The sequence below is a fragment of the Clostridium amylolyticum genome (genome assembly GCF_900142075.1).
Taxonomy (GTDB): Bacteria; Bacillota; Clostridia; order Clostridiales; family Clostridiaceae; genus Clostridium_AA; species Clostridium_AA amylolyticum.
Genome location: NZ_FQZO01000005.1, coordinates 1 through 57,671, shown reverse-complemented (window position 1 = coordinate 57,671; position 57,671 = coordinate 1). Strand labels below are relative to the sequence as shown.

General features: G+C 31.3%; 46 protein-coding genes and 1 riboswitch (1 of these 47 running past the window's edge). Of the genes, 42 read left to right on the top strand and 4 right to left on the bottom strand.

Annotated features, from left to right (window positions below):
* The 17 genes from BUA82_RS11930 to BUA82_RS11850 all read left to right on the top strand — a co-directional run.
* On the top strand, nt 1–1,720 hold the 3' portion of the coding sequence (locus tag BUA82_RS11930) for an FAD-dependent oxidoreductase (protein WP_073008353.1). The gene continues 959 nt to the left of window position 1, outside the view; 1,720 of the gene's 2,679 nt are visible here — the last part of the coding sequence; its start codon lies beyond the left edge, outside the window; it ends in the stop codon at nt 1,718–1,720.
* Between the two features lie 60 nt (nt 1,721–1,780).
* Complete coding sequence (locus BUA82_RS11925) at nt 1,781–2,122, top strand: hydrogenase maturation nickel metallochaperone HypA/HybF (protein ID WP_073008350.1); 342 nt, start codon at nt 1,781–1,783, stop codon at nt 2,120–2,122.
* A 54-nt stretch (nt 2,123–2,176) separates the two neighbouring features.
* A complete protein-coding gene (locus tag BUA82_RS11920) occupies nt 2,177–3,163 on the top strand; it encodes a DUF5692 family protein (protein WP_073008348.1) in 987 nt (328 codons plus the stop codon).
* A 654-nt stretch (nt 3,164–3,817) separates the two neighbouring features.
* Nucleotides 3,818–5,788 carry an endonuclease MutS2 gene (locus BUA82_RS11915; RefSeq protein WP_073008345.1) on the top strand — a complete coding sequence of 657 codons (1,971 nt, stop codon included), beginning with the start codon at nt 3,818–3,820 and terminating at the stop codon, nt 5,786–5,788.
* A 216-nt stretch (nt 5,789–6,004) separates the two neighbouring features.
* Complete coding sequence (locus tag BUA82_RS11910; protein ID WP_073008342.1) at nt 6,005–6,703, top strand: response regulator transcription factor; 699 nt, start codon at nt 6,005–6,007, stop codon at nt 6,701–6,703.
* A gap of 126 nt (nt 6,704–6,829) precedes the next feature.
* Nucleotides 6,830–7,750: an ATP-binding cassette domain-containing protein gene (locus tag BUA82_RS11905; RefSeq protein WP_073008339.1), complete on the top strand. Its 921-nt coding sequence runs from the start codon at nt 6,830–6,832 to the stop codon at nt 7,748–7,750.
* Nucleotides 7,743–8,483, top strand: coding sequence for an ABC transporter permease (locus BUA82_RS11900; RefSeq protein ID WP_073008336.1), 741 nt, complete (start codon nt 7,743–7,745; stop codon nt 8,481–8,483). The genes BUA82_RS11905 and BUA82_RS11900 overlap by 8 nt, the downstream gene beginning before the upstream one ends.
* Before the next feature lie 60 nt (nt 8,484–8,543).
* The gene (locus BUA82_RS11895) at nt 8,544–9,446 is read left to right on the top strand and encodes a sensor histidine kinase (RefSeq protein WP_073008333.1); all 903 of its coding nucleotides are present in this window, start codon (nt 8,544–8,546) and stop codon (nt 9,444–9,446) included.
* A 164-nt stretch (nt 9,447–9,610) separates the two neighbouring features.
* The gene (locus tag BUA82_RS11890; RefSeq protein ID WP_073008330.1) at nt 9,611–10,303 is read left to right on the top strand and encodes a response regulator transcription factor; all 693 of its coding nucleotides are present in this window, start codon (nt 9,611–9,613) and stop codon (nt 10,301–10,303) included.
* Nucleotides 10,304–10,314: 11 nt separating this feature from the next.
* Complete coding sequence (locus tag BUA82_RS11885) at nt 10,315–11,298, top strand: sensor histidine kinase (protein ID WP_073008327.1); 984 nt, start codon at nt 10,315–10,317, stop codon at nt 11,296–11,298.
* 162 nt (nt 11,299–11,460) lie between these two features.
* Nucleotides 11,461–12,312 (top strand): undecaprenyl-diphosphate phosphatase, encoded by an 852-nt coding sequence (locus tag BUA82_RS11880; protein ID WP_073008324.1) that lies wholly within the window; start codon nt 11,461–11,463, stop codon nt 12,310–12,312.
* A gap of 15 nt (nt 12,313–12,327) precedes the next feature.
* Nucleotides 12,328–13,074, top strand: coding sequence for an ABC transporter ATP-binding protein (locus BUA82_RS11875; RefSeq protein WP_073008321.1), 747 nt, complete (start codon nt 12,328–12,330; stop codon nt 13,072–13,074).
* Nucleotides 13,074–14,939, top strand: a complete 1,866-nt coding sequence (locus BUA82_RS11870) for an FtsX-like permease family protein (protein WP_073008318.1) — start codon at nt 13,074–13,076, stop codon at nt 14,937–14,939. The genes BUA82_RS11875 and BUA82_RS11870 overlap by 1 nt, the downstream gene beginning before the upstream one ends.
* Before the next feature lie 45 nt (nt 14,940–14,984).
* Nucleotides 14,985–16,358, top strand: a complete 1,374-nt coding sequence (locus tag BUA82_RS11865; protein ID WP_073008315.1) for a GTP pyrophosphokinase — start codon at nt 14,985–14,987, stop codon at nt 16,356–16,358.
* 98 nt (nt 16,359–16,456) lie between these two features.
* Entirely contained in the window at nt 16,457–17,542 is a 1,086-nt protein-coding gene (locus tag BUA82_RS11860) for a VanZ family protein (protein ID WP_073008313.1), read from the top strand.
* Between the two features lie 163 nt (nt 17,543–17,705).
* Complete coding sequence (locus tag BUA82_RS11855; RefSeq protein WP_073008311.1) at nt 17,706–18,032, top strand: PadR family transcriptional regulator; 327 nt, start codon at nt 17,706–17,708, stop codon at nt 18,030–18,032.
* A 1-nt stretch (nt 18,033) separates the two neighbouring features.
* Complete coding sequence (locus tag BUA82_RS11850; protein ID WP_073008309.1) at nt 18,034–19,266, top strand: DUF2812 domain-containing protein; 1,233 nt, start codon at nt 18,034–18,036, stop codon at nt 19,264–19,266.
* 86 nt (nt 19,267–19,352) lie between these two features.
* Here the strand turns inward: BUA82_RS11850 and BUA82_RS11845 are convergent, their stop codons facing one another.
* The 3 genes from BUA82_RS11845 to BUA82_RS11835 form a co-directional block, all read right to left on the bottom strand.
* A complete protein-coding gene (locus tag BUA82_RS11845) occupies nt 19,353–20,735 on the bottom strand; it encodes a DUF5808 domain-containing protein (protein WP_073008307.1) in 1,383 nt (460 codons plus the stop codon).
* A complete protein-coding gene (locus BUA82_RS11840) occupies nt 20,735–21,133 on the bottom strand; it encodes a GntR family transcriptional regulator (protein WP_073008305.1) in 399 nt (132 codons plus the stop codon). Before BUA82_RS11840 ends, BUA82_RS11845 begins: the two co-directional genes overlap by 1 nt.
* Before the next feature lie 195 nt (nt 21,134–21,328).
* The gene (locus BUA82_RS11835; protein ID WP_073008302.1) at nt 21,329–22,006 is read right to left on the bottom strand and encodes a uracil-DNA glycosylase; all 678 of its coding nucleotides are present in this window, start codon (nt 22,004–22,006) and stop codon (nt 21,329–21,331) included.
* A gap of 199 nt (nt 22,007–22,205) precedes the next feature.
* Between BUA82_RS11835 and BUA82_RS11830 the strand changes: the two genes are divergently transcribed.
* From BUA82_RS11830 to thiW, 10 genes are all read left to right on the top strand, one after another.
* Nucleotides 22,206–26,975 carry a phosphodiester glycosidase family protein gene (locus BUA82_RS11830; RefSeq protein WP_073008298.1) on the top strand — a complete coding sequence of 1,590 codons (4,770 nt, stop codon included), beginning with the start codon at nt 22,206–22,208 and terminating at the stop codon, nt 26,973–26,975.
* A 105-nt stretch (nt 26,976–27,080) separates the two neighbouring features.
* Nucleotides 27,081–27,257: an HTH domain-containing protein gene (locus BUA82_RS11825; protein ID WP_073008295.1), complete on the top strand. Its 177-nt coding sequence runs from the start codon at nt 27,081–27,083 to the stop codon at nt 27,255–27,257.
* Between the two features lie 155 nt (nt 27,258–27,412).
* The gene (locus tag BUA82_RS11820) at nt 27,413–28,777 is read left to right on the top strand and encodes an MATE family efflux transporter (protein ID WP_143148621.1); all 1,365 of its coding nucleotides are present in this window, start codon (nt 27,413–27,415) and stop codon (nt 28,775–28,777) included.
* A gap of 84 nt (nt 28,778–28,861) precedes the next feature.
* Nucleotides 28,862–29,755: an SPL family radical SAM protein gene (locus BUA82_RS11815; RefSeq protein ID WP_073008291.1), complete on the top strand. Its 894-nt coding sequence runs from the start codon at nt 28,862–28,864 to the stop codon at nt 29,753–29,755.
* A gap of 83 nt (nt 29,756–29,838) precedes the next feature.
* Complete coding sequence (locus BUA82_RS11810) at nt 29,839–30,747, top strand: DMT family transporter (RefSeq protein ID WP_073008288.1); 909 nt, start codon at nt 29,839–29,841, stop codon at nt 30,745–30,747.
* 450 nt (nt 30,748–31,197) lie between these two features.
* Nucleotides 31,198–33,003, top strand: a complete 1,806-nt coding sequence (locus BUA82_RS11800) for an ABC transporter ATP-binding protein (RefSeq protein WP_073008283.1) — start codon at nt 31,198–31,200, stop codon at nt 33,001–33,003.
* A gap of 15 nt (nt 33,004–33,018) precedes the next feature.
* Complete coding sequence (locus BUA82_RS11795; RefSeq protein ID WP_073008280.1) at nt 33,019–34,857, top strand: ABC transporter ATP-binding protein; 1,839 nt, start codon at nt 33,019–33,021, stop codon at nt 34,855–34,857.
* A 91-nt stretch (nt 34,858–34,948) separates the two neighbouring features.
* Nucleotides 34,949–35,239 carry an MYG1 family protein gene (locus tag BUA82_RS21140; RefSeq protein ID WP_073008277.1) on the top strand — a complete coding sequence of 97 codons (291 nt, stop codon included), beginning with the start codon at nt 34,949–34,951 and terminating at the stop codon, nt 35,237–35,239.
* Nucleotides 35,240–35,250: 11 nt separating this feature from the next.
* Complete coding sequence (locus BUA82_RS11785) at nt 35,251–35,895, top strand: MYG1 family protein (protein WP_073008275.1); 645 nt, start codon at nt 35,251–35,253, stop codon at nt 35,893–35,895.
* A 60-nt stretch (nt 35,896–35,955) separates the two neighbouring features.
* A riboswitch (TPP riboswitch) is annotated at nt 35,956–36,068 on the top strand.
* A gap of 133 nt (nt 36,069–36,201) precedes the next feature.
* Nucleotides 36,202–36,681: an energy coupling factor transporter S component ThiW gene (thiW, locus tag BUA82_RS11780; protein ID WP_073008273.1), complete on the top strand. Its 480-nt coding sequence runs from the start codon at nt 36,202–36,204 to the stop codon at nt 36,679–36,681.
* Nucleotides 36,682–36,894: 213 nt separating this feature from the next.
* On the opposite strand, the gene BUA82_RS11775 is transcribed toward thiW, so the two are convergent.
* Entirely contained in the window at nt 36,895–42,021 is a 5,127-nt protein-coding gene (locus tag BUA82_RS11775; protein ID WP_073008271.1) for an Ig-like domain-containing protein, read from the bottom strand.
* Nucleotides 42,022–42,262: 241 nt separating this feature from the next.
* Between BUA82_RS11775 and BUA82_RS11770 the strand changes: the two genes are divergently transcribed.
* The 15 genes from BUA82_RS11770 (at nt 42,263) to BUA82_RS11700 (ending at nt 57,419) form a co-directional block, all read left to right on the top strand.
* On the top strand, nt 42,263–44,212 hold the full coding sequence (locus BUA82_RS11770; RefSeq protein WP_073008269.1) for a serine/threonine-protein kinase: 1,950 nt from the start codon (nt 42,263–42,265) through the stop codon (nt 44,210–44,212).
* Nucleotides 44,213–44,224: 12 nt separating this feature from the next.
* Nucleotides 44,225–44,647 (top strand): hypothetical protein, encoded by a 423-nt coding sequence (locus BUA82_RS11765; RefSeq protein WP_073008267.1) that lies wholly within the window; start codon nt 44,225–44,227, stop codon nt 44,645–44,647.
* 33 nt (nt 44,648–44,680) lie between these two features.
* Nucleotides 44,681–46,165 carry an FHA domain-containing protein gene (locus BUA82_RS11760; protein ID WP_073008265.1) on the top strand — a complete coding sequence of 495 codons (1,485 nt, stop codon included), beginning with the start codon at nt 44,681–44,683 and terminating at the stop codon, nt 46,163–46,165.
* A 9-nt stretch (nt 46,166–46,174) separates the two neighbouring features.
* Nucleotides 46,175–46,945: a PP2C family protein-serine/threonine phosphatase gene (locus BUA82_RS11755; protein ID WP_073008263.1), complete on the top strand. Its 771-nt coding sequence runs from the start codon at nt 46,175–46,177 to the stop codon at nt 46,943–46,945.
* A gap of 39 nt (nt 46,946–46,984) precedes the next feature.
* Complete coding sequence (gene essC, locus BUA82_RS11750) at nt 46,985–51,595, top strand: type VII secretion protein EssC (RefSeq protein WP_073008261.1); 4,611 nt, start codon at nt 46,985–46,987, stop codon at nt 51,593–51,595.
* Entirely contained in the window at nt 51,588–51,839 is a 252-nt protein-coding gene (locus tag BUA82_RS11745) for a methyltransferase (protein WP_073008259.1), read from the top strand. Before essC ends, BUA82_RS11745 begins: the two co-directional genes overlap by 8 nt.
* 28 nt (nt 51,840–51,867) lie before the next feature.
* Nucleotides 51,868–52,170 carry a WXG100 family type VII secretion target gene (locus BUA82_RS11740; protein ID WP_073008257.1) on the top strand — a complete coding sequence of 101 codons (303 nt, stop codon included), beginning with the start codon at nt 51,868–51,870 and terminating at the stop codon, nt 52,168–52,170.
* A gap of 21 nt (nt 52,171–52,191) precedes the next feature.
* A complete protein-coding gene (locus BUA82_RS11735) occupies nt 52,192–52,494 on the top strand; it encodes a pore-forming ESAT-6 family protein (protein WP_083599919.1) in 303 nt (100 codons plus the stop codon).
* Nucleotides 52,495–52,750: 256 nt separating this feature from the next.
* Nucleotides 52,751–53,047 (top strand): DUF4176 domain-containing protein, encoded by a 297-nt coding sequence (locus BUA82_RS11730; RefSeq protein ID WP_073008254.1) that lies wholly within the window; start codon nt 52,751–52,753, stop codon nt 53,045–53,047.
* Between the two features lie 13 nt (nt 53,048–53,060).
* Entirely contained in the window at nt 53,061–53,369 is a 309-nt protein-coding gene (locus BUA82_RS11725; protein ID WP_073008251.1) for a hypothetical protein, read from the top strand.
* Between the two features lie 13 nt (nt 53,370–53,382).
* Entirely contained in the window at nt 53,383–54,825 is a 1,443-nt protein-coding gene (locus BUA82_RS11720) for a TNT domain-containing protein (protein ID WP_073008248.1), read from the top strand.
* Nucleotides 54,826–54,841: 16 nt separating this feature from the next.
* Entirely contained in the window at nt 54,842–55,477 is a 636-nt protein-coding gene (locus BUA82_RS11715) for a hypothetical protein (protein ID WP_073008245.1), read from the top strand.
* A 145-nt stretch (nt 55,478–55,622) separates the two neighbouring features.
* Complete coding sequence (locus BUA82_RS11710; RefSeq protein ID WP_073008242.1) at nt 55,623–55,982, top strand: hypothetical protein; 360 nt, start codon at nt 55,623–55,625, stop codon at nt 55,980–55,982.
* 373 nt (nt 55,983–56,355) lie between these two features.
* A complete protein-coding gene (locus BUA82_RS21000; protein WP_073008239.1) occupies nt 56,356–56,982 on the top strand; it encodes an EndoU domain-containing protein in 627 nt (208 codons plus the stop codon).
* 20 nt (nt 56,983–57,002) lie between these two features.
* The gene (locus tag BUA82_RS11700; RefSeq protein WP_073008236.1) at nt 57,003–57,419 is read left to right on the top strand and encodes a hypothetical protein; all 417 of its coding nucleotides are present in this window, start codon (nt 57,003–57,005) and stop codon (nt 57,417–57,419) included.
* Nucleotides 57,420–57,671: the final 252 nt, after the last annotated feature.

Here is a 57,671-nt window from a genome sequence, read left to right as displayed (position 1 = left end):
TACAGAGATAAAAAGAACTGAGACTCCTAGGGATACAGAATGGGGTCCCGATAAATGGAATCCTGATTATAGAACCAATAGAAAAGATGTAGTGGATACTGGTACAAGTCCTTGTAAAACTCAGTGCCCGGCTCATATTGCCATTCAAGGCTATATAAAACTTGCATCCCAGGGAAGATACAGAGAAGCTCTTGAGCTAATAAAACATGAAAATCCATTCCCAGCAGTGTGTGGGCGTATTTGTCCAAGAAAGTGTGAGTCTGAATGTACTAGAGGAGATATTGACGAGCCAGTAGCTATAGATGAAATCAAAAAATTTATTGCTGAACAAGATTTAAATGTTAATCATCGATACGTGCCTAAAATTAAGCATGATTATGGTAAAAAGATTGCTGTTATAGGAGGGGGACCGTCAGGACTAAGCTGCGCTTATTACCTAGCTATTCAGGGTTATAAAGTAACAGTGTTTGAAAAAGAAAATGTTCTTGGTGGTATGCTTACCCTAGGAATACCTTCCTTCAGGCTGGAAAAAGAAGTCGTAAATGCTGAAATCCAGATATTAAAAGAATTAGGCGTGGAATTTAAAACCGGAGTTGAAGTGGGTAAAGATGTAAGTCTTAATGATTTAAGAAATCAAGGATTTGAAGCTTTTTATATGGCCATAGGTGCTTGCACAGGAAGAAAGCTAGGTATAGAAGGTGAAGATGCTAAAAATGTTATTACTGGTATTGATTTCATGAGAGATGTAAATCTAGGCAAGGATTTAAAGCTTCAAGGCAATGTAATTGTAATTGGTGGAGGTAACGTTGCTATAGATGTGGCAAGGACAGCTTCTAGAGTTGGAGATACACAAGTTAAGATGTACTGCTTAGAAAGCCGTGAAGAAATGCCTGCTCTTCCAGAGGAAATTGAAGAAGCTTTATCAGAAGATATAGAAATTAATAATTCTTGGGGACCAAAGAGAATTATTATTGAAAATGGAATTGCTACAGGTGTGGAGTTTAAGAAATGTCTTTCTGTATTTGATGAAAGTGGAAGATTTAATCCTACCTATGATGAAAATAACACAGCAATAGTTAAAGGTGATACTATATTGCTTTCCATAGGTCAAGGAATGCATTGGGGTAATCTATTAAAAGATAGTAAAATCCAGCTTAATAGAAATAATACCGTTAAAGCAGATGCAATTACATTGCAGACAGATGAAGCAGATGTTTTTGCAGGTGGTGATGCCTTAACAGGTCCTAAGTTTGCCATAGATGCTATTGCTTTAGGTAAAGAAGGCGCAATTTCTATTCATCGTTATGTTCAGCCAGGACAAAGCTTGATTATCGGTCGTGACAGAAAAGAATATCATGCTTTAAATAAGGAAACTTTAGATCTTCAAGGATATGATGATGTTAAGAGACAAAGTGTAGGTCATGTGGATGGCAGCAAATCAAAACAAACCTTCAAAGACTTACGTGGAACTCTTACAGAAGAGCAGATGAAAAAGGAAACACAGCGTTGTCTTAGCTGTGGTGCAACGGTTGTAGATGAATTTCTATGTGTAGGATGCGGTCAATGTACTACTAAATGTAAGTTTGATGCTATTTCTCTCGTAAGAAAATATGATGGTGAAGGCGTAGCCTATGAGGATCTAAAACCAGTAGTTATTAAACAAGTTCTTAAACGCAAGGTGAAAATTACAGCTAAAAAGGTAACAAAACTCTTTAAATAATTTAGGGTATCAAAAGAGAATGGGGTGTATTTTAAGCTGTACTAATGGAGGTGTGTTGCTTTGCATGAACTTGGAGTGGTAATTGAAGTAGTGAAGACTGTGGAGAATTTTGCTATAAGAAATAAACTAACCAAAATTGATACCATTGTTTTGCAAATAGGAGAACTTTCTTCCATGATTCCTAAATATATAGAAGAGTGTTACCCGGCAGCAGTGGATGGTACCATGCTAGAAGATACAAAATTGAAAGTGGAAATACTGCCAGGGAATGTAATATGTAAAAACTGTAATAAGGTTTATAATCTTCTTCAAAATAGAAAAGAATGTCCTTACTGTAAAAATAGTGTCTGGGAATTATTAAGCGGAAAAGAGTTTTTAATTAAGGAAATAGTTGCTTATTAAAATAAGAAATTTGTATAGGATTTTAAAAATTCAAAAGGGGTTAGGGGGAAAAAAATGTTTGAATTTAATTATGCTGAAGGAGCAACGATATTTACTTCTTGGGGAATATGGTTTATTGTATTTGCCTCTCTGTTTATATTTAATGAATTTTCTAGAAGACAGAAATGGGCAGGATTCTTTAGCTTTGTAATCCTACCAATAGTTTTGACAACTATTTGGTTCACTGTTTTAAAGGATGTTACTTATACTGACTGGTTCCATTTAGCTAAGGTTTATTCTGCAACTGCAGGCTGCATTGGTTTTTGGTGCATTCGCCACCTGGAGAAAAAGGATAAAACTACTGGAAAAGTTATTTGGAGACTAGCTGATAAGAAAATTGCTTTGTGCTTTCCTCCATTGATTCTTGCTATAAATATTTTAGAGGCAGTAGCAAGGGATATTCAAGTAGGCTCTACTTACTGGATGACTAATTCTGGTGCAATTGAAGGAGAAGTTGTTGGGGTAATGGGCGGTGCATGGAATTATATGAATGCAGCGGCAGGTTTACTTAACATTATTACTATAACTGGATGGTTTGGAATAGTAATAAGAAGGGAAACACAAAAGGATAAAAGTAAGGACATGTTATGGCCAGACATGCTTTGGTTCTGGATTATTGCATATGATGCATGGAATTTTGTATACACATATAATTGTATACCTACACATTCATGGTATGCAGGCCTTGCATTACTTATTGCACCAACCCTATGTGCCTTTACCCTGGGGAAAGGAGCTTGGCTACAACATAGAGCTCAAACTTTAGCTGTATGGTGTATGTTTGCTCAGACCTTTCCAAGCTTTCAGGATACAGGAAAGTTCGTAGTTAAGTCTACTTACAATCCTACAATTTACACAATTCTAGCAGTTTTAGCCCTTGGAATCAATATAGCAGTATTTATTTATATGCTATATAAAATGAAGAAAACCAAGAGAAATCCATATAAGGGAGAACTCTACACAGACCTTGATAAGTTCAAGGAAGTCAAGATGATGTCATAAGGTAATATTTATTCATGTATAAATAACAAAATAAGCTATTAGAGATAAAAACAGGGTTTTATATCTCTAATAGCTTTTTTATTTATAGCTAATAAGGTATAGTGTATATAATTATTTAAGGCAAGGGAAAAATACTGTTGAATACAAAATATTACTATGGTAAAATTAAATCATAAAAAATAGGAGTGTGTTTTATGAACGAGGTTGTTCTTAACTAAGTAATTTAATAAAGAGTCTAAAAGCTTTTACAAAAATCCTGCTATAAGTAGGTTTATTTGTGTTGATGTTTTTAGCTCGAACTTAGATAAGAACACGGGTAAAGCTATATCCTTTTATATAGGAATATTCACCGTGCTTTAGCACGGTATTTTTATGTCCTAAAATAGTTGTTTCTATTCTCTATCAGTATTTAGAGGGTCAGCTATATACATTGCATTGTGTTATAACATTTGTAATGTACATATAAGGATTATATTTTTAAGTCACAGGCAAACCAGGTGTTTGCTTGTGGCTTTTTATTTTTATCCATTTCCTTAAAATACACTCAATTTAAAGATCTAAAGGAGGAATGGTTATGTTAAGTGTAAGCATTATGTTTGCGGAGGATAAAGTTGTAAAAAAGAAATACAAATTTATATTTTGGAGGGAACTAAATTGAATAAAAATACCATAGAATTATTAGAATACAATAAGATAAAGGAAATATTAAAAGGTTACGCCTTATCAGATATATCTAAGGACAAAATAGAAGCTTTGGAGCCATTTTTAGATATAGCAGCTATAAACGCCTACTTATTAGAAACTAATGAGGGAAGAGCCATTGCAGATATAACTTCAAGTATACCTATTCATAGCTTGATGGGTATGAATAATATAGTGCAAAAGGTTAGAAAAGGTATGGTTTTAAGTGGTGAGGAGCTAGAAACTATAGCAGATTTTTTAGTAGAAGGACGAAGGCTTAGGGATTTTATGAATAATAAAAAAGAGGTAGCTCCCAATATAAGCTGCTATGCTCTATCCATATGTGAAATGCAGGAAGTAGTAGAAGAGATTCAAAGGTGTATATTAAGAGGAAGAGTTGAGGATAAAGCTACTTCAGAATTATCTAAAATAAGAAAAAAGATAAGAATATTAGAAGATAGGATAAAGTCTAAACTGGATAGTGTACTGAAAAATGATAAGTATAGAAGCTATATTCAAGACTCTGTAGTGAGCATGAGAAATGGACGATATGTTATACCTGTAAAGAATGAGCATAGGAACTCTGTTTCTGGTGTTATCCAGGATAAATCTAGCAGCGGGTCTACAGTTTTTGTAGAGCCAGAGGAAGTAAAGAAGGCTCAAGATGAGTTAAATATTCTAAGAATTGAAGAAGAAAAAGAAGTGTTTAAAGTTCTGTCAAATCTTACTAATTTGGTAATCAGCTATGAAAGGGATTTGATTATTAATATAGAAACCATGGCTCATTATGATTTTATATTTGCCAAAGCCAAATATAGTAAAGCTATAGATGGAAGAGGAGTAAAACTAAACTGTAATCACTATATAAAAATCCTAGGTGGAAGACATCCTCTATTAGGAAGAGCTGCAGTACCTTTAGATTTTGAGATAGGAAATGATTATAGAGCTTTAGTGATAACTGGACCCAATACCGGAGGAAAGACCGTAGCTTTAAAAACCGTTGGACTTTTAACCATGATGGTTCAATCAGGGCTTCATGTACCCGTAGAAAAGGAAAGTGAGTTTTCTATATTTGTAGATATTCTTTCAGATATTGGAGATGGTCAAAGCATTGAACAAAGCCTGAGTACCTTTTCCTCCCATATAAAAAATGTAATATCTATATTAGACTGTGCAGATCCTAATACCTTAGTTATTATTGACGAAATAGGCTCAGGTACTGAACCTGGGGAAGGCATGGGGATAGCTGTAGCTACATTAGAGGAGATATATAATAAAGGTGCTACCTTGCTTGCCACCACACACTATAATGAGATAAAGGGTTTTGCTAGAGCTCATAAGGGTTTCACCAATGGTTGTATGGAATTTGACATAAATACCCTAAAGCCTTTATATAAGTTAAGCATTGGAAAAGCTGGAGAGAGCAATGCCTTCTTAATTTCTCTTAGCTTAGGCATGAATAAAAACATTATAGAAAGAGCCCATGAAATAACTTATAAGACTAAAAAAGATTACTCAAACTATGAAATGGAGATGAAGGTCTTAAGAGATAATATTATTGTGCAGCAAAAGCTTAAGGAAGAGGCAGAACTTAACCATGAGGCTCAGGTTGAGAAATTTGAAAAAGCTAATATTAAAAATGCTATAAAGGAAAAGAAGAAAGCAAAGCCTAGCTTTAATATAGGAGATTGTGTGTATATAAGCTACATGGATAGAACAGGGATAGTTTGTGAGCTAGAAAACTCTAAGGGTGAAGTAGGGGTTATGGTAATGAAGAAGAAGCTAAAGATAAATAAGAAAAGACTATCCATATATATTGAAAAAGAAGAGTTATATCCAGAAGAATATGACATGGATATAGTGCTAAAAAGCAAGGGCTATAGAAAAAAGAATAAGCTTATGGAAAAAAGACATGTAGAGGGGGTAATTTTACAAGAGGAATAAAGTGGTATAGAAAATAAATGGTGAAGATTTAGACTTTTCATAGTACAGATATGAACCTTATTTATCAGTAGTGATGAATAAGGTTCTATTTCTAGTCATAGGACTATGGGATAATTGAGTTTTAATAAGAAGTCAGAAAAACTGTGATAGAATATATATAAAAACATAAAAATTGCAGAATAAAACAATTATATATGGATTACAAGGAGAGAAATTATGGATAAAAGAGTTAAGATTTTAGTGGTTGAAGATGAAAATGATATTAATAAATTACTTTGCAGTATCCTTAAAAATAGGGGGTATGATTCCAGAGGGGCTTTTTCTGGAACAGAAGCCTTAATGTGTGTAGAAAATGAAAATTGGGACATGATTTTATTAGATTTAATGATTCCAGGGATTAGTGGAGAAGAAACTATACTAAAAATTAGAGAAATTACACAAGCTCCGATAATTGTAGTAAGTGCAAAAACATCCAAAAGCACCAAATTAGAATTATTAGAAAAAGGAGCTGATGATTTTATTTGTAAACCCTTTGACCCTGATGAAGTAGTTGCAAGGGTTAATTCAAATCTGAGAAGATATTTAGAATTTACTTCTCATACAGAAGATAAAAATGTTATTTTAAGATATAAAAACATTACTTTAAACAGAGAAAGCAAAGAAGTTAAAGTTGGACAAAAGTTGGTTTCATTAACTGTAAGGGAATTTGCAATATTAGAGTTGTTATTGTCTAATCCCAATAAGGTATATAGTAAATCTAATATTTTTGAAAGTGTATGGGGGGAAGAATTTCTAGGAGATGACAATACTGTAAATGTACATGTGAGCAGGTTAAGAAATAAGTTATCTAATGCAAATGGCCAGGAGAATTATATAGAAACGGTTTGGGCTATGGGATATAAACTGAAAAAATAGCAGGGTGGTAAATAGTATAAATTAGTTGGTGGAATAAAAAACTTAAGACTTTTGTAAGACTTCGGTAAAGTTTTCTTATAAAACGTTATGTATTATAAAAGTATAATATATAAGGAGGTAATTTAATTGAAAGAATATGTGATTAAAGCTAGAAATGTTACAAAAGCATATGGGAAGCGTAAAGTCTTAGATAATTTATCCATGAACATTAAAAAGGGAGATATTTATGGATTTGTAGGAAAGAATGGCGCTGGAAAATCAACTATGATAAGAGTGATTGCTGGTCTTGTCATACCTAATGGAGGAGAGACTGAATTATTCGGACATACTGAGGAGAGTAAAGTTAGAAAGGAAAGAAGCAGAATAGGTACATTAATAGAAACACCAGCTTTATATCTCAATATGACTGCAAAGGAAAATCTTGAACTAATAAAAATTCAAAGAGGTATACCGGGGACTAAATGTATTGAGGAAGCTTTGGATTTAGTGGGACTTAAGGATATTGAAAATAAGAAAACTAAGAACTTTTCATTAGGAATGAAACAAAGGTTAGGAATTGCTATGGCATTGTTAAATGATCCAGAGGTTTTACTTTTAGACGAACCTATAAATGGACTAGATCCAATTGGCATAAAAGAATTAAGAGAGCTTTTAATTAAGTTAAATAAAGAAAGAGGAATAACAGTACTAATATCAAGCCATATACTATCTGAACTTACTCTAATTTCAAATAGATTTGGATTTATAAATAATGGGAAGTTAATTGAAGAAATGACAGCCAGTGAGTTAGCCGATAAATCTAGAAATTATCTTCATTTAAAAGTAAAGGATGCTTCAGAAACTTCTCTTATTTTGGAAAATGAACTTGGAATAAAGGATTATGAAGTTTTTCCGGATAATGTTATAAAGATATATGATGAATTTGATGAGGAAAACATTTCTCTTACTCTGTACAAGCATAATATAAGGGTTAAAGAAATAATGCCCATAGAAGAATCTCTTGAAGAATACTTTACCAAGCTAGTTGGAGGTATGGATAATGAGTAATTTAATAAGAGGAGAATTGTATAAATTAAAAAAAAGTAAGTACACTATTGGGGCAATTTTATTAACCTTAGCTAGTGCATTTTTACTAAAAGATAGCTGGGAGTTTGAGGAAATAAAGCTAATGATTCATAAACCTAATGAAGTTATATATGGAATAACATCATTAGCAAAGGTATTTAGCTATATTAGATATACCAGTTTTATATTTGCCCTGCTAGCGGGAGAATTTATTGCTAAGGAGTTTAAAAACAGAAACATAAGTAAAAGTTTTTCTTATGGCTACAAGAGAAGTAGTGTTGTCTTAAGCAAATTAATAGTACTTATACCAACTTTCTTATTCTTAGAACTGCTGTATATAGTAATTTTAGTTACATATGCTTCAAGAAACAATGGCTTTTGTGAAGTGTTGGATTATAATACCTTGCTATATTTATTTAGATTACTTGCTGTGGGAGTTTTATATAATATTGCAGTAATATCTATAGTTATTATGTCTGCAATAATAACAAAAAATAATTTTTATACTATTGCTACACCAGTTATATTTTCTGTTATATATAAAATTAATTCTGAATATTTATCATATTTTATGCCAAGCATTGCTGTAAGAGATGCTATGGAAAAGTTTGCAACTCAAGCTGATGTTGTGAAGAGTATAGTTGTATCATCCTTAGTTATTATACTAACTATTGGCGGAAGTTTGTTATATATAGAACGTAGCGATATTAAATAAAATAACTAGGTTAAAATACTGGTTCTAATTTTATAATTCTATATTTAGGTGGGTGAAAACATGTATTTATTAGCTATTATTTTTATAAGTATTTTTATCACCATATTGTTTATATGGATGATTATTAAGTTAGTTTCATATAAAAGGCAAATACAGGATATCACCAATCAAATTAAAGAATTTAAAGAGAGGAAATCCAATAAAATTATTAATACTGGAATAAAAGATAAAGACATAGAAGCATTAGCTTTTGAGATTAACGAGTATTTAACACTCTATAAAAGACATGAACAGGAAAAAGTGGTATTTGAAAATACATTGAAGCAGGGAATAGCTAATATGTCCCATGACTTGAGAACACCGTTAACATCAATAATAGGATATTTAAAGTTACTAAAAAAAGATGAGATAAGTAAAGAAGAAGCCTTAAAGATACTTGAAAGCAAAGCTAATAAATTGAATATACTTATAGACTATTTCTTTCAGTTAGCTTCCATAGAAAGCGAAGACTATAAATTAGATTTGACAAAAATAAATTTAACTAATATAGTACGTAACGAAATATTATTCTTTTATGAAGCCTTTGAAAGAAAAGGACTAGAACCAAAGATAAATATTTTAGATGACCCTATTTTCATAATGGGAGACAAGGATAGTGTGGAGAGAGTAATAGATAATTTAATTTCCAATGCACTAAAATATGCAGAAAAGGATATTGAAATAACTTTAAAAGAACATGAAGGTAAAGTTATTTTTACAATTTCCAATGTGTGTAAAGGCATTAGTGAAGAAGATGTTCTATATATGTTTGATAGATTTTATATGGCAGATAAGATAAGAAAGGGACAAGGAGTAGGTCTTGGCTTAGCTATTGTAAAGAGCTTAATGGAAAAAATGAAAGGAATAGTAACATCAAAGCTTGAACAAAACATAATTACTATAACCTGTGAATGGAAATATTAATATTCTTGGCTTAATTGTAAAATTAGTTCAATATATAAGTGAGTAGGATACTGCCACATTTTTTCATAAGTAAACTTTAATATTAATTGCTCGTGGATAGTAATTTAAATTAATGATAGAATAGTAATAACTTATAGTACTGCCATTTGTAAGGAGAAACTGATATGGAATACAAAATATATATTGTAGAAGATGATTTGTCTATAAGTAATATATTAAAAGAGTATATAGTTAAATATGGTTTTGAAGCTAAGACAGCGGAGAATTTTGAAAATATAATAAGAGACTTTGAGGAGTACAAACCAGACTTGGTACTGTTAGATATTAATTTACCAAAATTTGATGGATTTTATTGGTGTAGAAAAATAAGGCAGCAATCTAAGGTTCCTATAATATTTATATCTGCAAGAGATAGTGGTATGGATCAGATAATGGCTTTAGAGAGCGGAGCAGATGACTATATAACAAAGCCTTTTTATTATGAGGTGGTTATTGCCAAGATAAAAAGTCATATACGAAGAGCCTTTGGTGATTATGCATCTAGTATACAAGAAAAGATTGTAGAGGTTGATAAGCTTAAGTTCTATCCAGAGAGATGGGAATTAGAGTTTAATGATAAAAGTATAATTCTTACCAAAAGAGAAGGTATACTTTTAGAATATCTTATGAAAAAATATCCTAAAGTAGTAAGCAGAGATTTTCTTTTAGAGAAGATATGGGATGACATTGAGTTTGTTGAAGAAAACACTTTAAGCGTAAATATTAGCAGAATAAGAAAAAGGCTGCAATTATTAGGGATAGATAACGGTATAGAAACTATAAGGGGAGCAGGTTATAAACTAAATAAAACCTGGTAGTATGAAGTTATATGAAATTGTTATTAAAGTACGACAGAGGTTATATTTTTATATATTTATTAAGTGTGGTTCTTACAATTGTATATTCCAGTATTAAAGGCTTTATATCAGCAAGTGAAAGTTTTTATATACTTTTCTTCAACACTTTTATTTTGGTGTGTTTTCTTGCTTTTAGATATTATAAAAACAGACGGTTATATAAATTTTTAAAAGATGGGGTAGCTTCTTTAAATGATGTTTTCCTGGAGTTTGGCACTTCAGAGTTAAGTTTAAATATATCAGAAATATTAAAGGAGCAGTATAACTTATATAAACATGAAATACAAAGATGTAATAAAACTCATAAGGATCATCTAACCTTTATAAATCAATGGGTACATCAAATGAAAACACCTCTTTCTGTAATACAGCTGCAGCTTCAAGAATATGAAGGGGAAGAAAAATATGATAGTATGCAGGATGAGGTGAATAAATTAACGGAAGGATTAAATATGGCAATGCATTTTGCTAGATTAGATTCTTTTCAAGAGGATTTTTTAGTAGAAAGAGTTTCTTTGAAAAATTTGGTTGTGAATACAGTGAACAAGGAAAAAAAGAACTTTATAAAAAATAGGATAATTCCTAGAGTAGAAATAGAAGAAGGTATTGAAGTATATAGTGATGCAAAGTGGATGAAGTTTGTGTTAGAGCAGATTATTATTAATGGTATAAAGTATTCCAGAGGTAAAGGAAAAGAGCTAGTTATAAAAGCTGTAAAAAATGAAAAAGAAATAAAATTAAGCATTATTGATGAAGGTATAGGGATTCCCAGTAAAGATATAAAAAGAGTGTTTAATCCTTTCTTTACAGGAGAGAATGGGCGTACTTATAGTGAGTCTACAGGTATGGGCTTATATATAACCAAAGAAGCATGCAAAAACTTGGGTCATGAAGTAGAAATAGAATCTACTGTTAATGAAGGAACTGAGGTTACAATAATCTTTAAAAAGCAATGATAGTGTTTATAGCAAATGTATAGTTTAACTATTTATTTGCTATTTTTGTTTTTAAAGTCTTACATACATGTCACATTACTGTAAGCTTTGAAGATAGCACCTTATAATATAACCTTATAAACTATATATAACGATAAATAGTTTATAAGAGGTGGTAATATCATGGAGATAACATTTTTATTAAAAGCGATTTTAATTGCTATAGTTGAAGGAATAACAGAATTTATTCCAGTATCTTCTACAGGACATATGATTTTAGTAGGTTGGGCCATTGATTTTCAAGGAAAATTTGCAAATATGTTTGAAGTTGTAATTCAGCTTGGAGCAATAATGGCAGTGGTGGTATTGTATTGGAAGAAGATTGAAGAAAGTGTAATAGAATTTTTTAGATTTATATTTACCAAAGGAAAATCAGGAAAGACAGGATTTAAATTTGGAGTAAATGTAATTGCAGCATCTATTCCCATGGGAATTGTAGGAGTATTATTTTATGATAAGATAAAATCAAAGTTTATCCCTGAAGCTGTTATAGCAGGATTTATCTTTGGAGGAATATTATTATTAATAATAGAAAGAGCATATAGTAATAAGCCTCTCAAAGTAAGTAGTATAGACAATATAAATCCTATGCAAGCAATAACTGTTGGTATACTACAGCTGCTTAGTGTTTGGCCAGGAATGTCAAGAAGCGCTTCTACAATAATGGGAGGATGGATTGCGGGATTAACCACTCCTATAGCAGCAGAGTTTTCATTTTTCTTAGCTATTCCAGCAATGATGGGATCATCTTTAAAGGAGTTATTTGAGTTTGATTATTCTATAATGACACCTATATTATGGGTTTCCTTAGTGGCAGGATTTGTTGTAGCCTTCTTAGTAGCTTTATTAGTTATTAAAAAGTTTATTAATTATCTTAAAAAGAAGCCAATGAAAGTATTTGCAGTATATAGAATCCTTGCAGGTATTTTACTTGGAATATTAGTATTAACTAAAGTTATTACCTTAACAAAATAGATAGGAGATAATAAGATGAAGGTTTTAGAGGTTAGAAATTTAAGCAAGGTATATGGCAGCAAAGTGATATTTAGTGCTTTGGATAATATAAGCTTTACTATAGAAGAAGGAGAATTTGTAGGAATAATGGGACCATCAGGAAGTGGTAAGACAACCTTGCTGAATATGGTTTCCACAGTAGATAAACCAACTTCAGGAGAAATCTTAATAAGAAGTAAGAACCCTTTAAGCCTTAAAGGTGAGGAGTTGGCTTTGTTTAGAAGGAGAGAATTAGGCTTTGTATTCCAAGACTTCAACCTTTTAGATACTTTAACTGTTGGTGAAAACATAGTACTTCCACTTACTTTAGATGGAGTATCAGTTAATAAGCAGGATTATGAACTTAGTAGAATATCAAGGATACTAGAAATAGAGGATTTAATTAATAAGAGAACTTTTGAAATTTCCGGAGGGCAATCACAAAGAACAGCTATTGCCAGAGCTGTAATCCATAATCCTACCTTGCTGCTGGCAGATGAACCAACAGGAAATTTAGATTCAAAATCTGCCAAAACTGTAATGGAGTTATTTGAAAAAATAAATAAAGAGGAAAAAGTAACAACCATGATGGTAACCCATGATGCCTTATCAGCGAGCTATTGCAGCAGGATTTTATTTATAAAAGATGGTGCTATTTATAATGAGGTTTATAAAGGAGAAAGCAGACAACAGTTTTATCAGGAAATCATAGATGTGCTTGCACTGCTAGGAGGAGGAAACTAATGAATTTTAGAGAGTTTGCTGCTAAAAATGTGCATAGAAATGTAAAAGCATATTTTGCTTATTTTTTAAGCAGCAGTATATCAGCAGCTTTATTGTTTTCCTTTACCATGATTATACTTCATCCAAACCTTGGAGCAATAGATTTACCTGAATATTTAATAAAAGCACTTAATATAACCACAGTAATCGCATACTTATTTTTATTCTTTTTTGTGTTCTATTCAGTAAGCGTATTTTTAAAAAGCAGGTATAAAGAATTTGGAATACTTTATATTATAGGAGCGTCAAAAAAGCAAATACAAAGGATGATAAGTATTGAAAACATGATAATTAGTTCAGTATCTGCACTACTTGGAATAATAGCAGGATTAGTTTTTTCAAAAATACTATTAGCTGTTAGTGGAAAGCTGCTAGGATTTAATGCCCTGGAGTTTTATCTTCCCGTTAAAGCAATGCTTATTACTTTTATAGCTTTTGTAATCATTGGAATAGTAATTTCAATATTTTGCTCATTTATTATAAAAGAAGATATGGTTTTAAAACTCCTTAAAGGAACTAAAAAGCCAAAAACTGAACCAAAGACATCTACCATCCTGGCGATAACATGTGTAGTACTATTAACCACTGGATATTATCTATCGGTTACATCAAGTACCAAGACCTTAGCAGGAAGAATAATACCTGTTACATTAATGGTAATTGTAGCTACATACTTGCTTTTTTCTCAATTAACTATATTTATAATAAAGTTACTTAAAAGAAATAGAACTCTATATATGAAGAAAACATCCGTATTATGGATATCAAATTTACTATATAGAATAAAAGACAATACAAGAATGTTTTTCTTAATTACTATAACTTCCACTGTGGCTCTTGCATCCATAGGATCGGTATATGCTTATTGGAGAGATAAAGAGGCGCAAATAGATAGGAGTTTTCCTCAAGCATTTTTCTTTTCCGATATTTATGATAACAGTAGCATGGTGGATGAAAAAGTTAATTTTATAGAAGGTTCATTGAAAAATGAAGGCATAAAGTATACTAAGGTTAATGATGAAATGAAATTTATTATCCCCAAGGGAGAGAAAGACCAAGTGGTGATAATTAAAGAGGATACTTATAAAAAATTATCATCAATATTATACTTAAATGCTGCTAACCTTAGTGAAAATGAGACTATACTAGCTATGCCTTTAACTAAGCACGGAAGAAAAAATGTCGTTTTAGAGAATATAGAATTAGAAGTTGCTTCAAAACTTGATAAAGGGATAATTCCAGCATTTTATGAAGAAGTTTATGTAGTTAAAGACGAGGCATATGAAAAGATAAAGGGAGTTAAGGTATATTTTAATACAATTAACGTAAAGGATTATAAAAATACGCTAAATATAAGCAATAATTATTATAATAATTTTCCACAGGATAATGTAAATAAATACTACAATAACTTACTGAAATCCGGGATACTAAGAGCTACTAAAGTAGCCTACGGAGTGATTTTGTTCAGCGCCATATTTATAGGACTTATCTTTTTTGTAACCACTGGGAGCTTCTTGTATAATAAATGCTATATGGATATTATAGAAGATAAGAAAAAGTATAATCAGTTAAATAAAATAGGATTAACCTTTAAAGAAATAAAGAAAATATTAAACATTGAGATAGGTGTATTATTTTTATTTCCTTATATAATTGCCGTAATACATTATATATTTGCTATTAGTGCTCTAAAATATGCTTTTGAGTTAAATATAGCTGTACCATCCCTTCAGGTTATATTTATCGTGCTTATTGCACAAATAATATATTTTATTATTATAAGAAAAAATTATTTATTAGAGATTAAAAAGAGTTTATTATAATTTATTTAATTAGTTTCACCTATATAATAATGTTTGGAGGAGTTTATGGAATTAGAATTATTTAATTTTGTAGAAAGTGTTACTGAATATTTGGAGACTTCAAGAAATAAGTTGGAGGAAGCTTGTAGAGATATAAATTTATATTTTGAAAAGGTATTAGAAACTTATAATGAAGGATATTTAAATATTAACTCTAGAGTTAAAGGTACTGACAGCCTAAAGGAAAAAGTGCTTAGGAACGGCTACTATAAGAAATATAAAACTTCTAAGGAACTTATGGATAATCTTTCAGATTTAATAGGTATAAGAATTGAATGCAGATTTATTGAAGATGAAAAGAAGATATATAAGCTTTTAAAGAATCATTTTAATAAGCAAGATGAGGATGGATATTATTATAATTCAGCAAATAAAAATATAAAGCTAGAACTTGTGGGAGAGCAGCCGCAAATACAAAAAAATGGCTTTGAAATATTTAGGATAGATGGTGTTTATAATTTCAATGAAGAAGCCATTAATTTTGAATTGCAAATTAAATCTCTTGTTAATATATTTTGGGGAGAGATTGAGCATAAGGTAATATATAAAAATAATAATTATACCTTGGGAGACGAGTTTATAAAAAATATAATGATATCTATTAAGAAAAATCTATTTATGATAGATAGCCAACTGCTGGCCATAGATAATCAATTTAACAAGTTAAATGCTACAGATCCTACCGTTAGAAAAGATCAGATTCAAAAGGTTTTATCTAAAATAATTTATGATATATACTCAATGAAAATGAAAAACAGCATAGGTTTTATAGTGGATTTTAGAGAATCCTGTGATACTATAATTAAATATATTTTTAGAAGCAATAATGCTGAAAAACTAGATGATTATAGTGAAACTTTATTAAAAACCTTAAATAGGTTGAATGATATTAGTAAAAATAAAGTCAGCTTTAAAAGAGAGATACTTTTTGAAAGGGACATACATTTTAAAGATGAATTTTGCAATATTATAGGCGGAACCATATTGAAATCCATTAATGGGGATTTTAATTGGAACCTTTTCTTTAGGATATTATTCGAAATAGAGCTAGGAAATAATGCTGAGGACTTTGAGAATTTTATAATATTCTTTAGAAATTCATTATACGAGAATATTAATTTTGTAAAATTGTACTCAAAATTTAATTGTGAAGAGGCAGGTAAAATAGTAAACTCACTAATGATAGAAGTGGCACAGTGTTTTAGTAAAATTGATTCAATAAAATTTATATATGATAGAAGCATTGAAGAATTAAAAAATATATTAGATAATGTCATTAACTTAATAGTTAAAAATATAAATTCATATGGACAGTGGGAAAAAGAACAGAAAAATTATTTAAATAGCATTAGCTCAGAAATTCTCACCAAATTAAAGTAAAAAAGATTCTAAAAAGGGTATATCCATAGCTTTCAAAGACCTATGTATGCTCGCAACATTTCCTTTTTTAATAAGATCTAATACACATAGGAGGTTTTATGCAATCATATTTATTTCCAATAAAAATTGCTTTAATAACTTTTCCAATAATTGCATTTGTTTTTACTTTTCCCTTTGCGATTTATCAATATAAAAAGCATGGGTATATAAATAAGTTTAGAATTTTTATTTTATACTCATTCTTATTATATTTAATAGTAGCTTATTATTTAGTAATACTTCCATTGCCTAAGACCAGAGATGTAAAAAGCTTGCAAAGTGCTGACACCGAGTATTATAACTTAATACCTTTTAGATTTATTTATAATATTTTAAAGGAGAGCAAAGTTGTTTGGAACAGTCCATCCACTTATAAGTACATATTTACTGAAAGAGCATTTTTACAGGCGGCTTTTAACGGAGTATTACTTACTCCATTAGGAATTTATTTAAGATATTACTTCAAAAAAGATTTAAAAAGAAATTTACTAATTACTTTTCTAGTTTCACTATTTTTTGAAGTAACCCAAATTACCGCTTTATATGGTATTTATAATGCTCCTTATAGGATTTTTGATATTGATGATTTGTTTTTAAATACTCTTGGAGGATATATTGGATATTTAATAACACCAATGTTTACTTTTTTCCTGCCAAATACAAATGATATTGACAATAATGTAGACTTTGAAAGTATGAGAGTCAGCTATTTTAGAAGGTTTTTAGCATATATTATAGATATGTTTATAATTACACTAATTTTAAGAGGCAAAGAGGATATTTTTATTGAAGCAATAGTGTATTTTATATACTTTATTTTAATGGTGTATTTCACCAATGGTAAAACTATTGGTAAATGGCTTACAGCTACTAAAGTAAAAGGTAAAGAAAATAGGTTAAAGTTTAAAGAAGTACTCTTAAGATATGGTGTTTTATATTTTGGAATATTTGGTTTTAACAAAATTTTATCTACAGTTTCTACTATGAATAAGGGCACTGACATTGGTTATGTAATAATTATTATAACTATTATGCAGTTTATTATAAACATAATCATTGCAGTGCATGTAGGCTTATGTGTACTTAAGAAAGATAGATTTTTTTATGAAAAGCTTAGTAATACTCGTATTATTATTTCAAAATAATAAAAGTTAAAATTGAAATCCATTGGATGCTATAAAGTCATCTATTGGATTTTTTTATAGAATTTTTCCTTTACAACTATGTCACACCGTGATATAGTATAGCCATGATATATCACGACGTGACATAGTGGGTTATGGTATTAAATATGAAAGGAGTATTACTATGAATATGGATGATATTTTAAAGGCATTTATGCCTATGAGTGAAACTGCTTTTTATATTCTTCTTTCATTGACAGAGCCTAGACATGGGTATGGAATAATTCAACATACTTATGATATAACTAATGGCAGGATTAAACTTGGGTCTGGCACTGTATATGGAACCTTAACTAAGATGGAAAAAAGAGGCGTGATCTCTGTATATTCCGATGGGGATAGAAAAACAGTTTATGAGATTACAGAGGTAGGGAAAGGTTTGTTAAAGGAAGAAATTAATAGGATAAAAGAGCTCTACCACAATGCAGTAAAATATGAGGGGGATTTATAGTATGATAGCATTTAGACCGCTTTGGAGTTTAAACGTTAAAAAAACGGAAAAATGGTTAAGTGAAAAGGCAATGCAGGGATATATATTGAAGGATGTAAATATTCTATCCAGGGCTTTTTATTTTGATGAATGTGTAAGAAAAAAGCTTACTTATAGAATATGCTATGAAAATAAAGGGATAAATGAGATACAAAGCTCTTTAAAAAGAGATGGATGGAATACTGCATGTCATAAAAATAAATGGTTCTTCATTAACAATGAAAAGGAAGAAAAAGAAATAAAAGCTTTTCCATCAAGAGAAAGGTTATTAAAGAGAATTAGGATAATAAATTCAGCCTTATCTTTATTGGCAGTTTATTATGGAATAAATACTATTATGTTTTTAGCTTTCTTATTGCCCATGGCAGCAGGGTGGATCTTTGGTGCTGATAATATTAAATATATAAATACATTATCAGATAAAGATGTACATGTGAGCGGAATTTCTTATTTTACTCTTAGATCTATAGTTGATGCTATTGTAATGATAAGTATAGTATCACTTATGTTGCTTTTTATGTTCATGCTTAAAAAGAGAGAAAATGAATTAAAAAGAGATTATAGTACAAGCGATGCTGATCCTAGTGAAACACCATTGGTTAAATCTAAGAACTTTGAAAAAGAAGCTTTAAATCTTCCAGAAGAATTTAAGGTAATAAAGAAAATAAATAAAAATTGGATATATGAACCAGACAAGCTGGAAAAATGGCTGGAGACCATGGAAGAAAAAGGTTTAAATTTATATAATATTAATAAATTAGGAAACACCTTTTATTTTGTAGAAGGCAGCCCTAGAAAAGTCAGATGCATAGTAGACTATGAGTATATTGCTAAAGAGTCCAGCAAAGAAATATATATGCAGGATGGCTGGAGGGACATTTATAGAACTAAAGGAAGTATAACTAAATATACTTTATGGAGTAAAGAATATTTAGATAACGCACCAGAGATATATACAGAAAAAGAGGACAAGGTTCATAATGCAAAGAAGATATTAATAACTTATTCCATATTAATGGCCTTTATTATAGTATTATTTACGCCTCTTTTAGTGAAGCAAATTAAATTTATTATGGAATATGGATGGAAGGTAATATGGATTATATTTTTTACCTTGATTCCTTTTAGCATATTTTTTAACTACTACTTCAAAGTTTTAAGTTTCTTTAACAGAGTAAGAAACTCAGTTGTTTAGATATAAGATTACATTAATTTTATCCACATACGCGTATATAAAATTGTAAAGATACAAGCTTTTGCTTGTATCTTTATGCCATTTTATTACTTAATCCTTTCTAAAAGCATATTATAGTATCTTTCCGTGGCATCCTTAGTTTTTCCATTTAGAAAAACATACATATTATCGAGCTTTATTACTATGAAAGGTGGATTTTCGTTATATACATACATTTTTGACTTGCCATAATTATTTAAATTGTAATTTCCTAAATTATATCTATCAGTACTAGCTCCGTTGGTTCTAGGCCCTCTGGGCAGCGTATCAATTTTTTTAACTTCTTTCACATCATTAATATTAAAGCTATAACCGTATACTGGAGCAGAAATCTTAGCTGTATCACCATCTATGGTCAGTTTAAATTCTGAGGTATCAAAGATAATGAACATGATACTTAAGAATAAAACTAAAGAAATGGTTAGTCCATAAATAATAAAAGTCATGAGTTTTGCTTTCTTATTAGCCATATTAAAAGTAAAGCCGTAACCAATACGTTTCTCAACACTTACCCTAGTATCATTTGGATTATAATAATATCCTTTTTCCCAGTAGTCATCATCATCTGTGTAAATAGGATTTTCAGAAGCTATGGATAGCGTATTTTGTTCCTCTCTAATTTTTTTGTGGGTGCTAATAATTAAGAATAAACTAACTATAGTGTATAAAGCAATGTTAATTATAAATAATATAGTATTTGAATAAATGTTTAGAGTATATAAAACAGTTAAAACGTTTGTAATAGCTGTTATAGAGGCTATAATAATCCAACATCTAGACCATAATCTTTTGTGTAAATAATTACAGTATAAATTAATTTCAGTGTTTTGGCTGTAAACTACAGACCTTTTAGAGGAGTATGATTTGTATAAATATAAAAAAGGTACAATAAGAAGTAGTGGGATTAAAGATACGAATATACTACTTGCATTAAAATATTTTTTTGAAGTAATAACCATAAGTATAGGTATAAAACTTATTATAAAGGATGGGATAAAATAAAACTTTGAAACAGGCATTTTGTTTTTTATTCTAGATACTTTTGTATCTACAGACACAATGCGTTTTGTTCCAAGAAACCAATTATTGTTTTTCTTAAGGGTAAATAGCTCTTTAAAATATTTAATATAAAGTTTGTGGTTAAAATATAATAAAGCAGCTATGCATATAAATGTATATGCCATATAGAAGGATGTATAATTTTTAATTAATAATGTAGGAATTGAAATTACTACAAATATTAAAATTAAAAGTCTAGATAGTTTTTTATACTTAGCCACAATATTTTTAACTAAAATATCATCTAAATGTCCGTAGGGTAAGGTAACCCCTAAGATAATATTATTATTTGCTTTTGAAGCGCTTTCATTTGTAGCCAATAAAGCTATGGCAAAAATTATAATAGTAGAAAGGAAGATTATAGATACCATTAAACCTCACATCCTTTTATATTTATTCCATCCATGTTGTTAAAGATTTTTTCACATAAGTCTATAAAGTCTTTTTTGTTAACTCCTTTTATTCCTGACTCTGCAATTAAAAGGGATAAGTCTATCTCTAGCTTTTCTTTAAATTCTCCATTGATATCCAAAGTAGGATTAATTTTTGCACCATGTCTACGGTCAATTTCAATATACCCTTCATTTTTAAGAATATTATATGCCTTTGATACCGTCATCATGTTAACCCCAATATCTTCAGCCATTTGGCGAACTGTAGGTAAACTTTCACCAAGAGTTAAATTGCCTTTACCTATGCCCATAACTATTTCATTACGCAACTGCACATAGATAGGAATTGAACTAGTCATATCAAGATTAATTATCATAATAAGACTCCTTATTTAATATTTTTGTATTGTTTGTATTATATATAGTAATACAAACAATATAATAAGTCAATGACGTTTGATAAAATAGGTTAACAAGTTAAAATATTGTCCAAAAATATAATCAATATAAAAACTTACAATGTATGAGTAAGTTTTTATATTGATTATTTTAAATGTATTTATTAATTAATTTTAAGGTAAGTTCTCTATTTGCCAATCAACGGGCTTAATCCCTTTGGAAACTAAAAAGTTATTAGCCTTAGAAAAAGGTTTGCTTCCAAAAAATCCTCTGTATGAGGAAAGGGGACTTGGATGAGGAGATTTTAAAATTAAGTGATTTGGGTTGGTAATTAAATTTATTTTTGACTGGGCATTGCTGCCCCATAAAATAAATACCATGGGTTCTTCTCTTAAATTTAGCAGGGAAATTACCCTGTCTGTAAAGTGTTCCCAGCCCATATTCTTGTGAGAATTTGCATTTCCAGCTACTACTGTTAAGACAGTATTAAGCAGTAAAACCCCTTCATCTGCCCATTTCTTTAAATATCCGTTATTAGGGATATAACAGCCTAAATCATCTTTAAGTTCTTGAAAAATATTAATAAGGGAAGGAGGTGGTGCTATTCCTGGTTTTACAGAAAAGCTAAGACCATGGGCCTGACCTTTACCATGATAGGGGTCTTGACCTAGAATTGCTACTTTCACATCCTTGTATGCAGTATAATGAAGTGCATTAAAAATGTCATACATATCTGGGTATATGGTTTTGCTACGGTATTCTTTTATAAGAAAAGTTCTTAACTCTTTGTAATAATCCTTATTAAATTCATCTTTGAGTATTTCATTCCAATCATTATCAAACTTTATCATAATCATCACCTAACACTAATTATAACACGGAGTTATTTTAAGCACTAGTTTCTTTGGTTATTTAACAAAGCCAATGTAAATATTATGTAAAATATATTAAGAAAAGTTAAGATTTGTTATAAAAATATACATAATATGTTACACTTTTTCTTGAAGTGGAAATGTACATATAACAATAAAGTCCATTAGGAGGGGTGTTATGCATAAAAAATCAAAGTTTAAAAGTTGTAGTGTAATTTTAGCGCTATCTATATTTTTAAACTTTACATCTACAATAATTGTACAAGCCTTAGGAGATTTTGGCTTTACGTCATCAGTAATTTCTAAAACTATAAATAGTTATAATGTAGCCTTGGCTCCAGGAGTTGTAGAAAAAAGTTATAGCTTTAAAGATAATGAGGGGAAAAGGGTAGAGGCTTTTGTAATAGAAGTAGATACCAAGAACCCAAAGGTTAGTATAGAAGCAGCAACGCCAAAAGATGCTGCAGAACCAGGGCTAGAAACTGTAAGACAGCAAGCAAATACAATAATCAGCAAAGGGGAGCAAGTAGTAGCAGGGGTTAATGCTGATTTTTATAATATGGCTACTGGTGAGCCCATAGGGACAGTTATCAAAGATGGAGTTATAGTGAAAGAGCTGTCACAAGGATGGAAGTTCTTTGGAATAAAAAAAGATGGTACTCCTGTAATAGGAGATTATGATATATATTCACAAGTAAAAGGCAATTTAGAAGAGGCCCTAGGTGGTAAGTCTATATTAGTTAAAGAGGGAAAGGTATTTGAAACTCCGCAAACTGGAGCAGACAGAGAGCCTAGGACCGCAGTGGGAATAAATAAGGATGGAAAGGTGTTTTTCGTAACGGTGGATGGCAGGCAGGAGCCTTATTCAGCAGGATTATCCATGACTAATTTAGCAAACTTGATGATTTCTATGGGAGCAGTGGAAGCACTAAATTTAGATGGAGGAGGCTCTTCCACACATCTTGCAAGAGTTCCAGGTACAGATAGCTTAGAAGTAAAAAATAGTCCTTCTGATATGGGGGAAAGAAGCGTTGCCAACTCTTGGCTTATAGTATCAAAAGAACCAATAACTCATACTTTTAGCAGTGCTTATATAGAACCCAGTGAAAAGTCCTTTACTCCAAACTCAATAATAAACTTCAAGGCAAAAGGCAGGGATTTAGCAGGAGCCTCTGCTAATTTGCCGGAAAACGGATTACAATGGGTATTATCAGATAACAGCTTTGGCGCTATTGATGGAAAAACAGGAGTATTTAAATCCAATGGAAAACAAGGACAATTTAAGGCTCAGCTATTGTACAATAATAAAAATGTAGGAGAAAGCAATGTGGAAATTGCTGTTCCTAATGAATTATATTTCTATTCTAAAGAATTGAGTATGGACATAAAAGAAAGCAAAGCTTTAGGATTACAGGTATTGTTTAATGGAAGAACAGTAAAAGTAAATAAAGAGGATATTATATGGGAAATACCTGAAGGCATGGGTAACATAGATGAAAACGCAGTTATAACCGCAGGAGATAAGAGTATTTCAGGAACCATTAAGGCTAGTATAAAAGGGACAAGCCTTAATGCTTCTATAAACGTAACTGTAGGTCAACTACCCATAGTACTAGAGGGTTTTGAACAAGGACTTGGAGCTTGGAAGGTATCCACTGCTGGCCGTGGAGAAGAGGGAAGCTTGTCACTGACAGATTATCCTAAAGAGCCTGCCAGATTTGACGCACATTCTTTAAAGATTAATTACGATTTTACTAAGGCGCAGCAAGGAACAACCTTAGGAGTATATGCTGGCCCAGGCAAAAACATAGCCATACCAGGAAATCCTAAAGCCATAGGGGCATGGGTATATGCCACTGAAGAAGCTAAAGGCTACTGGTTAAGAATGAATATAATAGACGGGGCAGGAAAATCAAAAACCGTAGACTTCACAGGGCAAAAGCCAGGTATAGACTGGATAGGATGGAAGTATGTTGAGGCTGAAATTCCTAGTACTTTCATTTCACCTTTTTCATTGCATTCAACACAAACCATAAGAATAATGTCTTTAAAGTCAGGATTAGAAGGACCTATGACAAAAGGAGCTCTTTATGTAGACAACATTAGAGCGATATATGGAAGCAAAGTTGATGATTTATACCCTCCAATAGTAGAAGATATAAATGTTACAGATAAAGTGTATAAAAATAATCAAGTTAACATTACTGCAAAAATATATGATTATGCTGATGATCCTTATAAATCAGGAATAAATTGGGATAGAACAAGAATTTTTGTAGATGGTATAGATTATACAGAAAAGAAAGGTTACTATTCCTATGACAAGGATGGAAGCATGGCTTTAACTGGTCTTAAATGGGCAGATGGAACCCATAAGGTTTTAATAGCAGCTCAAGATAACTTTGGAAACGAAAAGGAAAGCACTGCCTATTTTAAAGTAGATACAGCTTCTACCAATGTAGATTTATTACCAGTAGGTGAAAAAGCTATATTAGGTGGAAAGCTTCAATTAGAATTTAAAGCCAAAGAAACAGCAGACCTTAAGAGCTTTAATTTAAAAATTGTCATAGATAAAGTATATCCTGTGAGCAGTGTAGATTTTTCTTCCGGAGTATCCAATGGAAGCTGGAATTATGATAAAAACACAGGGATATTAGAAGTAAAGGGAGATAACTCCAGCTTAAAGGGAAAGGAAGATACTATAGCTTTAATAAACATCAATATACCTAATAGTGTAACTAAGGGAGCAGTAGTAAAATATAATCTGTTACCCTCTTCCTTAGAATATAAAAGCAGCAAAGAAGATAACTTTGTTAAGAGTTTTTCTGTAAAGACTTCAGAGGTCCCAGTTATAGAAGCTTTTAATATAATACCTGAAGAAATCATGGTAGGAAAGGCTGCAGTAATTAAGGTTTTAGATTTAAAAGGAAATCCTGCAGAAGCTGTTAATGTTATTGTGGAAAAGGCTGATGGTACAAAGACCGTATTGGGTATAACTTCCCCAGAAGGTTATGTAAAAAGTGACGAACTTACAAAAGAAGTTCAAAAAATAAGTATCTATGCTGAAAAGGATGGATTAAGCTCCTTTAAGCTTCAAACCCAAACGTATCTTCCTCTAAAAGAGGCTATGCCAAGCAATATAATTTTTACAGCAGGAGAGGATGGGAAAACCCAAAAGGTTATTTCCTGGATTTCCAATCCCTTATTATCTAAGGAAAAGGCTCAAGCACAAGCTGCATTGAAAAATGAGTATTTAGAAAAGGGAGAAAATGCATTTAAATCTGTAGAGGGCGAATATAAAGATCATATCTTTAAAGGTAACAGCGATATCACTAAAAACGGTATTGCAAGATTAAACACAGTTAAGCTTTCTCAGTTAGAGTCTGATACAGAGTATGTGGTAAGGGTTGGAGATGGAGAAGTTTGGAGTGATAACTTAGAGTTCAAAACCCTAAAGGAAAAGGATAGTTTTAAATTTGTAGTTCTGGGTGATACTCAATCTCCAACAATGGAAGGCTTATCACAGCTTGATACCATATTAAATTCTCTGAATAATGATCAAGAAAAACCGGATTTTCTAGCTCATTTAGGAGACTTTATAGATGATGCAGCAGTATTTCAGCAATGGGATTATATAACTAGTGTTTTTGAAAAATATAAGGGTATAAATTCAGTAGATACTGTACAAGTTCTTGGAAACCATGAATATATGGGAGATCCAGAGGCAGTAATGGCAAAGACCTATTTTAATAATCCTAAAAATGGATTAAAGGAGAATTTAGGAGGAGTATACTCTGCAGAATATAACAATGTACATGTGAGCGTAATCAGCTTTACTTCTGATAAGGAATTATTACAGAAAGAGCTACAGTGGTTAAGAGAAGACATTAAAAAATCCACTAAAAAGTTTAATATACTATTAACACACCAACCGCCATTCTTTACAAATCCAGATGGAGGAAATGCATTAATTAGAGAGATGCTTCCACCGGTAATTGATGAACTTGGAATTGACTTAGTATTTTCAGGTCATGATCATGCTTATGGAAGGACAAAGCCATTAAAGAATGGAAAAGAAAATAAGGCTGGAGCAACCTATGTGGTAGCTGGGACTACAGGTACAAAGCATTATCAAGCGGTAAATGATGGAAGTTTTCAGGTATATAATGATGAAAATACAGCTATTTATACCACTGTAGAGATAGAGGGAGACATAATGAAGGTGGTAGTAAAGAAAACAGATGGGACAATAGTTGATGAATTTACAATAAATAATGAATCACCTGGAGTTTCTGCAGATTTAAAAGGCGGGCTGTTTAATAAAGATATTTCGGTAAATCTTTTATCAGAGGATAAAGGTGCGAAAATATATTATACCTTAGATGGCAGTGACCCTACTGAAGAAAGTATTGAATATAAGGATACATTAAATATCAAAGAAACTACAACCTTAAAGTTTACAGCTATAAATGAAAGAGGTAAAAAATCATCCATAATTAAAGAAGAATATGTAATAGATAAGGTGGTTCCTAAAATAGAAATAACTGGAGTGGAAGATGGGGGTATTTACAAAGAAAAAGTAAAGCCTCAGATAGTGATAGATGATGAAACGGCTAATGTATTTATAACCTTAAACGGAAATGAGTATAAGGGAGAAGAAATAACAAAGGAAGGAAGCTATCAATTAGTTGTTATGGCTAAAGATAAGGCTTCTAATGAAACTATTAAAGAAGTTTCTTTCACAATAAAGAAAGACATAGTAGAAGTACCAAAAGAAGATAATATACCTCCTGCCGATAATAATAATACACAGAAAGAAGATAATAAGCCACAGGTTAATGATAATTTACCTAAAACAGGTTATTTATATGATACAACTTTAATACTATTAATAGGAGCAGTTGCCTTAGGGATAGGCTTGGCTGTAAAAAGAAAGAGAGCATCTTAATTATAAAAGAAAATAGGTATTTTTTAAAAGTAATTATACTTGGAAAGAGAAGAATTTCTAGATATAATATTAAATAATACCATTTTACTTAAGGAGATGATAAATATGGATGCAAAAGAATTGGTACTAGAAACCTTAAAAAAGTCCAATGAGCCTATGAAAGCTGGAGAGATAGCAGAAGCAACAAACATAGACAAGAAGGAAGTAGATAAAGCTCTAAAAGCTTTAAAGACAGAAGAAAAAATAAATTCTCCAAAAAGATGCTACTATTCAGCAAATTAACTAATCAAATGAAGCAGATGAGAAATAATACTAAATTTCTCATCTGCTTTTTAGGTTTACATATAATTCTAAAGCTTATATAATACATTTAAATGCTTCCAGTATTGCTGAAGCTTGAAGGATAATTATGGACTTGAAAGAACGGAGAGATAAAGATGAAAGATATGGAGAATTCATTGGCTACTGAGCCTGTGGGAAAATTACTTTTTAAATTGGCTCTGCCTGCTATTACAGCACAGATTATCAATGCACTTTATAATATTGTGGATAGAATGTACATAGGCAGAATGCCGGAGAATGGATCCTTGGCTTTAGCAGCATTAGGTATAGCTTTTCCAATTATAATGATAATATCTGCTTTTGCGGCACTTATTGGCATGGGGGGAGCTCCAATAGCTGCTATAAAAATGGGAGAAGGCAATAAAGATGAAGCGGAGAAAATACTTAGTAATTCTTTTATTTCCCTGTGTATTATTTCTGCAGTACTTATGATGGTATTCTTTTTTACAAAGAAAGATCTTTTAACTTGGTTTGGAGCTACTGCTAACACTCTAACCTTTGCAGATGAGTATTTTTCTATTTACTTGTTAGGTACATTGTTTGTGCAAATAAGTTTAGGACTAAACTCTTTTATAAGTGCTCAAGGTTTTGCGAAAATTAGTATGATCACAGTGCTTGTTGGAGCTATAACCAATATTATTTTAGATCCAATTCTTATCTATGGATTTAATATGGGAGTAAGAGGAGCTGCTATTGCAACTATTTTTTCTCAATTAATATCTGCTTTATGGGTACTTAAATTTTTATTTAGTAAAAAGAGTATTATTAAAATTAAAAAGAAGTTTTTTAAATTGGAGAAGAAAATTATACTTCCAGTGCTAGCTCTTGGTATTTCTCCATTTATTATGCAATCTACCGAAAGCTTAGTGCAACTTACCCTAAATTCAGGTATGAAAAAGTACGGAGGAGCTAATGCAGATCAACTGGTAGGTGCTCTCTCTATTATTGTAAGCAGTATGCAATTTTTACTAATGCCTATAATAGGGATTGCACAAGGAGCTCAGCCGATTATAAGCTATAATTACGGAGCAGGAAATATGCAAAGAGTGAGGAAGGCATTTAGACTATTACTTTTAAGCTCTATGATTTATTCAACAGTGATGTGGGCTTTAGCTATGCTAACCCCTCAAATTTTCGTGGGTATTTTCTCTAATGATCCTAACCTTTTAGAATTAGGAAAGTACGGAATGAGAATATTTATGGCTGGTTCACTTTTGATGGGAGCGCAATTTGCTTGTCAAAATACCTTTGTTGCCTTGGGACAAGCTAAGATATCCATGTTCTTGGCTTTATTAAGAAAAATAATCTTGCTTATACCACTAGCTATTATCTTACCAGTATTCTGGGGAACAAAAGGAATATTAATAGCAGAGCCTATTGCAGATATTACTGCAGCGGTGACCACAACCATTGTATTTATAGTATTTTCAAGAAAAAATCTAGTAGAAAACAAAAAATAATTCTAACAAATAAAATATGACATATACCTGTCATATTTTATTTGTTATTATAGAGAAAATGATAAATAAGGATAGGATTTTAATATGGAGTATATAGCTGCAAAGTCAATTATATCTCAGTATGTAGAGAATAATTCATGGTTTGGTATAAATTATAACATGAACATTTATAAGGGCTGCTGTCATGGGTGTATTTACTGTGATTCCAGAAGTGAATGCTATGGAATAGAAGATTTTGATAAGGTGAGAGCTAAGGAAAACGCTATTGAAATTATAAGAAAAGAGTTAAAAGGTAAGAGAAGAAAAGGCGTTATTGGCACAGGAGCCATGAGTGACCCTTATAATCCATATGAAAAAAAGCATATGCTTACAAGAGATGCTCTTAAGCAAGTGAATAATTATAATTTTGGAATAGCCATAGCTACTAAAAGCACTTTGGTTACTAGAGATATTGATATATTAAAGAAAATTAAAGAGCACTCACCAGTATTAGTAAAGATTACTATTACAACCTTTGATGATGAACTATGCAAAAAGTTAGAGCCTAAGGTGCAGGTGTCCAGTGAAAGATTTAAAGCCATAAGAGAATTATCTGATAATGGAATCTATACAGGAATATTACTTATGCCCATACTTCCATTTGTAAATGATACTGAGGACAATATTAAAAATATAGTAAAAAATGCTTATGAAAGTGGAGCAAAGTTTATTTTTGCCTATGGAATGGGGGTAACCCTTAGGCAAAATCAAAGGGATTATTATTATGAAGAATTAACAAAATTGTTTCCAGAAGAAAAGCTAGTTAAAAGATATATGGAAACTTACGGAAATAGATATAAATATGCATCCATTAATGATAAAAAATTATGGGAAGTATTTACTCATGAGTGCAAAAAATATGGATTATTGTATAAAATGAAGGATATTATATCAGGTTACAAAAGCGGTTATGAAAAACAGCAAATTAGCTGGTTTTAGTAAAAATATTCAAAAGTAAAGACATATACTCAATAATCATATTATAATAATGCTATAAACATTACGTAAAAGGGGATGAATAAGTGAATAATAAGAGATTTGCACATTTTTTAGCATTAATTATTATGTTAGTGTGGGGTATGTCTTACTTAAGCATAAAAGTGGTAGTATCAGAGATTAATCCTACGGTATCAGCATTTTATAGATTTTTTATTGCAGCAATTATTTTGTTTATAGTTTTAAAGGTAAAATTTCCACAGGAAAAAGTGTTAAAAGAAGATAGATTAAGGATGGCCTTAGGAGGATTATTTGGAGTAGCATTATATTTTTTCTTTGAAAATTATTCTGTTTTCTTTACCAGTGCCTCTAATGTGGCTATATTAATATCAACTATACCAATATTTACACTGTTTTCTCAAAGAATTATATTTAAAGAAAAGTTAACCTTGTATAAGGTCATTGGAGCTGCCTTAAGTGTTATTGGAATAATAATTATTATAGCTTCAAAAGAGAGAATAAGCTTATTTTCCACAGGGACCCTAGGAGATTTGATGGCATTGGGAGCAGCCCTTTGCTGGGTGGTTTATAACGTAGTCACTTCTAAGTTTAAGGGAAATTATAAAAGTATAACCGTCACTACCTATCAGGCTATTTGGGGGTGTATATTTTTATCACCTTCATTATTGTTTTATAAAGCTATAATACCTTCTAGAAATGCAGTGCTTAATTTACTATTTCTCTCTGTATTCTGCTCTTGTGTAGCTTATGCTATTTATATTTATTGCCTTCCAAAGCTTGGGCCTACAGTTCTAACTACTTATATAAATTTACAGCCTATAGTAAGTTTAATAAGTGCAAAATTATTACTTCAAGAAGAGGTTACCATATACCAAGTGTTTGGAAGTTTAATTATAATTGCAGGAGTGTTTATCGTAAGCTTTGGAGAAAAGCTAAGGATAAGTAAGTGGATTAATTTTAAGTTTAGTTCTTAAAGTTATATATTAGAAATTATATAGGATTTTGGGTATTTATATATTTATTTTAAAAATGTATTGCTATTTGGAAAATTAAAGCATATAATGGAAATGTATTAAATCTTAATTATTAAAGAACGGAGGTCGCGAACATGTTAGCCAATATTAAATATGCAGCTATCAATGGAATTTTAAACGTACAACTTAATCAATTATATATGCACGACCTAGGTGGGGTTCTTTAATAAATTTCTTTGTTAATGTATGCAAGCCATAGGTGGTGTTACCTATGGCTTTTTATATTTTGGAGGGTTTTATTAAAATTATTATGCTTGCATAAAAATTATAATATTTACTTAAAAACAATCCTTTGTTTATTAAGCCTTGGAATAGATTTCCTGGGCTTTTTATTTTTATTATTTTTAATTTTTATTTTATTTAAGAGAGAAAGAAAGTTGGTGAATCACATTGAAAAAACTTTTAAAACTAATTAAAGGAAATATTGCCCTATATATTGCTGCCATTATTTCTATAGCAATATCAACCTTTATAGCAATGCTAGAACCTATGATTATAAAAATTACCATAGACTCTATCATTGCCAACAATCCATTAAATGCACCAGAACCTATAGAAAATTTAATAAAATTACTAGGTGGTAGAGAAGTGCTTTGGAGAAATTTATGGATATGCTCCCTATGTTTAGTGATCTTAACTACCACTAGAGGAATCTTTTTATTCCTAAGGGGAAAGTTATCTTCTCAAGCTGCTGAAAATATAGCAAAGAATGTAAGAGAGAAGCTTTATGACCATATACAAAACCTGCCTTATGGCTATCATGTAAACTCAGAATCTGGTGATTTGATACAAAGATGCACCTCTGATGTAGATACTGTAAGAAGATTTTTTGCCATGCAGCTAGTTGATATAGGCAGAGCGGTGTTTATTGTAGCATCGGCATTAATAATGATGCTATCTTTAAACAAAAAAATGACTCTTATTGCTATGTGTATAGTGCCTTTAATATTCTTGTTTTCATATATCTTTTTTTACAAGATAAAATATAATTTTGAGAAGGCTGATACGCAAGAAGGAGTTTTAACTTCCATACTTCAAGAAAACTTAAGCGGAGTAAGAGTGGTAAAAGCTTTTGGAAGGCAAACCTTTGAAATAGAAAAGTATGAAAAAGAAAACAAAAAATATAGAGATTTAAACTATAAACTAATAAATTTACTTTCAAATTATTGGTCCATATCCGATTTACTTTGTATGGTTCAAATTGGACTAGTTTTAATATCAGGGATATATTTTGCTAATAAAGGTGAGATAAGTCTAGGTACCCTGGTGGTTTTTAACACCTATGAAGGGATGCTGTTATGGCCTGTAAGACAGCTAGGAAGAATCTTATCAGATATGGGTAAAATGTCTGTTTCTCTAGGAAGAATTACAAATATTCTTGATACACCTGTAGAGCAAGAGTATGGAAAGGCTTTAAAGCCAGAAATTAAAGGAGAAATAAGCTTTGAGAATGTAAGTTTCCAATATGAAAAGGATACTGAAATAATAAAGGACATTAGCTTTAATGTTAAAAAAGGTGAAACTATTGCTATTGTAGGGCCTACAGGTTCTGGAAAGTCTTCATTAGTTCATCTTTTATTAAGACTTTATGACTATAATAGCGGTTCCATTAAAATTGACGGTATAGAGCTTAAGGATATTGAAAGAAAGTGGATAAGAAGTAATATTGGCATTGTGCTTCAAGAACCATTTCTTTATTCAAGAACTATAAAGGAAAATATTAAAATAGCAAAGTTAGATGCTAAAGATATAGAAATTGAAAAGGCAGCTACTGCTGCAGCAGTGCACGAGGTTATAACTTCCTTTGAAAGAGGTTATGATACTGTGGTTGGAGAAAAAGGAGTGACCCTGTCAGGAGGACAAAGGCAAAGAGTAGCCATTGCCAGAACTCTTATAAAAAATATGCCTATACTTATTTTTGATGATTCTTTAAGTGCTGTAGATTCTGGCACGGACAGAATAATTAGAGAAGAATTAAAAAAGCAAAGTAAGGACAACACAACTTTTATAATCTCTCATAGAATATCTACAGTTATGAGTGCTGACAAAATAGTAGTTTTAAACCATGGTGAAATAGAAAATATCGGTAACCATGAAGAGCTAGTTAAAAAAGAAGGGGTTTATAAAAGAATATGGGAAATTCAAAACTCCTTAGAAGACTTTAATGAAGAAGACATGAAAGCTTCTAATGAATAGAAGGGAGATGATGCTATGTCCTCTAGAATAGATGAAAATAAAAGTACAGAAAAATTAAATGTAGGTATATGGAAGAGACTTTTCAAATATCTGTATGAATTTAAAAAGGGGTTATTTCTATTAGGTTTTTTAATGATGTTTGTGGCAGGAATAGATGCCTTGATGCCTCTTTTAACTAGGTATGCTATTGACAATTTCATAGCTAATAAAACCTCTGAAGGTCTAGAAAAGTTTGCATTGCTATATTTTTGCGTAATAGCTTTTCAAGCTCTAAATGTAAAACTTTTTATAATGCAAGCGGGTAAGATCGAAACCCATCTGGCATATCATATAAGAAATTTAGGGTTTAAAAGGCTGCAACAGCTATCCTTTTCTTACTACGATAACTCCTCAGTGGGATGGCTTATGGCAAGAATGACCTCAGATGTGGCAAGGCTTAGTGAGATAATATCCTGGGGATTAATTGATATGGTATGGGCTTTAGTTATGATGAGCGCCTTTATAGGTATAATGCTTTATAACAACGTTAAGCTAACCCTTATAAGTATGAGCGTGGTTCCAGTTATATTTATTATAGGGGTTTATTTTCAAAAGAAAATTTTAAAGTCCTATAGAAAAGTAAGAAAGATTAATTCCCAGTTAACTGCAGATTTTAGTGAAGAAGTTTCGGGGGCAAAAACCACTAAAACTTTGGTTAGAGAAGAGGATAACTTAAAGGAATTTAGAGCTGATGCTTCAAATATGAGAAATTCTGCAGTGAAAGCAGCAATGTTTTCAGCATTATTTCTTCCTGTAGTATTGTCTTTAGGTAGCATAGGCACAGGATTTGCTTTATGGATAGGGGGTAAAAGCGTAATTTCAGAAGCCATATCCTATGGTACTTTTGTAATGTTTATTTCCTATACCATTCAGTTTTTTGACCCAGTAAGTCAGCTGGCAGCCACTTTAGCAGAACTTCAAAATGCCCAAGCTTCTGCAGAAAGAATAATATCCCTTATAGAAACAGAACCAGATATTTGGGACAGAAAAGATGTAATAGATAAGTATGGAGATTTGTTCCATGCTAAAAAAGAAAATTGGGAAAAGATCCATGGAGATATAGAATTTAAAAATGTATATTTTTCCTATAAAAATGGAGAAAAGGTATTAGAAAACTTTAACTTAAAGGTAAAAAGAGGTGAAACCATAGCTTTAGTGGGAGAAACAGGCTCTGGAAAAAGCACCATAGTAAATTTGCTTTGTAGGTTTTATGAGCCTACTAAGGGAGAGATTTTAATCGATGGAGTAGATTATAGAGAAAGATCCCTTCTATGGCTTCAATCTAACATCGGTTATGTACTTCAAAGCCCTCATCTCTTTAGTGGAACTATAAAAGATAATATAAAATATGGAAAGTTAAATGCTACTGATGAAGAGGTTGAAAAAGCTGCTAAGCTTGTAAATGCTCATAGCTTTATAATGAATATGGAAAAGGGTTATGATTCAGAGGTTGGTGAAGGAGGAGGAAATTTATCTACAGGAGAAAAACAGCTTATATCCTTTGCTAGAGCTATAGTGGCTGACCCTGCTCTCTTTGTATTAGATGAAGCTACCTCTTCCATAGATACTGAAACAGAAAGAATGATACAAAATGCCATTGAGAAGGTTTTACATCATAGAACCAGCTTTGTGGTAGCACATAGGCTTTCCACCATAGTATCCTCCGATAAAATCCTTGTAATTAAAAAAGGCAAAATCATTGAAGCAGGCAGTCATAGGGAGTTAATAAGAAGGAAAGGGTACTATTATAATCTATATACCAATCAGCTTCTTGAAGAAAAAGAAATGCAAAGTAAGTCTATGGTTTTAGAATAAAAAGTATCAGATTAAGTGTATAATAGAAACTATAAATATAAGTCATAGTATATTTGTGATAATAAATGTTGTTAAGGATGTGTTATAAGCATTGGATAATAAAAAGCAATTTAGACGAGTTGGAACTCATGACGGAAGATTCCATGCAGATGAAGTAATGGCCACAGCAATTCTTAAGGAAGTTTATGAAATAGAGTTAACTAGAACCAGAGATGAAAATGTGCTGAAGACTTTAGATATTGTATATGATGTGGGTGGCGGAGAGTTTGACCACCATGGCATGGATAAAATCTATAGAGAAAATGGAACGCCTTATGCAGCTTGTGGACTTATATGGAGAGGCTTTGGTAAGGAAGTAATAAAGTTAAAGAGCCATCATTAAAGGATGAAGAGGTGGATTTACTTTATAATTACATTGATAGAGCCGTTATTGAAGGAATGGATGCCTTAGATAACGGGGTTAAAATAGGAGAAACCACTATACCCATTTTAAATATTTCTACCATAATATCTGGGTTTAACCCACCTTGGTATAAAGAAAATGATGAAGATAAAGCCTTTAATGAAGCGGTAAATGTTGCATCATCAGTTTTAAGAAATAAAATAAGTCACAAGCTTTCTGTATTTAAATCTAGAGAATTAGTAGAAAATGCATATAAAAGCAGAGTAAGACCTGAAGTTTTAGTGCTGGATACTTATTGCCCTTATGGCGAGGTGCTTAAAAATATTGATGAGGCAAAGGAAGTACTTTACGTAGTATATAAAAGTAAGGTCAATTATGCCGCTCAAAGTGTAAGAGATTATAATGGAGAGGATAGAAAAAAGTTTCCTAAGGCTTGGGCAGGAAAAAGGGACGAAGAACTAGCTAAAGTTACAGGAGTAAAAGATTCTGTATTTTGTCATAGTGGAAGGTTTATAGCCATAGCACAATCCCTAGAAGGGATTATGACCTTAGTAGACCTTGCTATACAAGAGCCAGAAGAAAATTCTTCAGGAGGATTCTTTAAATTTCTTGAAAAACTATTTTCAAGGAAGTAAAAAAATATTGAACCTCACTATCTCATGTGCTATGATTAATTTGTTAAAAATAGAATATGTAATATAACACAGGGGGGCTGGATTTGGCCAGCTGAGATAAAGAACCTTAATTCTTTGACCCTATGAACCTGAACTGGATCATGCCAGCGTAGGAAGTTGTTTATTGATGAGCTATATGTTTATTAGTATGTTTAGACACAGATCCTATGGATTTGTGTCTTATTTTTTTATCACAAATCCTACCTGAAAGTTTCCAGAATATAGGTCCTTAATTTTTATATTATTTTCAGAAAGGAGATCTTGTATTTGGAAAGTAAGAAAATCACGTTATCATCACTTCTTGCAGCTATAGGAATAATTACAGGCAATGTTATTTTTATACCTATAGGAGTATCAAAATGTTTCCCAGTACAACACATAATCAACGTCATAGCAGCTGTAATACTTGGACCTGGTTATGCGGTTGCCATTGCCTTTTGTATTTCCCTAATGAGAAATATATTAGGAACAGGTTCCCTATTAGCTTTTCCAGGAAGTATGATAGGAGCCTTTATAGCAGGATTTATGTATAAAAAGACTAAGAAAATATCTTTAGCAGTGGCAGGAGAAATATTTGGCACTGGAATTTTAGGAGGTTTATTAGCTTTTCCCATAGCTAAATTTATTATGGGAAAAAATTTAGCTGCATTATTTTTTGTGGTGCCATTTTTAATAAGCACTTTAGGAGGCAGTATCATAGGATACTTTATTCTTAAGATGCTAGACTATTCTAAAGCAACCAAGTGATTCCTAGCCTCAGTATTTGCTCCATTATTTGCCGTGGTAATTACTGATTATTTCTTAATTAAGAAAAAAGAAACATTAAAGGTTATAAAATAAATAAGTTTTCAAAATTAATACATAATAAGTTATAATATAAAAATATTAGCCTGGTAGTAAAGTTTTACTACCAGGCTAATATTTTTATATTATTATGGATTAAGACTTAAAAAGCATTGACTATTCAGTATCCCTACTTGAATCTTCTGGCTTTTTTCTTAACTTTAAAAAAGCAAACAATCCAAGAATAATAGCTATTATGGATACTGCGGAGGTAGTTAGAATAACTTTATTCTTACCTAATAATGAAGCAGCTGATTTATTGCCGGTTATAGTAAAGTTAATGGTTTTAGTGGTTTCGTTACCTAGCTTATCAGTAGCTTTTACCGTTAACTCATGGTTTCCTAAAGAGGTAATCTCCTCTAATAAAAATGTTTTGCCATCTAAAGAGTTTGCATAAACTTGTTTTCCATTTAATAGCACTGTGGGTGTAGTTATATCTGAAAGATCTTCTAAGTATATTTCAGGTTTTACTGAGGCAGTGTATTTTTCTCCATCTTCTATACCTCCAAATAAGATAGTAGGAGGTGTGCTATCTATAAAGAAAGTGATAACCTTTGGATCTGATACATTACCTGCAGCGTCTGTGGCTTCTATAATCAGGGTGTGCTTACCATCCGCTAGCAAACTTCCTCTTACATAGGGCAGGTTGTCTATGGTGATGGTATATTTATGGTCGCTGGAATCTATTATATCAAAAATTGGTTCAATAAACTCTCTGAAAAATCTATTGTTGATTTGTTCTTTAAATTCTATTATGGGTTTAGTCTTGTCCAAAACGAATTTAACAGTTCTCTCATTGGTATTATTTGCTTTATCTACAGCCAGTACTTTTAGAATATATTCTCCTTCTGAATTTATACTTATAGAATTAGCAGATTGCCTCTTGCCATTTAAATATACTTCAAAGATACTCTCATATAATTCATCTTGTCTAATACTTAATTTAATATCATCCTTATGGAAGATTAACCCTTCTAAACCTTGTATAAAAATTTGAGGCGGCAGCCTATCTAGGATGAAAGAAACTTTCGTTTCTTCTGATATATTTCCTGCCTTATCCTTTGCCCTTGCTCTTACTGTATATTCTCCGTCAGGCAGCATAGGCAAACTATTTGGATTATAGTAGGTATCATTTATAAATACTTCAAAGACTGTATCCTCTGGTACTTGTGTGGTTATAAGGGGCTTAAAGTTATTTGTATTAATAAATGCTCCCTCTTCAGCATTGATTTTAACAATAGGTTTAGTTCTATCAATAGTAAAAGTTAAAATAGGAGCGGTATAGGAATTTCCTGCTAAGTCTTCTGCAGTAACTAAAAGTTTGTATTCCCCTTCCTCAGATACATTAAAACTAAAAACTCCATTATATAGAGAAGGATTAATAGTGTTAAAGGCTCCTCCATTTTTTGAAAGTTTGAAAACCGTCTTGTTAAGGGCATTGTTTGTATCAATAATTTTAATTATAGGAGTAGTAATTTCTTTATTATTGAATTCATCATCCTTAACTCCTGAAATTTCTATTGCAGGCTTGGTATTATCAAGGGTAAAGTTTATTTCAAAGGGTTTAGCCTTATTTGTAGCTTTATCCTCAGCCATCACACTAATGGTATAATTGCCATCGCTATTTATTTCTGCACCTTGAAAGAGTATGCCATCTTCTGTGGTAATAAAATTACCTCCATAAGGATTTCCATTTAAAGTTATACTTTTTGTATTTATAGCATAGTTATCTGATATTTTAATAATAGGATTGAAAGTACCCTGATAATAGGACCCATTTTCTATTATTCTTCCATTGGCTTCACTAAAGCTTATATTGGGATTATTTTTATCTATAACAAATTCTACCGCAGAGGTTTTATAATCTTCATTATTGTGTTTGGAAGCTTTATCTTTAAATTGCACCACTATTTTATATTGTTCATTCCTAAGGTTATTGTTTTCTATGGATTCTCCTCTAATTAAAAGTTTTCCTTGAAGCCTATCTATATATTCGAGCTTATAAGGTTTAGAGGTAATAGTAGCCTTAGTTTCTGAATTAATGGTATATAATGTAGCATTAATAAGCTCACCTTTATCAATATCCTGTTTGCTTAAGAAATCATCTTCTATTAAAAACTCTGGAGTAACCTTAGAGTTATAGTATGCTCCATTATTTATATTTCCTATAGAGAGCTCAGGGACTTTGGAGTCCACATAGATGGTAACTTCATCTAAGTTAAATTCATTTCCTGCTAAATCTTGTAAGTGAAGCTTTATATTATAGGTGCCATCTATGGGCTTCCCATTTTTAGTAACTACATTTTTTAAAGTATATTTACCATCATCATATACCACATTGCTATGATTAAAATTATATATTTCATTATTAACAGTAAAGAAGGAATTATCTTTATCTAAGTGTTGTTCCGTAATAATAACCGAAGGATCTTCGGGATTTCTATAGTAGGTTCCATGATTAATGTTAAGGAAGTTAGCATTTGGTTTAATGTTATCAATATAAAAAAATTTAGTTTCTTTAATATAATCTTCTTTATTACCTTTACCTGCTTTATCTTTTATTAAAACCTCTAGCATGTACTTTTCTCCAGGATTATTACTTGGTATATAATCAGTACCTTGTAAGGTTATTGTCTTTCCTACCTTAGATTTAAATTCAAAGCCATAATCTTTTTTTGATTTATACAAATTAGTAGTGACATCTATTGTATATAAGGAAGCTATTATATATTCCTCTGACTTTAAATCCTCTTTCTTAAGGAATTGGTCATCAATTTGAAGTATAGGAGTTAAGCTTTGAAGATAACCATTTTTAAAGTCATTTATTATAGAGACTTTAGCTATGTCGGTATCCACATAAAACTCTCTTGAAATGTCACTTGTGGTATTACCTGCAGTATCTTCTACATGTACCTTTAAGTTATAAATTCCATCTTCATTTATAACATTTTTTAATACATATCTGCCCTTAATAAACTCTACATTAGCATGTCCAAAGCTATAAGCTTTGTTATTCACTATAAATTTAGAATTTTGCTTATCTATATTATTTTCTTTAACTGCCACAGAAGGGTTAAAGTAGTGCCTATAATATTCTTCATTATCCAAGTTTTTATCCTTGTAGTTACCGTCATTTTCAATATATATGCCTTCAATTACAGGGCTGGTTCTGTCCACTGTAAAAGTAAAGCTGTCAGCTGAACTATTTCCTGCCTTATCTTTAGCATTAACAGTTAAGGTATAAGTACCCTCTAAGGTTTTTCCATCCGCAGAAGGCAAGGTAATAGGGTTTTCTTCATAGGCCTTAGGATTTTCATAAACTGGGCCTTCTTCATTATCCTTAACCACTGTTATTGAAGCAGAATCCTTATTAATATCACTTATTACTACACGTGGTGTAACTAGATCTACATTAGCAGCATAATCTGGAAATGTAAACTTTTCTAACCCTGATATCTTTATTAAAGGATTCTCATTGTCTACAGAAAAGTTTACAGTGTATGAAGCAGTATTTCCTGATTTATCCTTAATGTTTGCAATAATAGTGTAGTTGCCATCTTTCATTAAAGGAGTTTTAAAGCTATAGTAGTTATTGCTTTTAATGAATTTTGTATCATCCTTTAAAGTAGTAGTAAAAGAGTCTGAAGGTAACATACTTTCACCTTCAGCTTTAACTTCTATAGTGGAGGTATCTTCGTCTAGGTTTTCATCTGTTACTTTAATACAAGGAGTAAAAGGGGACTTAGAAGAAATTCCATCGTTAAAGGGTTTAAAATCAGTTTGAGAACTCCCAGTTCCTATACTTACCTCTGGAGAAACAGTGTCAACTAAAATATTAAAAGAAAAGGCCTCGCTTTCATTGGCTAAGTTATCCTGAGCTATTAGAGTTATTGTAGAGAGATCATTATTATTAATATTCTCTAAATTAAAATCTAAATTAAAACTTCCATTGTTAATAGTATACTTTCCTTCATTGGCTAAACTTGATAAGTCTAATTTTTTTATCCATCCATTTTTTAATGTGTAAGATACACTTTTTAATGAGATATATTTGGTAAGATAATTATCACTTAAAGTTCCTTTAATTATGAGGTTGTCAGGTGATTTTATATATAATATACCTTGATTTTCTACTTTGTAAGAATTTACAGTTACACTATTAAAAGTAGGACCTTTATCATCTTTTACATAGTCTGCAATAAAGATAATAGGCAGTCCATTATAAGAATACTCAGCTGTTAATGTTCCTTGAGAGGAATTAACCTTTCCTATAAATTTGCCTTTATCAATTACAGCTGCTTGCTCATCTACTTTTAAGCTGGTTATTCCGCTTCCAAGGCTTCCTGTAACCTTCAAATCTTTATCTGCAATTACTTTTTTATCATACCAATTATCAAAGTTAACTAAGGGGAAATTTTTAATGGAGGCTTTTCCAATATTGTAAGCTTCATCAGCAGCAAAAAAATCTATAGTGTCTATGTTTAAATTTGAATTCCACTTGGGAATATTTAATGAAACATTATATACCTTATTTATCTCATCATAATTAATTTTTGTGTCGTTTATAAGAGCATCATTTAAATATATCGCAGATTTTTCAGGGATTAATGAATCATTTTGTGCTTCTACATTAAACTTCAAATTCATGGAGGAACTTTCAGGGGCTAGGGTATATTGCAAGTTTTTTATAGAAAGCTTAGGCGCAACAAAATCTTCATAAATTATCTTTTTTGATTTTTTTTCTTGTCCAAGTAAACCTAAAACATTATAAGTTATAGTTACACTCTCCAGGTTTGTGGTTACAATATCAGGCAATTTGTACACTTTGCTTTTAACGCCAGAGTAACTAAATTTTTCTTTAGTAACGGCTTTAGTGGATTTATTTGTTTTAGTTATTTCATAATTTATAGTTTCTAAACCAATAAGAGAAAGCTTACTAAGATCAATAACAGGTATAATTTTTTCACTAGACATTTTGTTTACTTCTACAAAGTTATTGGAGTGACTTAGTACAAAATAAGAGGCAAAATCATTTTCTCCAGTAACATCTGAAATATCAACCTTTGACGAATCCTTAGATGTTAAACTAGTTATTTCTTCAGGCTTTTCTCTTATATAATTTTGTGAAAGTATATAATCTTTAGCAGTATCATTGGTTATCTCTGCACTAGTCTCCACCTTGGGCAGCATAGATGAACTTACAAGAAAAGCTAGTATTAAGGCAATAATTTTTTTTCGGTTCAAAATATCCCCCCTAAAAATTTATTAATTTTATTGTATTTAATTTACAACTTATGTTTTATTGTATAGAATATATGTAATAAAATCAATATATTGGAACAAGTTATAAATTAATACTTTTAATGCAATGTATAGAATATTACAAATATATGATATTATTATAATATATTTGTAATATTTAATTTAAAAAAGTGTTTAAAAGTATGTAAAAATATTGTATTAGACTAAATAGGAGGGCACTAAGGTGAATCTCATTGGAACTTTATTTGAAAATAGATATCAGATAATAGATATTCTGGGGAAAGGTGGAATGAGCACCGTATATCTTGCTAAAGATACGAATTTGCAGAAGTTTTGGGCCATTAAAAAGGTCTTGAAAAGTTCGAAGAATTTAAAGGCTGATCTTATGGCGGAAGCAAATATTCTGAAAAGGCTAGATCATCCAGCACTACCAAGAATAGTAGATATTATAGAAAAAGAAGATAGCATTTATGTAATACTAGATTTCATCGATGGAATATCTCTAGATAAAAAGCTTGTGGAATTTGGAGTAGTAGATGAATTTACCATAATTAATTGGGCATTACAGATTTGTGATGTGCTTAATTATTTACACTCACAAAAGCCTAATCCAATAATATATAGAGATATGAAGCCGGGAAACATAATGCTTACAGCCCAAGGGAAAATTAAACTTATAGATTTTGGAATAGCAAGGGAATATAAAGAGGAAGTATCACAAGATACAACTTATATTGGTACAAAAGGATATGCAGCACCAGAACAATATGGAAGTCATCAGACAGATGAAAGAACAGACATATATAGTTTAGGAGTTACTTTGTATCATTTAGCCACAGGAAAAGGTCCTAGTGACCCGCCTTATGAAATAAAGCCTGTAAGAGAAATAAACCCTCTGCTTTCAGAAGGTTTTGAAATAATAATCAATAAATGTACTGAGCAAGATCCAAATTTAAGATATCAAAGCATAGAAGAACTAATTTACGATATTGAAAATATTCATAAGCTAAATTCTTCATATAAAAAAACTGTGAGAAAAAAATTTATAAAGCTTTCAGCCACATTGCTTTCATTTGTTTTTTTTGCGATATTAACAGGCTTTGGGGGTTATAAAGTAAACAACATAAACCAGAGGATATATAACAGTACTATAGAAAACGCTGAAGTGCTTACTAAGAGTAATAGTATGGATGAAGCAAAGAAAATTTTCAGACAAGCTATTGAGTTAAACCCAGAGGATCCATCAGCATATAAAAGTGCTATTGATATGTTTCTTAAGAATAATGATTATGATGGATGTATAGAATTTATCAGTCCTTTGGTTCAAAAAAATGCATCTAAAAATTATGAGGTGCTTTATTGGTTTGGTAAAGTTTACTTTTTAAAAGGGGATTATTATCAGGCAAATAAACGTTTTGAAAGCATTAAAAGCACAAAAAAACTAAGCAACGAAGCTAAAAGAGAGCTTTTGTACTATAAACCCATAGCAGAAGAATTAGGCAGTACAACTAGTGAGAAGAATAAGTCAAGCATTCAAACCTCTATTAACCTACTTAGAGAGTATATAGATACCATTCCTAATAGTCAGGGAGATGCAAAAATCAATTCGTACATAGCCTTAGCAAATATTTATCAAAATAATGCAGATGTATTTCCAGATACTTATTTAGAGGATGCCTTAACTGTTTTAAAAGAAGCTTCTAAGTTTGCTCCTGACAACAATATTGTACTTCTAGAAATGCTAGGGACTATACATTATAAAAAGGCCTTAAGATTAGAAAACAAAAAGAATGAATATGATAAAGAGTTAAATGAAGCCGCAGGATATTTTGAAAAAGCCTTAAAGGCAGGAAGCAATGTATCCAATACCTATTATTTAATTGGCACTATTTATAAATATTTAGAAAAATATGATGACAGCATAAGGATATTCAATGAGCATATTAATAAATTTGAAAAAGACTATAAGGGAAATACATCATTAGGTGTTTTATATGCTGATTTGATTATAAAAGATAGAAATAATTTAAAAGAACCTGATGCTGAATATTATATAAAAATTGCGCAATGTTATGACAATGCCACAAAGAAAAATCCCAATACCAATGATCCAGATTATAAAAAGCTTAAGAATATGTATGAAAGTTTAAAAAGCGAAGGAAAAATAAAGTAAGGAGGACTACCTATGAATAATGATAAGACCGTATATGTAGTTATGATAATCGTAGGAAGTATAGGCATGATAGGTAGTTTAATACTTTCTTATTATGTTTTTAAAAAAGACCAATTAAATGAATATATAAACCTAAACTTTATAAAGGATTATAGGTATAGAAGACTTATAGAAAAGCAGCAAAAACTTCAAATAAAGCTGGCGGCATATAAAACAGGACAAACTGTTACTAGTAGTTCCTTAAGTACATCAGGTTCCATACATTCATCAAAGATATCCCAGGCTTCTAATGCATTTTTATTAGAAGAGGAAGTAAATGAAGAAACAGACCTATTAGAAGAGGCTGTGAATGAAGGAACTATGCTCCTAGAAGAAGAGGTGCTTGAGGGAACCATGCTATTAGAAGAGGAGACAAATGAGGAGATAAAAGGTTAGAGAAGATGACGCAAGTCAAGGAGGTATATAAGGGTGAATTACAGCAATATCATTGAAAGCATAGAACTAACTGAGGATAAGTATCTAACGGTGGCTGTGAAAGATGATGTTTTAATAGATAATTCTCAGTTCTCTATGATTAACAGCGGCAGATCAAATTTAATTAATTGCACCAAAGATAGGTATGAGGAAAATACCTTATTATATTACATTGGCAATTATATTTCCCTAAATAAGTATATATTAGAAAATAGTTTTGATTTTCAGAGCCTAAAGAGCTTATTACTAAAATTAACTAATGAAGTTTCTTTAATAATGGGCAAAAAGCTTACCTTATCCAATGCTATTTTGTACTTAAATTATATATTTATAGATACATATACCAATGAAATCAAGCTAATATACATTCCAGCTACAAGAAGTGAAGAACCTAAGGAAGGAACGGGGAATTTTCAAAAGTTATTAAAGGATATAATAAACAACATTGATGCAAGCAATTCAGATGTACTTATGGGATTTATAATAAACCATACAAATTTAAAGGACTTTGATTTAGAGAGCTTTCAAAATAAGCTAAAGACTATTAACTATGAAAACTCATGGAGTTCAAACTCCATTAAAAATAGCGGTATATTCACTTTTATAACAACAGTTTCATGTGTTTTTATATTTTGTATACTTATACCTCTTATAGGGAATCTTTTGAAAATTTCTTTTATAAAAGAATACATTAATTATTATTCAGTAGCTATTTTTTGTATGTTTTTTATTATTGCTTCTGTTACAGCTTTAATTATTACTATGCTTATGGAAAATAAGAAAGTTAAAAAGCAAGAGGTAATGATAAAGAAAAATAATAGCGTTGAAAGTAGAGAGAAAATAAATACACAACTAAAAAGTAATTCAAAACCTAAAGATATTATCACTCCTTCAGGGGAAATAAATATAACTAATTTAAATCCTAACTTTACAGGAAGTGTAATTAAAGAAGAAAAAAGCAATACTGGTTCCTTTGGAAACAAGGAATACAATCCTATGGAAGCTTCAAGCTTGAATATTAATGCTGAAACTCATAATAACACTTCAATGCTAATAAATGAAAGTAATGAAAAAAATAATAATGAAAGTATATTATATGGAAATAAAAATGTTTTATTTAATACAGAGAATATAGAAGCTTCAGGGACTCAGCTGTTATTTCAAGGAGAGTATAATGCTTTACCGTATCTTATAAAAAAAGATAATAGCAGCATAATAGATAGAATTTATATAGATAAAACTTTCTTTACAGTGGGAAGAAGTAAAGAAAGTTCTAATTTAACCATTGAAGAGAAAAGTATTTCAAAGCAACATGCAATTATTAAAAAAGTTAATAGTGATTATTTTATCATTGATAAAAATTCCAGTAATGGAACTTACGTAAATGGCAATAGGTTACAACCAGAAAGCCAATATAAGCTAGGAAATGGAGATGTTATTACTTTTGCAAAACAAGCTTATGAGTTTTTTGATAGGTAGGTGAAAGCTTTGAAGTATAAAGTGGTTGCAAGGACTGATGTAGGTATAAGAAAAGCTGTTAATGAAGATAGCTATCTAGCTAAAACAACTCATACCAGCTTAGGCAATGTGTGTATGGCATTAATTTGTGATGGCATGGGTGGCTTACAATATGGTGAGAAAGCTAGTCAAACCGTTGTGGCACTTTTTGATAAGTGGTTTACAGATGTATTTAAGGAAACCACTGAAGTAGCTAAAGATAAATATAATCTGGATTTGGAAATAGAAAGATTATTTCTTAAAGCAAACAGGTTATTGGTGGATTATGGTATAGAAAATAATATAAAATTAGGAACTACAGCTTCATTACTTTTCATAATTGAAGATAAATATTTTACTTATCATGTGGGTGATACGCGCATATACAAGTATGATGGCAGGTTAAAGCAAATTACTGAGGATCATACCTTAGTAGCCGCTAAGGTTAAAAATGGACAGTTAACTAAGGAAGAAGCACAGATAAGTAAAGAAAAGCATATTTTACTTCAGTGTGTAGGAGTTAATGAAATATTGGAAATTCATAAATCCTATGGAATCTGTTCTAGTTTAGATGTTTTCCTTCTTTGCTGTGATGGACTATACAACAGATTAGAACATCAGGAGGTTGCGGAGTTCTTAAAAAACCAAGGAAAAGTAAACGAAAATCACATGCAGATGAGCATAGATAATTTAATTAGCACAGTTAAAAACCGTGGTGAAACTGATAACATATCGGCGATGATAGTGGTGCCAGGTACGTGAAAAATTTCCTTATTAAATCACTAACAAGGTGGGATGAGATTGCAATTAACTCTATTTAAAAAAGAGTCCATATTTTCCTTAGTATTGCCAGAAAAATACAATGGGCGGTACTGGGTAACTCAAATAAATGAAAATAATGAAGAAGAAAAAGTAATAAGCGTCGAAGGTATTGAAGGGAAATGGATATTAAAATCAAATAAAAATGCAATAATTCTAAATAAAAACAATGAAAAGGTAAAAGAAATCCCTGTGGAACCACTTAACTTTTATAGGATATTTTTAAGAGATACTAATGAAAAGGTCCTGTTATATTCAGAACCTATAACCGATGATAGAAGAATTTTTGAAAAGCTACTATTACCTACAGACGGCAGGATAACCATTGGACGTTCTGAAAAGTGTGATATTTCCTTTTCCAATGCCTTTACTTCTTCAAACCATGGAGAGATTATTATATCCAATGAAATTACTATTAAGGACTTAAATAGTTCCAATGGAACCTTTGTCAATGGAATAAGGGAAAAGAGTAAGGTATTAATTCCTGGAGATATAGTTTATATCATGGGGCTTAAGCTTATCATAAGCAAAGGCTTTATTGCTATTAATAACCCTGATGGTAATATGCATTACAATAAAGAAGTTTTAAGAAAGTTTCCTCATCAAAGTATTGATGTTTCAAAGGAAGAAGAAGATTTTAATGAAGAGGGAAGCAGAAGCAATTTATTTTATCGTTCTCCAAGGTTTAAAAGAGATATTAAAAAAGCTGAAATAAAAATAGATCCTCCCCCTGCTTTAGGCAATTTAGAGGAAACACCATTAATGTTTTTGCTGGGTCCATCTATAACCATGGGAATGGCTTCTTTGTTCACAGGCATCTTAACCTTGCAAAATGTTATGCGTAACAATGGAGATATTATGATGGCCATGCCTACCTTGATGATGTCCTTTAGCATGTTGTTAGGCACAGTGATGTGGCCTATACTCACTAAGAAATACGAAAGAAAGAAGAGATCAGAAAAGGAATTATTAAGAAAAGAAAAATATAGAGAATATATAAAATCTGTAAGAGAGAGGATTGTTAAGGAATCAGAGCATCAAAGTGAAATATTACATGAAAATCATGTTACAGTGGAGAATTGCATTTCTCGGATAAAATTACGTCAAAGAAATCTTTGGGAAAGAACCCTTGGGCATAATGACTTCTTAAGGGTAAGGATTGGAATAGGAAATGTTCCTTTAGAGGCAGATATTAAGTATCCTGAGAAACGATTTACCATTGAAGATGATGTGCTTCAAGAGGAATTATATACCCTTGCTGAAGAGCCTAGTGTGTTAAGACAAGTACCCATAACCTTATCTTTAACAGAAAATTTAATAACTGGAATTATAGGAAATAGAGAAAATATTGTGGATTTAATAAAAGGAATTTTAGTTCAACTTACGGCGCTGCACAGTTATGATGAGTTAAAGCTGGTATTTATTTATGATAAAAAGGAACAAAATCTATGGAAGTTTACTAAATGGCTGCCCCATGTTTGGAATAGGGAAAAGAGTCTTAGGTTTATAGCCACCAGCCCTAGTGAGGTAAAAGAGCTTTCAGCATTTTTAGAAAAAGAAATAGCTACAAGAGAAAAAATAACTTCAGAAGAAGAATTAAAGGAAGTAACTCCTCACTATGTAATATTCAGCATGAATAAAACTTTAGCTGGCAAGGCAGAGATAATAAATTCTATCTTGAAACATAAGAAGAATTATGGCTTTAGTTTAATTACTGCTTATGATGAACTAAATAACTTACCTAAGGAATGTTCTAGAGTTATAGAACTAAGTAGAAGTATATCTAAGATTTATGATAAGAATGATATTACAGGGAATCATATTCCCTTTAAGCCGGATATATATATGAAAGATGATATGGAGGACTTGGCAATAAGCTTATCTAACACACTGTTAGACACCACTGTACAAGTTTATGAGCTGCCCACTATGCTTACATTTTTAGAAATGTTTGGAGTTGGTAAAGTGGAGCATTTAAATGCTCTTACCCGTTGGAAAGAAAATGATCCCACTAGAACCCTAGAGACGCCTGTAGGAGTAGATAACAGCGGTGAAGCTTTTAATCTTGATCTGCATGAAAAATTTCATGGCCCTCATGGACTTATTGCTGGTATGACGGGATCAGGTAAAAGTGAATTTATAATGACTTTTATACTTTCTCTAGCAGTAAATTATCATCCTCATGAGGTGGCATTTATTCTTATTGACTATAAAGGAGGTGGTATGGCTAATGCCTTTACAAAGCTCCCTCACCTTGCAGGTACCATAACAAATTTAGATGGGGCTGCAGTAAAGCGGTCTTTAGTATCCATTCAAAGTGAGTTGAAGAGAAGGCAAGGCATTTTTAATCAGGCAAGTAAAAACTTAAATATAAGTAATATAGATATATATAAATATCAAAAGTTATATAGAGAGGGTACTGTTAATGAACCTTTGCAGCATTTGTTTATAATATCAGATGAATTTGCGGAGCTTAAGACACAACAGCCGGAATTCATGGAGCAGCTTGTTAGTGCTGCTAGAATTGGAAGAAGCTTAGGTGTGCATCTTATTTTGGCTACTCAAAAGCCTTCTGGTGTGGTAGACGACCAAATATGGAGTAATAGCAGATTTAGAATTTGTCTTAAGGTACAAGAAAAAGCAGATAGTATGGATGTTATTAAAAGACCAGATGCTGCAGAATTATCTGTAACAGGAAGATTTTTTGTTCAGGTTGGATTTAATGAAGTATTCGAACTAGGACAATCTGCCTGGGCAGGAGCTCCTTACTATCCTGCTGAGCGTGTAGAAAAAAACTTAGACGACAGCATTGCTATTGTAGATAATTTAGGACGTATTATTAGACAGGTTAGGCCAGACAAGAATAAGGCTGTATTAAGGAATCCTGCAAAACAAATTGATGAAGTAAATAAATATTTAGCAAAACTTGCTAAGGAAGAAAATATTAATGTAAGACCTTTATGGTTAGAACCTATACCAGAGTTTATATATATTGAAGAGTTAGAAGAAAAGTATAAAGTGGACAAAGAAAGTATTTGTGTTTTAAATCCCATCATAGGAGAGTTTGATGATCCTATTAACCAAAGGCAGCTAATAATGACAGTGCCTTTAACACAGGAGGGCAATACAGTAATATATGGAGCTGCAGGAAACGGGAAGACAACTTTCTTAACCACATTAATATACTCACTTATGAAGGAACACACTCCTGAAGAAGTAAATATATATGTCTTAGATTTTAGTTCTGAAACCCTTAGAGCTTTTGCTAAGGCACCTCATGTAGGAGATGTGGTTTTTTCTCAGGATTCAGAGAAAATAAGTAACTTATTTAAGATGCTTCATAGTGAAATAGAAAAGAGAAAGAAACTTTTTGCAGATTACGGTGGAGATTATCAAAGCTATATCAAAAATTCCAATAAAATTTTAGAGTCCATGGTGATATTTATACACAATTACTCTGCTTTTGCAGAAATCTATGAGGATATGGAAGAATCCATAGCTTATTTAACTAGAGAAGGAACAAAGTATGGCATATATTTTGTAGTTACTGCTTTAAACACAGGAGCATTGAGATATAGGATATTACAGAACTTTAAACAATTATTTGTGTTACAGCTTAATGATAAAGGAGATTATTCAGGTATTCTAGGAAATGTGGATGGTGTATATCCTTCGAAGTACAAGGGCAGGGGGATATTTAAAACTGACCTGGTATATGAGTTCCAAACTGCTCATATTTCCAAGAAGGGTGAAAATACCTTTGATTTTGTAAGAATATACTGTAATGAATATGGGAAACAATGGAACAAGCTTCCAGCAAAAAAGATTCCTATATTACCAAGTATAATAGACCTGGAATATTTAACGAATGAAATTAGGCATAGCATAAATGGTAGCATACCTATTGGGGTGGAAAAGCAGAGCTTAAATACAGCATATTATGATTTTAATAATTCATATATTAATTTAGTGCTATATCAGAATAATCATAAAGCAGATTTTATTCAGGGGATAGCAGAGGTAATTGATTTTAAGGACGAAAATGAAGTTCTTGTTATAGATGCAGAAGGTAATTTTAATGATGATAAGTCCAGAGGGTACAAATATATTTATAATGAATTTGACAAGGTAGTTTTAGATTTATTTAATACCTTGGTCTTTAGAAACAATAGCTATAAGGAAGCCATAGCTAAAGGGGAAGAAACACCTGAGTTTAAAAAAGTTACTTGTATTATTAATTCTCTTACAGACTTAATGATTAAAGTCTCAGAGGATTCTAAGGATAAAATTAAAGTTTTCTTAGAAAAAGGGGAACTCCATTACAATATTAATTTTATAATATGCAATAACGCAAGTAATATAGCATCTGTGGCCTATGAAAATTGGTTTAAATCAAAAGTCTTATTAAGTGATGGAGTATGGCTAGGAAATGGCATTTCAGACCAGTACCAATTAAAGTTATCTAGTATAAGCAGTGATTTGTATGAAGATATTGGAGAAGAATTTGGTTATATCCTTACTAAAGGCAAAGTAAATTTAATTAAGCTTTTATCCTCCATAACCAGTAATAGGGAGGGTGGATTATATGGATAAAATATTATTGGAAGTTTATTTACCAGCAGAAAATAAAAGTTACGATGTTTATATACCCTTGAAAAGTAAGCTTTATGAGATTACAGCATTGCTTTCCAATACCTTTACAGATTTATCCCAAGGGTACTTTATTGGGAATACAGATACCTTAATATGTGACAAGGTAACTGGAGTAATTTTCAATATTAATATGTCAGCAGAAGAGCTGGGACTTATGAATGGCTCAAAGCTGATGTTAATATAAATATATATTTTTGAAAGGAGTTATTAAAATGGCAAGAACTATTGTTGTTGATCCAGCTAAACTGGAGACAGCTTCACAAAAGATGGATGGTCAAGCATCAGATTATGAAAGACAATACAAGCAACTTTTTAGTGAAGTTGATGGTATGGGTGCTGCATGGCAAGGAGCCGATAATATGGCTTTTGTAAACCAAATCAAAGGCTTTATGGATGACTTTCAGCAGATGGTGGCGCTTATGAGACAGTACTCAGAATTCTTAAAACAAAGTGCCAAAGTATATAAAGATACTCAAAATGAGACTATTACTCAAGCTAAGAGATTAACAAATTAATATATAAGGGAGGTTAGAAGTATGTCTATAGAAGGTATTAAGATTTCCTTAGGTGAGGTTTCTAAAACAGCTGGTACCATTAGAAATTTGAATCAAAGTCTATCAGCGAGACTAGAAGAAATTAAAAAGGAAATGAATGGTTTATCATCTACTTGGCAAAGTGATGCATCAAATACCGTTAGAAATAAGTTTAATGCTTTAGCTCCTAAATTTGAAGAGTATAAAGCAGTGGTAGATGCTTACGCAAAGTTTTTAGATTTGACAGTTACTAATTACAATGAGGCAGAAACTGCTATAAATAATAATGCTAGTGCATTTAAGTAAAGAAAGTTAAGAGTACCAAGGGTAGTATACTTTGCCCTTGGTATATTTAAGACAAGTCTTTTGTTATGAGAGGTCTTGAAAAAATTTATTATGGTTACTAGAATTATCAATAATAATATTTTTGTAAGGTTTAATATTGGTTAGCTATGTAAATATGAGATAAAGGCTATTATTTTACTAGCTTCAATCTCTTTATATAAATGTAAATATATCATAATAATTCTGTAAATGGAAAGTTGTTAGGAGTGGACGTTAAATGAAAAAATATTTACCCCTTGGATCTATTGTACTTTTAAAAAATGGAACAAAAAGAGTAATGATTTATGGAAGAAAACAATTACAGATGGGAACAGATAAAGAATGGGATTATATTGCATGTCTTTATCCTGAAGGAAACATAAGTGAAGAATATATGTATTTGTTTAATCATGATCAGATAGATAAGGTGTTTTTTGTAGGTTATCAAGATGAAGATGAAAAAAACTTCTTAGAAAAATACCTTTTAGTTTCAAAGGATAATAATACCCCTGACCCTGTATCAGAATTTTTATAAGAGGTGATATCTTATGGGATTTAATCATTATAGAGCTGTGAGATGTGGCAGAAGTATTTCATCATCAGGTTATGATGTTGAAAGAATAAGTTCTAAATCCGGGACTTTTTTAAATATGGTACCTGGCAGTTATGATGGACAAGATGCTAGAGAATTCTCTAATGCTATCCAACAATTTCAAAGGGAATTAAACTATATATCTTCTGAAAGTAAAAGATTAGGTAATGAAATAATTAATACTGCTAATGAAATAAAGAGAGAAGAAGAGGAGAAACAAAGAATAGCGAGAGAGGCTAGGCTAAAATTAATTTTGGGTACTTAGGAGATTTGTAGGGATGGTTATAAAAGTAAACATTACTGAGCTAGAGAGCAAAGCAAAGTATGCCAGCTCCCTGGCTAAACAATTAAAATGGAAAGCAGATGAAATTAATGACTTATATTATAGTGTTGATTCTGAGGTTAAAAATAGAAATGGCATAGGTCAGTCTATGCTTACTCTTCAAAGAAATATAGAACGAGCTCAGCAAAGGATGTATAATATTAGTGAGTTTTTATCCTCAGCAGCAGAAAGATACCACAAGGCAGAAACCTTAGTGGTAGCTAAAAGTCGCAATATAGGAATGGTATCGTCAGTAAGCACGATTAGCCGTGATTTTGGAACAGTAGGGGCTGCCACTGTAGGAGCTACTACAGCTTTAGAAGATAGGAACATTGATACTAACACAGGAGCAGTTAAGGGTAAAGGAGAAGGCAAAAAGTGGTACCAAAGCAATTTCTTTAAGCTCGCAGTAGGAGTAGTAGTGGTAGGAGGAGCCATAGCTCTTGCATGCACAGTAGGTGGACCAATATTAGTAGGGATGGCAGTGGGAGCTGCTACAGGTGCAGCCTATGGAGGTTTACTGGGAGGAGTTTCAAGCTATATAAGCGGTGGAGATTTTATGAACGGATTCTCCGATGGTTTTATGTGGGGAGGCATCAGTGGAGCAATATCAGGAGCAGTATCGGCCAAGGGTATTGGAATGCTAGGCACGGCCTTCGCCGACGGAGCAGTAGACAGTGCCATATATGTAGGAGAAACAAAGCTTAATGGCGGCGAAGTATCTGCCATGGGAGTAATGAGCAGCTTTGCTATGGGAATGGGAATTTCTTATTGGGGAAGTAGTAGAGCAGTGAAGAAGACCAAGGTGTCTCCAGAGATTAGAAGTGGAACCTATGCTGATTTAATGAGTTCAGAAGATGCTAAAAGGTATAATCAATTTTGGGATTACGTTGAAAATGGACTTAGTGTAGAGGATAGAGTTAAATTAAGCAATTGGAATTACAAACCAAATGCAGAATTATATAATAAATATAAAACAGTTTATGATAATCCTAAATATTATGATCAGATCAATGGGTCAATACATTGGCCAGGAACAAATGGAGATACGAATTTAAATGGTTTCTTAGATGGAAAATCAAATCTTACTACATTAGAACCAGGTAAAGTTATTGATAGATTTGGAAATCCATCAAATGGATATTATTTATCTCCAGAAGGAGTAAAATATGAACAAAGAGCACTAGCACCACACTGTGAAAAACTAGATTATCATAAATATAAAGTTATTCTTCCTTTAGATGTTGAAAGCGGAATAATTGCTCCTTGGTTTGACCAACCAGGGGGAGGAATACAATATTTTACAAGCAATCAAGTGCTTGATTTTAGAAGCGGTAATATGGTGGAGGCTACTGTAGAAAATTTACTGGATATTGGATATATTATTGAATTAAAATAAGATTAAGGAGAGGAAAATGAATTTTAGAAATGCATTTGATGTACTAAGTTCTTTTGATATTAAAATTAATTTAGAAGAAGAATTTTTAAGAGAAGATAATGGATATTACCAAGATTATAAAGTAGTGTTAAAAAGACGGGATTACTTTGTCTACGGCATTTTTAAATTTGAAAGAGAAGAAACACCACATTTTGAAGAAAAGAAAAGATTTGAAGATGAGAGGAGCGCTTCGAAATACTTTTTAATAGAAATTTTATCTAAACACTTTTTCTTATATGACTTTCAAAAATTTATTTCAGATCAAAGAGAAATTAAAATAGGAACCCAAGAATTTGATATTAAAAATTTGTATATAGTATTAAGTATTAGAGGAATCCCATCATCATATTTTGTTGAAGGTGAGAATATTGAAAGTAATGGATATATTATAAATTTATTGTCAGATAGTAATGGAAGGTTTAAAGTAAGATTTCTAAATAGAAAAAATGTTATTTATGAAACTATAAGCATGTCAAAACAAAATGCAATGTTTTTTTCACTTAAAATGATATATTTGTTAGATATTTTTCAAGAAAAAGTTATGCCAGTATTAAAAAGACTTAGTTTAATTGATTTTTTTCAGGACGCTGATATAGCATCCTTTATCCTTTAGGCTATCAAGGACTGAGAACTTACACTGTAGATTTAAATATATAATGTGAAATAAAATATAGACTAACATCGGAACCAAGTTCCCTTATTAGTCTATACCTAAAAATTACTGAACTATTACCTTTTGATAATTAGGAGATTATAATGTGGCGATTGAAAAACTTGAAAAAAAAGATAATATAGTTATATGGATGTATAACGAAAATAGTATTAAAATTACAAAAAAGAAAATTATAGATTATTTATATAATAAAGAGGAAAAGTTAATTCTTTTAATTTTTGAGGATGAAGACATATATCCAGTTTTAGAAGGAATAAATGAAGATGGTACATTACGTTTTTATTTTAAATCTATAGACGAAATGGGAGTATCAAGATTTACAAGTCATCCTTATATTGACATTCCAGTTATCGGGTGGCAGAAAGAAGATGATCTTTATACAGATTACTATTTTTCAGCTAATCCTATTAATGGAGAATTGACTAAACATTTTAGAGCATATTAAATTTATTAATAGAGAAGAATGATAGTTACAGTAATTATACTGAATTAGTCATAGATACGCTATTTGATGGAATAGATGATATCATTAATAGAATCAATAAATAGAGATAACTACAAAAAAATCAATAAATTTAATGCATAATAAGTCTATTTTCAAGAAGTGAAAGATGTAGATAATTTAATAGCATTAATAGACTGCATAATTGTAATAATGCAGTGAAAAGATGAAATGAATCAGCTAAAATTAAGTAAGCTGGTTCATTATTTTTTAGTAGCTAACATATGCTATAAACACATCATTCAAAAGAACGATTATAAATCAGAAAACAGAGTTTTAAAAGACTGTGAATAATTAGTTTGCAGTAGGAGCGGTAGTGGTAGGAGGAACCATAGCTCTTGCATGCACAGTAGGTGGACCAATATTAGTAGGGATGGCAGTGGGAGCTGCTACAGGTGCAGCCTATGGAGGCTTACTGGGAGGAGTTTTAAGCTATATAAGCGGTGGAGATTTTATGAATGGATTCTCCCATGGCTTTATGTGGGGAGGCATCAGTGGGGCAATATCAGGAGCAGTATCGGCCAAGGGTATTGAAATGTTAGGTACGGTCTTCGCTGACGGAGCAGTAGACAGTGCCATATACGTAGGAGAAACAAAATTTAATGGCGGCGATGTATCTGCCATGGGAGTAATGAGCAGCTTTGCTATGGGAATGGGAATTTCTTATTGGGGAAGTAGTAGAGCAGCGAAGAGGAGTAAGGGGGTAAGTAACACTAGTACTAGAATCAGTGTATTTCCTAATTCGTGGAATGATTCAAAAATTATGGATAGTATAAAAAATGTTGGTGAATCTCCTGCTATTTCAATTAGGCAAAGGGATGGAGCTACATGGCATAGACAAATTATTGATGGGGTAGAAATTGATGTTATAAAAATTGGTGATGATGTAATATCTGGATACCCAACTGGAAAGGTTAATGCACCAAAACCATCAGGGTTTTAAATAAATTAAGAGGTGATTAAATGTATAACGAATTAGATGAATTATTATTAGAGGAAACAACAGTTGATTCATGGTATGATGATGGATTTTCTATTGCACAAGATATTTTGAATCAATTTTCTAATGGTGATTGGCAAGAATTATCGAATGAAGTATTAAAGAAAGATTTAGATTGGCAAAAGAAACTAGTATATTGTCTTGATAACCAAGTGATTGAGGAAGAGTTGAATATAATATGTAAATTGATTCTTATTGATGATGAAGAATTATTTGAAATGTGCATAGATGCATTAAGAGCATTTGATAATGAATTAGGACATTCATTTATTAAGAAGAATCCACAAATTATAATAGAAGTGGAAAAAAAGATTAATACTGCAGGCAATGCAACGAAAAGAGTATTAGAGGATTTTTTAAGAAAGTTTTCAATAGAATAATATATTATATTAAGTGTATAAATAGATTCAAAATAATACTAATTTCAATGCATAAAATATATATTAAAAGTAACTAAGGAGACTAATAGATTTAGTCAATTTATCTCATATCATAATATTGTTGATTTACAATGAAAATTGACCCCCTTTTTACAGCGAAAATTGACCCCCTTACTTTAAAATTATAAGCTTGTATGGTGACAAAGTACATCATACAAGGGAGGCATAAAGTGAAGGTGAAAGATTTGAGAG

Coding starts and splice junctions, on each gene's coding strand:
- BUA82_RS11920 (WP_073008348.1), top strand. CDS start 2,177: ATGTTTGAATTTAATTATGCTGAAGGAGCAACGATATTTACTTCTTGG.
- BUA82_RS11910 (WP_073008342.1), top strand. CDS start 6,005: ATGGATAAAAGAGTTAAGATTTTAGTGGTTGAAGATGAAAATGATATT.
- BUA82_RS11900 (WP_073008336.1), top strand. CDS start 7,743: ATGAGTAATTTAATAAGAGGAGAATTGTATAAATTAAAAAAAAGTAAG.
- BUA82_RS11895 (WP_073008333.1), top strand. CDS start 8,544: ATGTATTTATTAGCTATTATTTTTATAAGTATTTTTATCACCATATTG.
- BUA82_RS11890 (WP_073008330.1), top strand. CDS start 9,611: ATGGAATACAAAATATATATTGTAGAAGATGATTTGTCTATAAGTAAT.
- BUA82_RS11885 (WP_073008327.1), top strand. CDS start 10,315: ATGAAATTGTTATTAAAGTACGACAGAGGTTATATTTTTATATATTTA.
- BUA82_RS11880 (WP_073008324.1), top strand. CDS start 11,461: ATGGAGATAACATTTTTATTAAAAGCGATTTTAATTGCTATAGTTGAA.
- BUA82_RS11875 (WP_073008321.1), top strand. CDS start 12,328: ATGAAGGTTTTAGAGGTTAGAAATTTAAGCAAGGTATATGGCAGCAAA.
- BUA82_RS11870 (WP_073008318.1), top strand. CDS start 13,074: ATGAATTTTAGAGAGTTTGCTGCTAAAAATGTGCATAGAAATGTAAAA.
- BUA82_RS11865 (WP_073008315.1), top strand. CDS start 14,985: ATGGAATTAGAATTATTTAATTTTGTAGAAAGTGTTACTGAATATTTG.
- BUA82_RS11860 (WP_073008313.1), top strand. CDS start 16,457: ATGCAATCATATTTATTTCCAATAAAAATTGCTTTAATAACTTTTCCA.
- BUA82_RS11855 (WP_073008311.1), top strand. CDS start 17,706: ATGAATATGGATGATATTTTAAAGGCATTTATGCCTATGAGTGAAACT.
- BUA82_RS11850 (WP_073008309.1), top strand. CDS start 18,034: ATGATAGCATTTAGACCGCTTTGGAGTTTAAACGTTAAAAAAACGGAA.
- BUA82_RS11845 (WP_073008307.1), bottom strand. CDS start 20,735: ATGGTATCTATAATCTTCCTTTCTACTATTATAATTTTTGCCATAGCT.
- BUA82_RS11840 (WP_073008305.1), bottom strand. CDS start 21,133: ATGATAATTAATCTTGATATGACTAGTTCAATTCCTATCTATGTGCAG.
- BUA82_RS11835 (WP_073008302.1), bottom strand. CDS start 22,006: ATGATAAAGTTTGATAATGATTGGAATGAAATACTCAAAGATGAATTT.
- BUA82_RS11830 (WP_073008298.1), top strand. CDS start 22,206: ATGCATAAAAAATCAAAGTTTAAAAGTTGTAGTGTAATTTTAGCGCTA.
- BUA82_RS11825 (WP_073008295.1), top strand. CDS start 27,081: ATGGATGCAAAAGAATTGGTACTAGAAACCTTAAAAAAGTCCAATGAG.
- BUA82_RS11820 (WP_143148621.1), top strand. CDS start 27,413: ATGAAAGATATGGAGAATTCATTGGCTACTGAGCCTGTGGGAAAATTA.
- BUA82_RS11815 (WP_073008291.1), top strand. CDS start 28,862: ATGGAGTATATAGCTGCAAAGTCAATTATATCTCAGTATGTAGAGAAT.
- BUA82_RS11795 (WP_073008280.1), top strand. CDS start 33,019: ATGTCCTCTAGAATAGATGAAAATAAAAGTACAGAAAAATTAAATGTA.
- BUA82_RS11765 (WP_073008267.1), top strand. CDS start 44,225: ATGAATAATGATAAGACCGTATATGTAGTTATGATAATCGTAGGAAGT.
- BUA82_RS11745 (WP_073008259.1), top strand. CDS start 51,588: ATGGATAAAATATTATTGGAAGTTTATTTACCAGCAGAAAATAAAAGT.
- BUA82_RS11740 (WP_073008257.1), top strand. CDS start 51,868: ATGGCAAGAACTATTGTTGTTGATCCAGCTAAACTGGAGACAGCTTCA.
- BUA82_RS11735 (WP_083599919.1), top strand. CDS start 52,192: ATGTCTATAGAAGGTATTAAGATTTCCTTAGGTGAGGTTTCTAAAACA.
- BUA82_RS11730 (WP_073008254.1), top strand. CDS start 52,751: ATGAAAAAATATTTACCCCTTGGATCTATTGTACTTTTAAAAAATGGA.
- BUA82_RS11725 (WP_073008251.1), top strand. CDS start 53,061: ATGGGATTTAATCATTATAGAGCTGTGAGATGTGGCAGAAGTATTTCA.
- BUA82_RS11720 (WP_073008248.1), top strand. CDS start 53,383: ATGGTTATAAAAGTAAACATTACTGAGCTAGAGAGCAAAGCAAAGTAT.
- BUA82_RS11715 (WP_073008245.1), top strand. CDS start 54,842: ATGAATTTTAGAAATGCATTTGATGTACTAAGTTCTTTTGATATTAAA.
- BUA82_RS11700 (WP_073008236.1), top strand. CDS start 57,003: ATGTATAACGAATTAGATGAATTATTATTAGAGGAAACAACAGTTGAT.